Annotated in this window: 46 protein-coding genes and 8 tRNA genes (2 of these 54 running past the window's edge); 39 read left to right on the top strand and 15 right to left on the bottom strand. The window is 65.1% G+C overall.

What is annotated here, in order from left to right:
- Positions 1-519 carry the 3' portion of a sulfoacetaldehyde acetyltransferase gene (gene xsc, locus EJO71_RS00595; protein WP_125947291.1) on the top strand. Its footprint begins 1,305 nt before the window's first position, so only the last 519 of its 1,824 coding nucleotides appear in the window; its start codon lies beyond the left edge, outside the window; its stop codon occupies positions 517-519.
- A 14-nt stretch (positions 520-533) separates the two neighbouring features.
- The gene (locus EJO71_RS00590; RefSeq protein WP_125947292.1) at positions 534-1,736 is read left to right on the top strand and encodes an acetate/propionate family kinase; all 1,203 of its coding nucleotides are present in this window, start codon (positions 534-536) and stop codon (positions 1,734-1,736) included.
- A gap of 6 nt (positions 1,737-1,742) precedes the next feature.
- Here EJO71_RS00590 and EJO71_RS00585 read toward each other — a convergent pair whose 3' ends face one another.
- Positions 1,743-2,663, bottom strand: a complete 921-nt coding sequence (locus tag EJO71_RS00585) for a LysR family transcriptional regulator (RefSeq protein ID WP_125947293.1) — start codon at positions 2,661-2,663, stop codon at positions 1,743-1,745.
- Between the two features lie 83 nt (positions 2,664-2,746).
- On the opposite strand from EJO71_RS00585, the gene EJO71_RS00580 reads away from it, so the two are divergent.
- From EJO71_RS00580 to EJO71_RS00570, 3 genes are read left to right on the top strand one after another with little or no spacing between them, the layout of a single operon-like run.
- Positions 2,747-5,686 carry a molybdopterin oxidoreductase family protein gene (locus EJO71_RS00580; RefSeq protein ID WP_125947294.1) on the top strand — a complete coding sequence of 980 codons (2,940 nt, stop codon included), beginning with the start codon at positions 2,747-2,749 and terminating at the stop codon, positions 5,684-5,686.
- Positions 5,683-6,420 (top strand): 4Fe-4S dicluster domain-containing protein, encoded by a 738-nt coding sequence (locus EJO71_RS00575; RefSeq protein ID WP_125947295.1) that lies wholly within the window; start codon positions 5,683-5,685, stop codon positions 6,418-6,420. Before EJO71_RS00580 ends, EJO71_RS00575 begins: the two co-directional genes overlap by 4 nt.
- A gap of 5 nt (positions 6,421-6,425) precedes the next feature.
- Entirely contained in the window at positions 6,426-7,358 is a 933-nt protein-coding gene (locus EJO71_RS00570) for a DmsC/YnfH family molybdoenzyme membrane anchor subunit (protein WP_125947296.1), read from the top strand.
- On the opposite strand, the gene EJO71_RS00565 is transcribed toward EJO71_RS00570, so the two are convergent.
- Both EJO71_RS00565 and EJO71_RS00560 read right to left on the bottom strand, forming a co-directional pair.
- Entirely contained in the window at positions 7,355-8,284 is a 930-nt protein-coding gene (locus EJO71_RS00565) for an SMP-30/gluconolactonase/LRE family protein (RefSeq protein WP_125947297.1), read from the bottom strand. The two genes, EJO71_RS00570 and EJO71_RS00565, sit on opposite strands and share 4 nt — an antisense overlap.
- A 59-nt stretch (positions 8,285-8,343) precedes the next feature.
- Entirely contained in the window at positions 8,344-9,474 is a 1,131-nt protein-coding gene (locus EJO71_RS00560; RefSeq protein WP_137860452.1) for a serine hydrolase domain-containing protein, read from the bottom strand.
- Positions 9,475-9,618: 144 nt separating this feature from the next.
- Here EJO71_RS00560 and EJO71_RS00555 point away from each other — a divergent pair, with 144 nt between their 5' ends.
- Together EJO71_RS00555 and EJO71_RS00550 are read left to right on the top strand one after the other, a co-directional pair.
- Positions 9,619-10,275: a response regulator transcription factor gene (locus EJO71_RS00555; protein WP_125947299.1), complete on the top strand. Its 657-nt coding sequence runs from the start codon at positions 9,619-9,621 to the stop codon at positions 10,273-10,275.
- Positions 10,272-11,687: an ATP-binding protein gene (locus tag EJO71_RS00550; protein WP_125947300.1), complete on the top strand. Its 1,416-nt coding sequence runs from the start codon at positions 10,272-10,274 to the stop codon at positions 11,685-11,687. Before EJO71_RS00555 ends, EJO71_RS00550 begins: the two co-directional genes overlap by 4 nt.
- Here the strand turns inward: EJO71_RS00550 and EJO71_RS00545 are convergent.
- The 3 genes from EJO71_RS00545 to EJO71_RS00535 form a co-directional block, all read right to left on the bottom strand.
- Positions 11,656-13,092: a DUF2314 domain-containing protein gene (locus tag EJO71_RS00545; RefSeq protein ID WP_125947301.1), complete on the bottom strand. Its 1,437-nt coding sequence runs from the start codon at positions 13,090-13,092 to the stop codon at positions 11,656-11,658. The genes EJO71_RS00550 and EJO71_RS00545 overlap by 32 nt on opposite strands.
- A 36-nt stretch (positions 13,093-13,128) precedes the next feature.
- Complete coding sequence (locus EJO71_RS00540; RefSeq protein ID WP_125947302.1) at positions 13,129-13,650, bottom strand: Lrp/AsnC family transcriptional regulator; 522 nt, start codon at positions 13,648-13,650, stop codon at positions 13,129-13,131.
- Between the two features lie 123 nt (positions 13,651-13,773).
- On the bottom strand, positions 13,774-14,547 hold the full coding sequence (locus EJO71_RS00535; protein WP_125947303.1) for a DeoR/GlpR family DNA-binding transcription regulator: 774 nt from the start codon (positions 14,545-14,547) through the stop codon (positions 13,774-13,776).
- A gap of 225 nt (positions 14,548-14,772) precedes the next feature.
- Here EJO71_RS00535 and deoC point away from each other — a divergent pair, with 225 nt between their 5' ends.
- The 9 genes from deoC (at position 14,773) to EJO71_RS00490 (ending at position 28,314) form a co-directional block, all read left to right on the top strand.
- A complete protein-coding gene (gene deoC, locus EJO71_RS00530; RefSeq protein ID WP_125947304.1) occupies positions 14,773-15,831 on the top strand; it encodes a deoxyribose-phosphate aldolase in 1,059 nt (352 codons plus the stop codon).
- Between the two features lie 5 nt (positions 15,832-15,836).
- Positions 15,837-18,263, top strand: a complete 2,427-nt coding sequence (locus tag EJO71_RS00525; RefSeq protein ID WP_125947305.1) for an aldehyde dehydrogenase family protein — start codon at positions 15,837-15,839, stop codon at positions 18,261-18,263.
- Between the two features lie 122 nt (positions 18,264-18,385).
- Positions 18,386-18,838 (top strand): RbsD/FucU family protein, encoded by a 453-nt coding sequence (locus EJO71_RS00520; protein ID WP_125947306.1) that lies wholly within the window; start codon positions 18,386-18,388, stop codon positions 18,836-18,838.
- Between the two features lie 5 nt (positions 18,839-18,843).
- Positions 18,844-19,806 (top strand): ribokinase, encoded by a 963-nt coding sequence (locus EJO71_RS00515; RefSeq protein ID WP_125947307.1) that lies wholly within the window; start codon positions 18,844-18,846, stop codon positions 19,804-19,806.
- 25 nt (positions 19,807-19,831) lie between these two features.
- Entirely contained in the window at positions 19,832-20,884 is a 1,053-nt protein-coding gene (locus tag EJO71_RS00510; RefSeq protein WP_125947308.1) for an ABC transporter permease, read from the top strand.
- Positions 20,885-20,897: 13 nt separating this feature from the next.
- Positions 20,898-21,902, top strand: coding sequence for a substrate-binding domain-containing protein (locus tag EJO71_RS00505; RefSeq protein WP_093305307.1), 1,005 nt, complete (start codon positions 20,898-20,900; stop codon positions 21,900-21,902).
- A gap of 13 nt (positions 21,903-21,915) precedes the next feature.
- Positions 21,916-23,505, top strand: coding sequence for a sugar ABC transporter ATP-binding protein (locus EJO71_RS00500; protein ID WP_240651267.1), 1,590 nt, complete (start codon positions 21,916-21,918; stop codon positions 23,503-23,505).
- A complete protein-coding gene (locus EJO71_RS00495; RefSeq protein WP_125947309.1) occupies positions 23,502-24,554 on the top strand; it encodes an ABC transporter permease in 1,053 nt (350 codons plus the stop codon). The genes EJO71_RS00500 and EJO71_RS00495 overlap by 4 nt, the downstream gene beginning before the upstream one ends.
- A gap of 151 nt (positions 24,555-24,705) precedes the next feature.
- On the top strand, positions 24,706-28,314 hold the full coding sequence (locus EJO71_RS00490; RefSeq protein WP_125947310.1) for an indolepyruvate ferredoxin oxidoreductase family protein: 3,609 nt from the start codon (positions 24,706-24,708) through the stop codon (positions 28,312-28,314).
- A gap of 3 nt (positions 28,315-28,317) precedes the next feature.
- On the opposite strand, the gene EJO71_RS00485 is transcribed toward EJO71_RS00490, so the two are convergent.
- A complete protein-coding gene (locus EJO71_RS00485) occupies positions 28,318-29,271 on the bottom strand; it encodes a phosphate acetyltransferase (RefSeq protein ID WP_125947311.1) in 954 nt (317 codons plus the stop codon).
- Between the two features lie 134 nt (positions 29,272-29,405).
- Here EJO71_RS00485 and EJO71_RS00480 point away from each other — a divergent pair, with 134 nt between their 5' ends.
- The 18 genes from EJO71_RS00480 to EJO71_RS00390 all read left to right on the top strand — a co-directional run bounded on the left by EJO71_RS00480 (position 29,406) and on the right by EJO71_RS00390 (position 41,422).
- Positions 29,406-29,615, top strand: a complete 210-nt coding sequence (locus EJO71_RS00480; protein ID WP_125947312.1) for a hypothetical protein — start codon at positions 29,406-29,408, stop codon at positions 29,613-29,615.
- A 204-nt stretch (positions 29,616-29,819) separates the two neighbouring features.
- Positions 29,820-29,896: transfer RNA gene (locus EJO71_RS00475), tRNA-Leu, on the top strand.
- A 21-nt stretch (positions 29,897-29,917) separates the two neighbouring features.
- Positions 29,918-29,995 (top strand) — tRNA-Pro (locus EJO71_RS00470).
- 24 nt (positions 29,996-30,019) lie between these two features.
- A tRNA-Trp gene (locus EJO71_RS00465) sits at positions 30,020-30,095 on the top strand.
- Between the two features lie 21 nt (positions 30,096-30,116).
- Positions 30,117-30,193 (top strand) — tRNA-Glu (locus EJO71_RS00460).
- Positions 30,194-30,292: 99 nt separating this feature from the next.
- A tRNA-Asp gene (locus tag EJO71_RS00450) sits at positions 30,293-30,368 on the top strand.
- Between the two features lie 131 nt (positions 30,369-30,499).
- Positions 30,500-30,573: transfer RNA gene (locus EJO71_RS00445), tRNA-Cys, on the top strand.
- A gap of 26 nt (positions 30,574-30,599) precedes the next feature.
- Positions 30,600-30,676: transfer RNA gene (locus EJO71_RS00440), tRNA-Asn, on the top strand.
- A gap of 35 nt (positions 30,677-30,711) precedes the next feature.
- Entirely contained in the window at positions 30,712-31,428 is a 717-nt protein-coding gene (locus tag EJO71_RS00435) for an NAD-dependent deacylase (RefSeq protein ID WP_125947313.1), read from the top strand.
- Between the two features lie 370 nt (positions 31,429-31,798).
- Positions 31,799-32,281, top strand: coding sequence for a type VI secretion system tube protein Hcp (locus EJO71_RS00430; protein WP_125947314.1), 483 nt, complete (start codon positions 31,799-31,801; stop codon positions 32,279-32,281).
- Positions 32,282-32,445: 164 nt separating this feature from the next.
- On the top strand, positions 32,446-34,653 hold the full coding sequence (tssI, locus tag EJO71_RS00425; protein ID WP_240651268.1) for a type VI secretion system tip protein TssI/VgrG: 2,208 nt from the start codon (positions 32,446-32,448) through the stop codon (positions 34,651-34,653).
- 10 nt (positions 34,654-34,663) lie between these two features.
- The gene (locus tag EJO71_RS00420) at positions 34,664-36,007 is read left to right on the top strand and encodes a DUF2169 domain-containing protein (RefSeq protein ID WP_125947315.1); all 1,344 of its coding nucleotides are present in this window, start codon (positions 34,664-34,666) and stop codon (positions 36,005-36,007) included.
- Entirely contained in the window at positions 36,004-36,360 is a 357-nt protein-coding gene (locus EJO71_RS00415; RefSeq protein WP_125947316.1) for a DUF4150 domain-containing protein, read from the top strand. Before EJO71_RS00420 ends, EJO71_RS00415 begins: the two co-directional genes overlap by 4 nt.
- A 3-nt stretch (positions 36,361-36,363) precedes the next feature.
- Positions 36,364-37,572 (top strand): hypothetical protein, encoded by a 1,209-nt coding sequence (locus tag EJO71_RS00410; protein ID WP_125947317.1) that lies wholly within the window; start codon positions 36,364-36,366, stop codon positions 37,570-37,572.
- Positions 37,573-37,596: 24 nt separating this feature from the next.
- Positions 37,597-38,079: a hypothetical protein gene (locus EJO71_RS00405; RefSeq protein WP_125947318.1), complete on the top strand. Its 483-nt coding sequence runs from the start codon at positions 37,597-37,599 to the stop codon at positions 38,077-38,079.
- A 25-nt stretch (positions 38,080-38,104) separates the two neighbouring features.
- The gene (locus EJO71_RS00400) at positions 38,105-39,112 is read left to right on the top strand and encodes a hypothetical protein (RefSeq protein ID WP_125947319.1); all 1,008 of its coding nucleotides are present in this window, start codon (positions 38,105-38,107) and stop codon (positions 39,110-39,112) included.
- A 316-nt stretch (positions 39,113-39,428) separates the two neighbouring features.
- Positions 39,429-39,749, top strand: a complete 321-nt coding sequence (locus EJO71_RS00395; RefSeq protein WP_240651269.1) for a hypothetical protein — start codon at positions 39,429-39,431, stop codon at positions 39,747-39,749.
- 59 nt (positions 39,750-39,808) lie between these two features.
- Positions 39,809-41,422: a DNA cytosine methyltransferase gene (locus tag EJO71_RS00390; RefSeq protein WP_125947320.1), complete on the top strand. Its 1,614-nt coding sequence runs from the start codon at positions 39,809-39,811 to the stop codon at positions 41,420-41,422.
- 13 nt (positions 41,423-41,435) lie between these two features.
- Here the strand turns inward: EJO71_RS00390 and EJO71_RS00385 are convergent, their stop codons facing one another.
- The gene (locus EJO71_RS00385; RefSeq protein WP_125947321.1) at positions 41,436-41,885 is read right to left on the bottom strand and encodes a very short patch repair endonuclease; all 450 of its coding nucleotides are present in this window, start codon (positions 41,883-41,885) and stop codon (positions 41,436-41,438) included.
- A gap of 368 nt (positions 41,886-42,253) precedes the next feature.
- Here EJO71_RS00385 and EJO71_RS00380 point away from each other — a divergent pair, with 368 nt between their 5' ends.
- Genes EJO71_RS00380 through EJO71_RS00365 form a run of 4 tightly spaced genes read left to right on the top strand, consistent with a single transcriptional unit; the run spans position 42,254 to position 49,809 of the window.
- A complete protein-coding gene (locus EJO71_RS00380) occupies positions 42,254-43,807 on the top strand; it encodes an ATP-binding protein (protein ID WP_125947322.1) in 1,554 nt (517 codons plus the stop codon).
- Positions 43,807-46,743 (top strand): Z1 domain-containing protein, encoded by a 2,937-nt coding sequence (locus EJO71_RS00375; protein ID WP_125947323.1) that lies wholly within the window; start codon positions 43,807-43,809, stop codon positions 46,741-46,743. Before EJO71_RS00380 ends, EJO71_RS00375 begins: the two co-directional genes overlap by 1 nt.
- Entirely contained in the window at positions 46,685-47,767 is a 1,083-nt protein-coding gene (locus tag EJO71_RS00370) for a PD-(D/E)XK motif protein (RefSeq protein ID WP_125947324.1), read from the top strand. The genes EJO71_RS00375 and EJO71_RS00370 overlap by 59 nt, the downstream gene beginning before the upstream one ends.
- Entirely contained in the window at positions 47,764-49,809 is a 2,046-nt protein-coding gene (locus EJO71_RS00365) for an AIPR family protein (RefSeq protein ID WP_125947325.1), read from the top strand. The genes EJO71_RS00370 and EJO71_RS00365 overlap by 4 nt, the downstream gene beginning before the upstream one ends.
- 92 nt (positions 49,810-49,901) lie before the next feature.
- Here EJO71_RS00365 and EJO71_RS00360 read toward each other — a convergent pair.
- The 7 genes from EJO71_RS00360 to EJO71_RS00330 all read right to left on the bottom strand — a co-directional run bounded on the left by EJO71_RS00360 (position 49,902) and on the right by EJO71_RS00330 (position 57,322).
- Positions 49,902-49,977, bottom strand: a tRNA-Thr gene (locus EJO71_RS00360).
- Positions 49,978-50,002: 25 nt separating this feature from the next.
- A complete protein-coding gene (locus tag EJO71_RS00355) occupies positions 50,003-51,013 on the bottom strand; it encodes a class 1 fructose-bisphosphatase (RefSeq protein WP_019658239.1) in 1,011 nt (336 codons plus the stop codon).
- Between the two features lie 26 nt (positions 51,014-51,039).
- Positions 51,040-53,733, bottom strand: coding sequence for an aminopeptidase N (pepN, locus tag EJO71_RS00350; RefSeq protein WP_125947326.1), 2,694 nt, complete (start codon positions 53,731-53,733; stop codon positions 51,040-51,042).
- Positions 53,720-54,415 (bottom strand): HAD family phosphatase, encoded by a 696-nt coding sequence (locus tag EJO71_RS00345; protein ID WP_125947327.1) that lies wholly within the window; start codon positions 54,413-54,415, stop codon positions 53,720-53,722. Before EJO71_RS00345 ends, pepN begins: the two co-directional genes overlap by 14 nt.
- A 5-nt stretch (positions 54,416-54,420) precedes the next feature.
- Positions 54,421-55,525 (bottom strand): peptide chain release factor 2 gene (gene prfB / locus EJO71_RS00340; protein ID WP_125947328.1). Its coding sequence is split into 2 segments (ribosomal slippage): positions 54,421-55,443 and positions 55,445-55,525, totalling 1,104 coding nucleotides; the frame shifts between segments, so codons are not numbered across the junction.
- Positions 55,526-55,606: 81 nt separating this feature from the next.
- Positions 55,607-56,380 (bottom strand): SIMPL domain-containing protein, encoded by a 774-nt coding sequence (locus tag EJO71_RS00335; RefSeq protein WP_125947329.1) that lies wholly within the window; start codon positions 56,378-56,380, stop codon positions 55,607-55,609.
- 126 nt (positions 56,381-56,506) lie between these two features.
- Positions 56,507-57,322, bottom strand: coding sequence for a MetQ/NlpA family ABC transporter substrate-binding protein (locus EJO71_RS00330; protein WP_125947330.1), 816 nt, complete (start codon positions 57,320-57,322; stop codon positions 56,507-56,509).
- A gap of 239 nt (positions 57,323-57,561) precedes the next feature.
- On the opposite strand from EJO71_RS00330, the gene EJO71_RS00325 reads away from it, so the two are divergent.
- A protein-coding gene (locus tag EJO71_RS00325) for an ATP-binding cassette domain-containing protein (RefSeq protein WP_125947331.1) crosses the window boundary here: on the top strand, positions 57,562-57,671 show its 5' portion. It continues 763 nt past the right edge of the window; the window shows 110 of its 873 coding nt (coding positions 1-110); it begins with the start codon at positions 57,562-57,564; its stop codon lies off the right edge, out of view.

Here is a 57,671-nt window from a genome sequence, read left to right as displayed (position 1 = left end):
AACAGCTATCTGCGCTTCGAGGAGCCGCGCAGCTTCTTCGCGCCGATGAGCTTCGGCAACTGCGGCTACTCCCTGCCCACCATGATCGGCGCGAAGTGCGCGGCACCCGATCGCCCGGCCGTGGCCTATGCCGGCGACGGCGCATGGGGCATGAGCATGGTCGAGATCATGACGGCGGTGCGCCACGACATCCCGGTGACGGCGGTGGTCTTCCACAACCGCCAGTGGGGCGCGGAGAAGAAGAACCAGGTCGACTTCTACAACCGCCGCTTTGTGGCGGGCGAACTCGAGAGCGAGAGCTTCGCGGGCATCGCCAAGGCCATGGGCGCCGAGGGCATCGTGGTCGACAGGCTCGAGGACGTGGGCCCGGCGCTGAAGAAGGCCATCGACATGCAGATGAATGAAGGCAAGACCTGCGTGATCGAGATCATGTGCACCCGCGAGCTGGGCGACCCCTTCCGCCGCGATGCGCTGTCGAAGCCGGTACGATTCCTCGACAAGTACAAGGACTACGTCTGAACTCAAGCCACTCCATGACCGGTTCGCTGCTGACGCTCAACGCAGGTTCATCCTCCATCAAGGTCGCGTTGTTCGACGCGGCAGGCGATGGCGATGCCGCGTTGCCGGCGGCGCGCTGGTCGGGGCAGGCCGACGGGCTCGGCGCGGGCCTGAAGGCGCGGCTGCGCGTGCGCGATGCCGATGGGCAGACGCTGCACGACACGCCGCTCGAAGGCGCGCAGGCCTCGCACCAGGGCGCGCTCGCGGCCCTGCTCGACTGGCACGCGAAGCAGTCCGGAGGAGGGCGCATCGCGGCAGTGGGCCATCGCATCGTGCATGGCGGCGCGGACTTCGTGGCCCCGGTGCGCATCGATGCGGCCGTGCTCGACGCGCTGGCGCGGCTGGAGCCGCTGGCACCGCTGCATCAGCCGCACAACCTTGCGGGCGTGCGCGCTGCTATGGCCGCCTTCGACGGCGTGCCGCAGGTGGCGTGCTTCGACACCGCCTTCCACGCGGTGCAACCGGAGGTCAACCGCCGCTTCGCGCTGCCGCGTGCGCTGCATGACGCGGGCGTGCGGCGCTACGGCTTCCACGGCCTTTCCTACGAATCGATCGTCGCGCAGTTCGCGGGCATCGCACCCGAACTGGCGCAGCGGCGCGTGATCGTCGCGCACCTGGGCAACGGCGCTTCGATGTGCGCCATCGCGCAGGGCCGATCGGTCGCGACGACCATGACTTTCTCTCCGCTCGACGGCTTGACGATGGGCACCCGCTGCGGCCACATCGATGCGGCCGTCGTGCTGTACCTGATGCGCTCGCAGAGCATGTCGGCCGACCGGGTCGAGGCGCTGCTGTTCCGCGAATCGGGGCTGCTCGGCATCTCGGGCGTGTCCAGCGACATGCGCGTGCTCGAGGCTTCGGCCGAGCCTGCCGCTGCGGAGGCCATCGGCCACTTTGCGGAACAGGTAGTGCAGCACATGGGCAGCCTCGCGGGGGCGCTGCGTGGTGTCGACGCCATCGTGTTCACCGGCGGCATCGGCGAGAACGGCGCCGCGCTGCGCGAACGCATCCTCGAAGACTGCGAATGGCTGGGCGTGAACGTCGATGCCGCAGCCAACCGAAGTGGCGCCGCGCGGCTCACCACTGCCGAGAGCCCGGTGAGTGCCTGGGTGCTGCGCACCGACGAAGAAGCGGTGATCGCGCGTCACACGGCGCGCGTGCTGCAAGCCGGCGGCTGAAGATTCCTAGCGGCGCGGAACGATGGCGCCGCAGTGGCGCAGGAAGTCGGCCGTCGCGCGGCCCAGCAGCTTGTCGCGGTGCATCACCGTCGCGAGCCGCCGCACGCCTGCCGGCAGCCGCGTGCGCAGCTCGACCAGATGCCCGTCTTCCAGCGCCTGCGCCACCGTGTAGCGCGAGAGGCACGCGAGCCCCGTGCCCGATGCCACCACCCGCTTGATGGCCTCGGTGCTGCCCAACTCGAAGCCCACGTGCACCTGCTCCAGGTTCTGGATCAGCCATGCGTCCGTTACCTGCCGTGTGCCCGAGCCGTGCTCGCGCAGCACCCACGTCGCTTGCGAGAGCTGCCTGTGCGTGGCGATGCGCCCCGCCAGCTCGTGGCCTGGCGCGGCGACGATCACGAGTTCGTCCTCGCGCCAGGCGCGCACCACGAGGTCGGGGTGCGTCTGCGGGCCTTCGATGAAGCCCACGTCCACGTCGAAGCCCGCGACCGCCTCGATCACGTCGTGCGTGTTCGCGATGTGCAGGTGCACCTGGCTCTGCGGGTGCTGCGCGGTCCAGGTTGAAACCCGCTCCGGCAGCAGGTATTCGCCGATGGTGAAACTGGCCGCCACACGCAGCGGCGCCGCATGCTCGCCGCTGAAGAGCGCCTCGACCTCGGCCGCCTGGTCGAGCAACGCCTGTGCCTTGGGCAGCAGCGCGCGGCCGTTCTCGTTGAGCACCAGCCGGCGGCCGAGCCGGTCGAAGAGCTGTACACCCACGGAAGACTCCAGGTCGGCCAGCGCGCTGCTCGCGGCCGATTGAGAGCGCGCGATGCGGTCGGCCGCGGCACGGGTGCTGCCTTCGCGCGCCGTGGCGACGAACACCTCGAGCTGCCGCAGGTTGAGGCGCAGGCGCTGGCTCTGTGCTTGATCTGTTTTTCCGGTCATGGTGAGCGATATTCTCTGCTTTTTCGTTTGATCGAGGCTGCATAACATCGCACGGACCCCGCCTGAAAACAAAGGACCGCCAAGTGTTCAGCTTCCTGTCTCGCGAGCCCGTGCACGACCCGCTGGTCGCGCCCACGCCCACGGCCGACACCACGGTCAAGACCACCACCTGCTACATGTGCGCCTGCCGCTGCGGCATCCGCGTGCACCTGCGCGAGGGCGAGAAGGGCCCCGAGGTCCGCTACATCGACGGCAACCCGAACCACCCGCTGAACCAGGGCGTGATCTGCGCCAAGGGCTCCTCGGGGATCATGAAGCAGGTGTCGCCCGCGCGCATCACGCAGCCGCTGCTGCGCAAGGCCGGCAGCGAACGCGGCGCGGGCGAGTTCGAGCCGATCAGCTGGGAGCGCGCCTACGACATCCTGACCGAGCGCCTCGCGAAGATCCGCGCGACCGATCCGAAGAAGTTCGCGCTCTTCACGGGGCGCGACCAGATGCAGGCGCTCACGGGCCTCTTCGCGCGGCAGTTCGGCACGCCCAACTACGCGGCACACGGCGGCTTCTGCTCGGTCAACATGGCCGCGGGAATGATCTACACCATCGGCGGCAGCTTCTGGGAGTTCGGCGGCCCCGACCTGGAGCGCGCCAAGCTCTTCGTGATGATCGGCACGGCCGAGGACCATCACAGCAATCCGATGAAGATCGCGATCAGCAAGTTCAAGCGGGCTGGCGGGCGCTTCATCTCCATCAACCCGGTGCGCACCGGCTATTCGGCGATTGCCGACGAGTGGATTCCGATCAAGCCCGGAACGGACGGCGCGCTCTTCATGGCGCTGCTGCACGAGTTGATCGGCAACGAGCTCGTGGACCACGCCTTCCTCAAGCGCTTCACCAACGCGCCGCAGCTCGTGGTGCTCGACGACTGCGAGCGCGAAGGGCTGTTCGCCTTCGACCCCGAGCGCGGCCCGCCGGGCGACGGCCGCAATCCGCACAACAAGCTGGTGTGGGACAAGGCCAGCGGCGGCGTGAAGCCCGCGTACCCCGAAGGCATCGTCGACGGCTGCGACCCGGCGCTCGAAGGCCACTACACGTTGCCCGACGGCACGCGCGTCGCGCCTTCGTTCCAGCTGCTGCGCGAACGCGTGGCGAGCTGCACGCCCGAGTGGGCACAGGCCATCACCGGCATCGACGCGGCGCGCATCCGCAAGCTGGCGCGCGAGATGGGCGAGACGGCGCTGAAGCAGGCCTTCGAGCTGCCGATCCCGTGGACCGACGCGTGGGGCAAGAAGCATGAAACCACGCAGGCGCGGCCCGTGGCCTTCCACGCGATGCGCGGGCTGGCGGCGCACTCCAACGGCTTCCAGACGGTGCGTGCGCTGGCCGTGCTGATGAGCGTGCTCGGCACCATCGACGCGCCCGGCGGCTTCAGGCACAAGGCGCCGTATCCGCGGCACATCGTGCCGAACTACCGCGCGTTCAACGACCCCGGCATGATCCAGCCGAACACGCCGCTGAATGCCGCGCCGCTGGGTTTTCCGGCCAGCCCCGACGAGCTGGCGATCAACCCCGACGGCTCGCCGATCCGCATCGACCACGCGTTCTCGTGGGAGCACCCGCTGTCGGCGCACGGGCTGATGCACAACGTGATCACCAACGCGGTGAAGGGCGACCCGTACCGCATCGACACGCTACTGATCTTCATGGCCAACATGGCCTGGAACTCCAGCATGAACACGATGGCGGTGCGCGAGATGCTCAACCGCAAGGACGAGAAGGGCGAGCACATGATCCCCTTCCTCGTGGTGTGCGACGCCTTCCAGAGCGAGACCGTGGCCTTCGCCGACCTCGTGCTGCCCGATACCACCTACCTCGAGCGGCACGACGTGATGGGCATGCTCGACCGGCCCATCTCGGAGTTCGACGGCCCGGTGGATTCGGTGCGCATTCCGGTGGTGCCGCCCACGGGCGAGTGCAGGCCGTTCCAGGAGGTGCTGATCGAGCTGGCCTCGCGGTTGAAGTTTCCGGCCTTCACCACGCCCGAGGGCGGGCGCAAGTACAGCGGGTATCCCGACTTCGTCGTCAACTTCGAGCCGCAGCCGGGCATCGGCTTTCTCATGGGCTGGCGCGGCAAGGACGGCACCGAGCACCTGCGCGGCGCGCCCAATCCGAAGCAGTGGGAGGCCTATGCGCAGAACAACTGCGTGTTCCAGTACCACATGCCCGAGACCATGCACTACATGCGCAACTGGAACCGGGAGTACCTCGACTTCGCGAAGGACAAGGGCTGGCGCCAGCGTAACGACCCGGTGCAGCTGGCGCTGTACTCCGACACGCTGCAGAGCTTCAGGCTCGCCGCGCAGGGCAAGAGCCCGGGGCGGCAGCCGCCCGATGCGCTGCGCGAGCGCATCGACACGTATTTCGATCCGCTGCCGTTCTGGTATCCGCCGCTCGAAGAGGCCGCGACCGACCTTGAGGCTTTTCCGCTCAATGCGCTCACGCAGCGCCCGATGGCCATGTACCACTCGTGGGACTCGCAGAACGCGTGGCTGCGGCAGATCCACAGCCACAACTACCTGCACGTGAACCCGGTGACCGCACAGGCCGCGGGCATCGCCGACGGCGGCTGGTGCTGGGTCGAGAGCCGCTGGGGCAAGGTGCGCTGCATGCTGCGCCACAGCGAGGCGGTGGAGCCCGGCACGGTGTGGACCTGGAACGCCATCGGCAAGGCCGACGGCGCGTGGCAGCTCGCGCCGGGCGCGGACGAGGCGCGCAAGGGCTTCCTGCTGAACCACCTGATCAGCGAGGAGCTGCCTTGCGCAGGCACCGCGAGCGGAACCATCAGCAATTCCGACCCGGTGACCGGGCAGGCAGGCTGGTACGACGTGCGCGTGCGCATACGGCCGGCCGAACCGGGCGAGCCCGAAGAGAGCTATCCGCAGATCGCGAGCATGCCGGCGGTGCCCGGTGTATTGGGCAAGGCGGCGAGCGTGCTGACCTACTTCGCCGGAAGGAGCAGGAAATGATGCAGTGGCTCAAGGACCTGATGGCGCCGGCCCCGGCCTTCGTGCCGTCGCCCGCGGGCGGTAGCCGCCGCGCCGAGCAGGGCGAGACGCTCGCCAAGCAGCTCGCGCTGGTCATCGACCTCAACGTCTGCGTGGGTTGCCATGCCTGCGTGACCTCGTGCAAGCAGTGGAACACCTCCGGAAGCGCGGGCCCGCTGGCCGACGAGCGGCCCTACGCCGCCAACCCCACCGGCACCTTCTTCAATCGGGTGCAGACCTACGAGGCCGGCGAGTTCCCTGGCACCGAGACCATCCACTTCCCCAAGAGCTGCCTGCATTGCGAAGACCCGCCCTGCGTGCCCGTGTGCCCCACGGGCGCGAGCTACAAGCGCAAGGAAGACGGCATCGTGCTGGTCGACTACGACAAGTGCATAGGCTGCAAGTACTGCGCATGGGCCTGCCCCTACGGCGCGCGCGAGCTCGACGAGGAGCGCCAGGTCATGACCAAGTGCACGCTCTGCGTGGACCGCATCCATGACGAGCAGCTGCCCAAGGAAGACCGCAAGCCCGCGTGCGTCAAGGCCTGCCCGACCGGCGCGCGGCTCTTCGGCGACGTGAAGGACCCGGAGTCGGAAGTGTCGAAGGCGATCCGCGAGCGCGGCGGCTATCAGCTCATGCCCGAGTGGGAGACCAACCCGGCCAACCGCTACCTGCCGCGGCGCATCACGCCTGCAGGGCAGGACGCACAGGAATAAGCCGCATGCATCCCGCGTTCTCCATTCTTTTCTTCACCACGCTGGCTGGCGCCGCGCAGGGGCTGGTGTTCGCGCTCGCGCTGGCGGTGCTCTTCGGGCTCGAACTTGCGCCGGGTTTCCTTGGGCTGGCACTGGGCGTGGCCGAGGTGCTGCTGGTGGCCGGGCTGGCCGCCTCGTTCATGCACCTGGGCCGCAAGACGCGTGCATGGCGCGCGGTGCTGATGTGGCGCACCTCGTGGATGTCGCGCGAGGTGATCGTGCTGCCGGCCTTCATCGCGCTGGTGGCGGTGTGGGGGCTGTCGCTGCGGGCCGGCATGGGGGCGCCGTGGTCGTGGCTGCTGCCCTTGTTCGCGCTGTGGGGCGCGGTACTGCTCTGGTATTGCACGGCGATGATCTACGCCTGCCTTCGCTTCATCGAGGAATGGGCGCATCCGCTGACCATCGTCAACTTCACGCTGATCGGGCTGTCGTCGGGGCTGGTGCTGGCCTGTGCGATGGCGGCGCTGGCCGGCGAGGCGCGCTTCGTGCAGGTGTTCGGGCCCTGTGCGCTCGTCGCCACCCTCGCGGCGTGGGCTGCGCGCGGCACGGCGCTCCGGCGCAATGCGGGCATTCGCCACAAGTCGACGCTGCAGTCCGCCACGGGCATCCGCACGCAGAAGCTGGTGCAGAAATCGATGGGCATGTCGGCCGGCTCGTTCAACACGCGCGAGTTCTTCCATGGCGCGTCGCTGGCGGCGCTGGGAAACATGAAGCTGGGCTTCCAGCTGCTGGCCTTCGTGCTGCCCGCGCTGCTGCTGGCCTGGGGCATTGCGGGAGCCGGGGCGATGCCATGGCTGCTCGCGGCGCTGGTGCAGGCGCCGGGGCTTCTGGCCGAGCGCTGGTTCTTCTTCGCGCAGGCCCGGCACCCGCAGAACCTGTACTACCAGGTCGTTTCCTAAGCCTCGAAGTTCAGTGCGAGGCCGGGCGTCGGCCAGTCGTCGATGGCGATCAGCCGCCCGCTGCCCGAGAGCGTCACGTAGGCCGTGCGCCGCTCGCGTCCGCCGAAGCAGATATTGGTGGTGTAGCGATCGGGCAGCGGCACGTGTTCGACCGTGCTGCCGTCGGGCGCCACGATGCTGATGCCGCCGTGCAGCAGCGTCGCCACGCAGAGATTGCCCAGCGCGTCGACCGCCATCGAGTCGAAGCGCTGGTAGTGCCCGCCCGGCGAGGCGCAGAGCATGCGTCCGCCGTGCGGCGAGGGCCAGCCGTCCTTGCGCACGCGGCCCGGCGCGACGATGTCGAAGGCCCAGACGCGCGCGCCCTCTGTCTCGGCGTAGTAGAGCGTGCCGCTATCGGGCGAAAGCGCGATGCCGTTGGGCGTCATCACCGGCCGCGCGATCACGCTGGCGGCGCTGCCGTCTACATGGCCGTAGAACAGGCCGCCGCGGTCCATGTCGCGCTCGCGCACCTTGCCCAGGTCGGTGAAGTAGAAACCGCCGTGCGCGTCGAACACGATGTCGTTGGGGCCGCACAGCGCGCCGCCTTCCACCGTGTCGTACAGGCGCTCGGCGCGGCCGGTGGCGAGGTTCACGCGCTCGATGCGTCCGCCCGAATAGTCCTCGGCCTGCCCCACGGGCCGCAGGCAGCCGTCGGCCTCGGTGTGCCATCTGAAGCCGCCGTTGTTGCAGACGTAGACGGCGCCATCGGGTCCGATGGCCGCGCCGTTCGGGCCGCCGCCCAGGTCGGCCACCACCTGCACGAGCCCGTCGGCGCGCACGCGGGTGAGCGTGCCGCGCGCGATCTCGACCAGCAGCACGGAGCCGTCGTCCATGGCGATCGGTCCCTCGGGAAACTGCAGGCCGGTGGCGAGTTCGCGGATGCGCATCGGAAGCTCCTCGGTGGTCGGGTGGCGCTCCAGTTTGCGCCAGATAGCGCCGGCGCGGCTCAGTGCAGCAGCGCCCGCATCAGCCGGTCGATGTGCAGCCGCATCACGAAGCTGCAGCGGCTGAGCCTGCAGCGCAGCTGCGCGAAGAGCGGCCTGGCGGTGGGCGTGTCGCTGGCCAGGCCGGCCATGAGCCGGTCGAGCAAGGCCGAGGCGCGCGGGCCGTCGCTGCCCTGGCCGGCAAACGACAGCACGAAGTTCGCGCTGCCGCCGTCGGTGTCGATGATGGCGTCGGACTGCGCTTCGGCCAACGAGGCTTCGGCGCCGCGCGCGTGCCGCAGCACGGGGCGACCCTGGACGAGCGCGCCGGTCCATCCGAGCGCGTAGCTGCCGGGCGAGAGACCGCGCAGGCGCTCCACGTAGCCGAAGGGCAGGGGCGTTTCATCGCCCTGCAATGCGCGCAGGTGCCAGCGCAGCCAGCTCGCGTAGGTCGACGCGGTGGTGGCGTAGCGGTTGGCCGGCATGATCGCGTCGAGCCAGGCCTGCGGGCTGGCGCGGTCGCGCGCGTCGGCTTCGCGCCATGTGCCGGCGATGCCGAGCGGACGGGTCAGTTCCTGCTCGAACATCGCGCGGTAGCTCAGGCCGGTGGCACGCTCCATCATCGTGGCCGCGAGCGCGTAGCCGGCATTCGAATACAGGAAGCCAGTGCCCGCTGCGGGCGGCTGCCGCACCAGCCAGCGCGCGAAGAAGAGGCGGCGCCCGGCGTCGGTCGTGGGCAGCGCACCGGCCGGGACGGCCTCGGGCAGGACGGCCAGGAAGCGGCGGAACTCGTCTTCGGTGGTGAAGGCCGGCAGGCCGGCGCGGTGCGCGAGCAGGTCTTCGAGCGTCACGTTGCGGTAGGCCGGCAGCATCATGCGCCGCAGCTCGGGCAAGGCCTCGGCGATGCGCGTGTTCCAGCGCAGGGCGCCGCGCTCGACCAGGCGCGCGGCGATCATGGCCGTCATCGCCTTCGCGTCGGCACCGACCGGAAAGAGCATCCTGGCGCCGGCCAGGCCTGCTCCGCCGAAGTCGCTGCCGGCCGGCGTGACGTGGCCCGTCACCGCATCGGCGGATTGCTGCAGGCCGGAGCTGGCAGGCCGCGTGCCGGTATCGTCGTTGCCGCAGCCCGACAGGAAGGCGGCGGCGAGGAGCATGGTTGCGAGGGTGGTGTTCACTCTGTGCGACTCCGGAATGCTCGAGGGCTCTGGAAGATCGTGAGGCTCTGGGATGAGGAGCGAAGCATTGTTCTTCGCCGAACCTTTGGCAATGCTTAAGGTTCCCCCCGGACAATCCGGATGATGCACCTCCTGCTCATAGAAGACGACCTTGACCTGGGCCGCGCCCTCTCGCAGGCCCTCAAGGCCGAGGGTTTCAGCATCGAGTGGCTGCGCCGCATCGCCGACGCCCCGCGCTCCCTCGAAGGCGACGCCTGCGGCTGCGTGCTGCTCGACGTGAGCCTGCCCGACGGCTCGGGCCTGCAATTGCTCTCGCGCTGGCGCCGTTCGGGCGTGACGGTGCCCATCGTGGTCATCACCGCGCGTTCCGCGCTGGAAGACCGGCTGGCCGGCCTCGACGGCGGCGCCGACGACTACGTGGTCAAACCCTTCGCCACGCCCGAGCTGGTGGCGCGTATCCATGCCGTGCGCCGGCGCTATGCGCACCAGGCCAGCGACGTGTGGTCCTTCGGCGAACTGGAGATCGAGCCGCGCAGCCATGTGGCGCGGCTCGGCGGCGCCGCGCTCGACCTGTCTCCGCGCGAATTCCAGCTCGTGCTGGAGCTCGCGCGCGAGCCCGGCGCTGTGATTCCCAAGGGCACGCTGTCGCAGCGGCTCGACCCGCTGGGCGAGCCGGTGGACTTCGGCGCTATCGAGGTGCACGTGTCGAACCTGCGCCGCAAGATCGGCGCCGAGCGGATCAAGACCGTGCGCGGCGTCGGCTACATGCTCGCGCCATGATGTGGCTGTTTCGCCGGAGCCTTGTGCGGCGCGTGGCGCTGTCGCTGATGCTCGCCTTTGCGCTGGCCTGGGGCGTGCTGGTCGTCTACATGTACCTGAGCTTCAGCTGGACCATGAACACCGACTCGAATGTGGTGCGCGCCGGCCGGGAGATCAACGCAGGGCTGGCCGGCATCGAGAACGAAGACGTCGCCGCCGGCGTGATGGACACGATGGGGCGGATCATCAACGAGCTGCGCCGCAGCGAAGGCGGCCTGCCGGGCAACGTGGTTTTCCAGTTGAAGAACCGCGAGGGCCGGCTGCTGTACGTTTCCCCCGAGATCAAGGGCCTTGCGCTGCGCGGCGAGCCCGACAAGATGGTGGACGTGACGCTGGGCGGCCAGCGCTACTGGCTGTACGAAGGCAGCAGCGCGCGCTGGCAGGTGTGGCTGGGCGAACCGCACTCGGGCATTCCGTGGCTGATCGGCCTCTTCGGAAGTTCGCTCTTCATGCCTTTCCTCATCGCGTTTCCGTTCGTGCTCGCGCCGGTGTGGATCGCCGCGGCACAGGGCATCAAGCCCCTGCGCCTGCTCGGCGAGCGCATCCAGACGCGTGGCGCGGAAGACCTGTCGCCGCTGGGCGTCGACCCGAAGTACGCCGAGCTGAAGCCGCTGGTGAGGGCGCTGGAAGACCTGCTGGCGCAGCTGCGGGGCAAGGTCGAGCGGGAGCGCTCGTTCGTGAACGACGCCGCGCACGAGCTGCGGACGCCGTTGGCGGTGATCGGCGCGCAGGCCCACGTGCTTTCGCGCTCGACCGATCCGCAGGAGCGGCAGGAGGCCGCGCAGCATCTCGCGCATGCCATCGCGCGTGGCTCGCATCTCATCCAGCAGTTGCTGGAGCTGGCCACAATGGACGGCGCGGAACGCCCCGAAACCCAGTACATCGACGTCGCCGAACTGACGCGGCGGCATCTCGCGCAGGCATCGAGAGACGCCGACCACCGGCGGCTGGAGCTGATCCTCGAGTCCGAGGACAGCCTGGTCTTCGAGCTGCCCGTGCCGCTGTTCGAATCGGTGCTGCGCAACCTGCTCGACAACGCTGTGAAGTATGTCGAGAGCGGTGGCCAGGTCGTGGTGACGTTGCGGCGCGAGGCGCGGGAGCTTGTGCTCTCGGTGGTCGACAGCGGACCGGGCATTCCGGTCGAGGAGCATGCGCTGGTGTTCGAGCGCTTTCATCGCGGCTCCGGCACCGTGGCGCAGGGCACGGGGCTGGGTCTTTCGATCGCGCGGCAGGCTTGCCAGCGAATGGCCGGCACCATCGGGCTCGCGCAGGCGCCGGGCGGCCGGGGGTGCGCGTTCACCGTCGTCATTCCCGGCGGGCCGTCTGCGGCCGCCGCTGGCGCTACTTCTTCGCGCCCTGCATGCGCGCGATGATCTTCGAAGTCTCGTTGCCCTCGTTGCGGCCATCGGGGTAGCGGCGCATGTAGTCGAAGACCTTGGCCTGCGAGACCTTCACCATCTGGCCGGCGTGCAGGCCCGGCACGTCGACAGGTTCGTTCTTCAGCAGGCCTTCGATGGCGTCGCCGTTCCAGCGCGCGACCTCGACCCACATCCATTCGTTGCCGCCGTCGCGCGTGGTGAACGGCGCTTTCACGAGGATGTATTCGCCCGGCTGCAAGCCCTTGGCGAAAGCCTCGCGCAGCTTGGGCAGTTGCGCGGTGGCGGCCTTGCTGGCGGCGAGCAGTTCGTCGTTGTGCTTCACGCGGGTCACCGAGTCTTCTCCGGTGCCGAAGACCGAGCTCACCATGGCGTCCTGTTGCGCATAGCGGTCGGGGCCCTTGTAGCGGTCGAAGCGAATTTCGTAGAGCCTGTTCTGCGGATCGCCGCTTTCCCAGGTGCCGTTGACCAGCGAGAGCTTGGCCACGGCTGCGGCGTTGGGCTTCAGGCCCGTGAGCATCGGGTCGCGCGCGGCGGCATGCCTGAGCGCGCGCAGGTCCATGTCGAACTGCCCAGGCCGCGCCAGCGTGATGCCCTCGGCCATCGCCTGCGAGAAAGCGTTGACGAGGCTGCCCATCGGCCGGTTGCTCGACCACGAGAAATCGCTCACCACAACGTCGGGCAGGCCGAACTTGCCCATGCCGAGCGTGATGGCCCGCACCATCTCGCCGCTGCGGTAGGCGTGGATGATCGTGTGCTGCGAGACGTCGGGCAGGCCGTTGGCCCAGGTGTCGACGCGCCGCTTCTGCCATTCGTCGGGCGAGAAGACTTCGCGCGTTTCCTCGTCCCACAGGAGGCCACCGGTGTCCCGCGCGACCTGCAGCGTGACCAGCAGCGCCTTCTGCATCACGGCCAGAGATTGCTGCGAGGGGTGCGCGAAATCGAGGATCAGCGCCTTGTCCGCCTTCTGCAGTGCTTCCGCCTGCTCGCGCGTAATGCCGCGGCCGAAGCGCTGCAGCGACTCCATGTCGGGCGCGCGGTATTCCTTGAGCACCGTGGTGGTGTTCCAGTTAGCGAAGACCACGGGCGCGGTGACGGAGGAGGGGGCTGGAAGCGACGCCAGGAGCTTCGGGCTGCCGGCGGTCTTGCCGAGCACGCCGCGCAGCGCGGCCATCGGATCGGCAGTGGGCGCCTTGGGGTAGTAGATGGCGAACTGGAAGCGGATGGGGCCGGTCCGCAGCGGCGAGCTTGCGGGCACCGGTGCTCCGGGTATGGCCTTGGCAGCGCTCTGTTCCGCGGGCTGCGGCGCGGCCGGCGTTGCGGCAAAGGCCGTGCTGCTCATCGAAAGAACGAGTGCGGCGAGCGCGAGGCGGGAAAGAAGGAGCGTCTTGGGCAAGGTCATGTGCGTGTCGTTTTTCTTGCTGGTGCCAGTACGAGGCTAGCCGCGCCGCGAACCCGAGGCGCGCGGCGTGCCCGGCAGCAGATGGTCAAGCGGCAGCGCGGCTTCCGACTTGATCTCGCGCAGCACGATGCTGGAGCGCACGTGCGTCACGCCGGGCAGGCTGAACAGCACCTCGTGCAGGAAGCGCTCGTAGTGCTTCATGTCGGGCACGGTCACGTTGAGGATGTAGTCGGCCGGGCCGGTGGCCGACACGCAGCGGATGATCTGCGGGCTGGCGGCCACGGCCTCCTCGAAGCGCTGCACCATCGCCTCGCTGTGGCGGTCGAGGTTCACCTCGGCCACGGCCGAGACGTGCAGGCCGACCTGCTCGGGATCGACCAGCGTCGTGTAGCCGCGGATGACGCCGGCGGCCTCCATGTCCTTGATGCGCTTCCAGCAGGGCGTGGGCGACAGGCCCACCGCCTCCGAAATCTGCTGCACGGTCTGGCGGCCGTCATGCTGCAGCGCGGAGAGGATCTTGAGGCAATGCTCGTCGAGGGAAACGGGGCCGGCATTCATCGCGGGATCGAAGGTAGTGGGTGGGGTGTGTGGACCGGATGCCGGTCCACGCCATCGTCGCGATTCTCCTTGATCGATGCGGCCGGGCAAGGCCGTGCGCAGGCCGCTGCGAAGCGTTTCTTTCTACGCGTATTCCAGCGGCAGGTCCTTGAACTGCTTCTTCAAGGCGGCCTCCGGCGAGCCGCCGACCACGATGCGCGCGAAGGCATCGAGCGGACTGAAGAAGGCGGGCCTCAGCGTGCCGAGCTTGCTTTCGTCCAGCACCAGAAAGCTCTGCGATGCGCTGCGGATGGCTGCCTGCTTCACGGGCACTTCGTGGAAGTTGGAGCAGCTCGCGCCGCGTTCCAGGTCGACTCCGCCCGCGGAGATGAAGGCCTTGTTCACGCCCAGCCTGCTGAGGTATTGCAGGCCCTCGTCGGAGAAGAAGGTGGCCGACGAAGGGTGGTACAGCCCGCCCAGCAGCATCAGCTGCGTGTTCGGACGGCGGCTCAGCACCGAGGAAATGTTCGTGGAGTAACACACTACGCTCAGCGGCATCTCGGGCGGCAGCGCCTCGGCGAAATGGGCCATGGTGGTGCCGCAGTCGATGAACAGGCTGTCGTGCGGCTGCACCAGCCCGGCGGCGCGCTCGCAAGCCAGGCGCTTGTTGGCCGCGTGCTGGTCGCCGGCTTCGTCGAGCGAGTAGCGCTCGGCGCCCGGCAGCGTGGTCGCGAGCACGTAGCCTCCGAGGGCGCTGAGGGGTGATCCAGGCGACGACAGGTCGCGGCGGATGGTCATTTCCGTCACTTCGAGCTGCTGGGCCGCCTGCTTGATCGGCAGCGGGCCGCCGGCCTCGACGAGTTCCTGCATCCTGGCCAGGCGCACGGCCCGGGCCTCGGCTCCGGCGGTTCTTCGCATGTTCGGTCTCCTCAGGTCCACGTGCCGGAGTATCGGTCATCGCAAGCCGGGTTGATGTTGTTGAAAAAACATATTGCACAAATAAATGTTCTTGTAATAACATTTGTGCCAACACAAACAACATCATGGCAGCGCCGCCACGCGACGCAGCCCGGAGACAAAAGACATGCCCCTTGCCTGCCCGCCGCAGCCGCGGCCTTCGCGCGCCACGGCGCCAGTTCATCCATGACCTCCACTTCCCTCGTTCGCCCCAGCGGCGCGGTGCGCTCGCGTCCGGCTGCGCCGGCCTCGGCCACAGCAGCAGCGCCGACGACGCCCGCGCAGACCCACGTCGCCGTTCCTCGCAACACCGCCCAACCCTTCGATACCGGCTGGATCGACGGCATCCGCTTCAACCTCTCGGCCGCCGAGCGCCGCGTGGCCACGCTGCCAGGGCGCCGTTCGGTCAAGAAGGACGCGCAGGCGGCCTGGCTGCTGAAGGCGATCACCTGCATCGACCTGACCACGCTCAGCGGAGACGACACCGCCGAGCGCGTGAAGCGGCTCTGCGCCAAGGCCGCGATGCCGGTGCGTCCCGACCTGCTGGCCGCGCTCGGCTTTGCCGACCGCAAGCTGCACACCGGGGCGGTGTGCGTCTACCACCGCTTCGTGTCGACCGCCGTGGAGGCGCTGGCCGGCACCGGCATTCCGGTGGCGGCGGTGTCCACGGGCTTTCCGGCGGGGCTGATCCCGCACGAACTCAAGCTCAAGGAAATCGAAGCCTCGGTGCGCGACGGTGCGGCGGAGATCGACATCGTCATCACCCGCGAGCACGTGCTCGCGGGCCAATGGAAGAAGCTCTACGACGAGATGCTCGACTTCCGCCGCGCCGCCGGCGAGGCGCATGTGAAGGCGATCCTCGCGACGGGCGAGCTGAAAACGCTGCGCAATGTCGCGAAGGCCTCGATGGTCTGCATGATGGCCGGCGCCGACTTCATCAAGACCTCCACCGGCAAGGAGGGCGTGAACGCCACGCCGCTGGTCACGCTCGCGATGCTGCGGATGATCCGGCAGTACGAGGCCCGCACCGGTTTCCGCGTGGGCTACAAGCCCGCCGGCGGTGTTTCCACTGCGAAGACGGCGCTCGACTACCAGGTGCTCATGAAGGAAGAGCTGGGCCGCGACTGGCTCGAGCCTGATCTTTTCCGCATCGGCGCATCCACGCTGCTGGCCGACATCGAGCGCCAGCTGGAGCACCACGTCACAGGCCGCTACTCGGCCTACAACCGCCACCCGATCGGATGAGCCCGATGAGCAACAACAACAGCAGCAACAGCAGCGTCGCGCGCTACTTCGACACCATGGACTACGGCCCCGCGCCAGAGAGCGACACCGACGCGCGCGAATGGCTCGCGCGCCATGCCGAAGGTTTCGGCCACTTCATCGACGGGCGCTTCACGCCTGCATCGGAGGGCGCGCATTTCGACACGGCCGAGCCGGCCACCGGCCAGCGCCTGGCCCGCATCGCCCAAGGTTCCGCGAAGGACGTGGACGCCGCGGTGGCGGCGGCGCGCGCCGCGCAGCCCGGCTGGTTCGCGCTCGGTGGCCATGGCCGTGCGCGGCATCTCTACGCCCTGGCGCGCATGGTGCAGCGCCACGCACGCCTGCTCGCCGTGGTCGAGGCGCTGGACAACGGCAAGCCGATCCGCGAGACGCGCGACCTCGACGTGCCGCTGGCCGCGCGCCACTTCTATCACCATGCCGGCTGGGCGCAGCTGCAGGAGCGCGAGTTCGCCGACCAGGTGCCGCTGGGCGTCGTCGGCCAGATCATTCCGTGGAATTTCCCGCTGCTGATGCTCGCGTGGAAGATCGCGCCCGCGCTCGCGCTGGGCAACACCGTGGTGCTCAAGCCGGCCGAGTTCACGCCGCTGAGCGCCTTGCTCTTCGCCGAACTGGCGGCGCAGGCCGGCCTGCCGCGCGGCGTGCTCAACGTGGTGACCGGCGACGGCGCCACGGGCGCGGCGCTGGTCGCGCACGAGGGCGTGGACAAGATCGCATTCACCGGATCGACGGAAGTAGGGCGGCTCATCCGCACCGCCACGGCGGGCACGGGCAAGTCGCTCACGCTGGAGCTGGGCGGCAAGTCGCCCTTCATCGTGTTCGACGACGCGGACATCGACGCTGCCGTGGAAGGCGTGGTCGATGCCATCTGGTTCAACCAGGGCCAGGTGTGCTGCGCCGGCTCGCGGCTGCTGCTGCAGGAAGGCATCGCCGACGACTTCATCGCGCGGCTCAAGCGCCGCATGCAGACCTTGCGCGTGGGCCCGCCGCTGGACAAGGCGATCGACATGGGCAGCCTGGTCGACGCCACGCAGCTAGAGCGAGTGCGCTCGCTGGTGGCGACCGGCGTGCGCGAGGGTGCGAGCTGCTACCAGGCGCCGTGCGCGTTGCCACCGGGTGGCAGCTTCTTTCCGCCGACGTTGCTGACAGGCGTGCAGCCCGCCTCCACCGTCGCGACCGAGGAAATCTTCGGGCCCGTGCTGGTGACGATGACCTTCCGCACCCCCGACGAAGCCGTCGCGCTGGCCAACAACACGCGCTACGGCCTCGCCGCCAGCGTGTGGAGCGAGACCATCGGCCTCGCGCTGGGCATTGCGCCGCAACTGCAGGCGGGCGTGGTGTGGGTCAACGCGACCAATCTTTTCGACGCGGGCGTGGGCTTCGGCGGGTACCGCGAGTCCGGCTACGGCCGCGAGGGCGGGAGAGAGGGCTGCTACGAATACCTGAAGCCGCGTGCCTGGGCGCAGCGCAAGCCGCGCACTGCCGTTGCGGCTGTTGCTTCGGCAGCGGCGGCGAACGAGAGTGCGGATGTGAAAGAGCCGGCGTTGCCCGCCATCGACCGTACCGCCAAGCTCTTCATCGGAGGCAAGCAGGCGCGGCCCGACGGCGAACTCTCGCGCCCGGTCTTCACTGCCAACGGACAGCCTGCCGGCGAGGTGGGCGTGGGCAACCGCAAGGACATCCGCAACGCCGCCGCCGCAGCGCGTTCGGCGGCGGGCTGGTCGAGCGCGACGCCGCATCGCCGCGCGCAGGCGCTGTACTACCTCGCGGAAAACCTCTCGGCCCGCGCAGGCGAATTCGCCGCGCGCATCGCGAGCCTGAGCGGCGTTCCTGCGAAAGCCGCGCAGGCCGAGGTCGACGCATCGGTGAGCCGTCTGTTCGCCTATGGCGCCTGGGCCGACAAGTACGAGGGCACGGTGCATGTGCCGCCGCTGCGCGGCGTGGCGCTGGCCACGGTCGAGGCGATCGGCGTGGTGGGCGTGGTGTGTCCCGACGAGGCCCCGCTGCTGTCCTTCGTGAGCCTGCTCGCGCCGCTCCTGGCCATGGGCAACCGCACGGTGGTCGTGCCGGGCGAGAAGCATGCGCTGGTCGCCACCGACTTCTACCAGGTGCTCGAAACCTCCGACCTGCCGGCGGGCGTCGTCAACCTCGTGACCGGCCCGGCCGCGAGCCTCGCGCGCACGCTGGCGGAGCACGACGACGTCGATGCGCTCTGGGTCTTCGGCGCGAAGGAACTGTCGCGCGAAGCCGAGCGGCTGTCTGTGGGCAACCTCAAGCGCACCCTGGTCGACCACGGCCTGGCCACCGACTGGCACGACGCCGCATCGGCCGAGGGCCCCGCATTCCTGCGGCATGCCACGCAGGTCAAGAACATCTGGATTCCCTATGGCGAATGAGTGCGCGGCTTTTGTCCGCATCACCGGAACCAAGGGAAATCCCCGAAAGGAAAACGTTTGCGCAAACGTTTTCTTTGTCTAGGATCGCAACCGCGAAAGCCGTTCCATTTCGAGGAGACCGCATGCTGAAGTCCATTCATCCGCTGCTCAACGCCGATGTGCTCTACGCCCTGCGCGCCATGGGCCATGGCGACGAGCTGGTGCTGTGCGACGCCAACTTCCCGGCCGATTCGGTCGCACGCCAGACTGCGCTGGGCCGGCTGCTGCGCATCGACGGCGTGGGCACCGCCGAGGCGGCGCGCGCCATTCTTTCGGTGCTGCCGCTGGACAACGCGGTGGACGATCCGGCGCGGCGCATGGAGATCATGGGCGCGCCCAACGAGATTCCGCCCGTGCAGCAGGAGATGCAGCGCGAGATCGATGCGGCGGAAGGACGCGCGCGGCCGATGGGCTCCATCGAACGCTTCGCCTTCTACGAGGCCGCGCGCCGCGCCTACTGCGTGATCGCCACCGGCGAGCGCCGCTTCTACGGCTGCTTCGTGTTCAAGAAGGGCGTGCTCGCCCCCGAGGCCTGATCGCGATGACTGCCTTTTCCTCGCAACAGCATCAACAGCAACAACACGGCGTGGCCGTGCTCGGCATCTTCGTGGCGGACCTCGCCTTTCGCGCGGCCGACCTTCCGGGCGTGGGCCAGACCATTGCCGGCTCCGGCTTCGCCATGGGCCCCGGCGGCAAGGGCTCGAACCAGTCGGTGGCCGCCGCGCGTGCCGGCGCCCGGGTGACCTTCATCTCCAAGCTCGGGCAGGACGCCTTCGGCGCCAATGCGCTGGCACTTTGGGCGCAGGAAGGCATCACGCCGCGCGTGCCGCAGGTGACGACGCAGCCGACCGGTGCGGCCTTCATCTACGTGCACGAGGTCACGGGCGACAACGCCATCATCGTGGTGCCCGGCGCGGCGGCGCTCATCGACTCCGCCGATGTGGAGGCTGCCGCCGATGCCATCCGCGGTGCGCGCGTGTTCGTCACGCAACTGGAGCAGCCCGCTGGCGCCGCGCAGCGCGGGCTCGAGCTTGCGCGCGCTGCCGGCACCGTGACGGTGTTCAACCCGGCGCCGGCGCTGCCCTTCGACGACGCGCTCTACTCGCTGTGCGACTACATCACGCCCAACGAGCACGAGGCCGCGGCACTGAGCGGCATCGCGGTCGAGACCATCGAGGACGCGCGCCGCGCGGGTGACTTCTTCCTCGCGAAGGGCGTGGGCTGCGCACTCATCACGCTCGGCGACAAGGGGGCGCTGCTGCACAGCGCGAGCGAATCGGTGCACCTGCCCGTGTTTCATGCCGGCGCGGTGAAGGAAACGGCCGGCGCGGGCGATGCCTTCAACGGCGGCTTCGCGGCCGCGCTGGCCGAGGGCGCGTCGCCGCTGGAGGCCGCGCGCTTCGGATCGGCCGTGGCGGCCATCTCGGTCACGCGCGCGGGCACGGCACCGTCGATGCCCACGCGCGCCGAAGTCGATGCGCTGCTGGGTCGGGCAGTGGCCTGAACCGCGAGCAGCAAAGGAGCCTTCCGTGAAATTCAGGTTTTCAGACCGCGAGCTCAACTTCCTGGTCGGCATCAACGTCGCGATTCTCGTGGTCGCTACCGTGCTCTCGAGGGGCGACTTCCTCGACGTCTACAACTTCCAGTCGATGGGCGGCCAGTTGCCCGAGCTCGGCCTGCTGGCCATGGGCGTGGCGCTGTCGATGATCTCCGGCAACGGCGGCATCGACCTCTCGGGCGTGGCGCTGGCCAATCTCTCGGGCGTCGTGGCGGCCACGCTGGCGCCGATGCTGGTGGAGGTCGATGCTTCGCCGTGGCTCTACACCGGCGCTTTCGCGGCGATCGCGATCGCGGTGGGGCTGGTGGGCGGGCTGCTCAACGGTGTGCTGATCGCGCGCGCCGGGCTCACGCCCATTCTCTGTACGCTGGGCACGCAGCTGCTCTACACCGGCCTGGCCGTAGTGCTCACCGGCGGCTCCAGCCTGCGCGTGGGCAACGCGGAGCCGCTCTCGGCCATCGGCAACGAAATGGTGCTGGGCGTGCCGATTCCGTTCGCGATCTTCATCGCGATGCTGCTGGCCGTGGGCTGGCTGCTCAAGCAGAGCCCGTTCGGCATCCGGCTCTTCCTGCTGGGCACCAATGCCAAGGCGGCGCGCTACGCGGGCATTCCGCAGGGTCGCATGCTGATTGCCACCTACGCGCTGTGCGGCGTGCTGTCGGCGGTGGCGGGCGTGATCATCGCGAGCCGTACCGCCAGCGTGAAGTCGGACTACGGCAACTCCTACCTGCTCATCGCCATCCTCATCACCGTGATGGCGGGCGTGCGGCCGCAGGGCGGCTACGGGCGCATGGTGTGCCTGTTCTTCTCGGCCGTGGCGCTGCAGCTGCTGTCGAGCACCTTCAACCTGCTGGGCATTTCCAACTTCTTCCGCGACTGCGCCTGGGGCCTGCTGCTGCTGTTCTTCCTGGCATCGGCGCGCTTCAGCGTGAGCGACCTGCGCAGCTTCATCTCCGTTTCGCGCACCAGCGCACCGCCGCATCAGCCCCCTCCTGGCGCGACGCAGAGAACCACCGAGGGCTAGGAGACAAACGAACATGCTGAAGAAAACCAAGATCGCCTGCACCGTGCTGGCACTCGGCACCGTGGCCTTCGCCTCGGCGCTGCATGCGCAGGGCAAGCCGCAGGACATCGTCACCGTCGTGAAGATCACCGGCATCAGCTGGTTCAACCGCATGGAAGTGGGCGTGAAGGAGTTCGGCAGCAGCACGCCGGGCGTGGCCACGCGCCAGATCGGCCCGGCCCAGTCGGACGCCGCGCAGCAGCAGCGCCTGGTGGAAGACCTGGTGGCCAAGAAGGTCGACGCGATCGCGGTGGTGTCGATGGACCCGCCCACGCTGGAGCCGGTGCTCAAGCGCGCGATGGAGCGCGGCATCAAGGTCGTCACGCACGAGGCCGACAACCAGAAGAACACCATGGTCGACATCGAGGCCTTCGACAACACGGCTTACGGCGCGCGCATCAACGAGCGCCTGGCCGCCTGCATGGGCCAGCAGGGCAAGTGGACCTCGCTGGTCGGCTCGCTGGGCAGCCAGTCGCAGGTGCAATGGGCCGACGGCGGCGCGGCCAACGCGAAGAAGTACCCCAAGATGCAGCTGGTCGACGCCAAGAACGAGTCGCTCAACGACGCCGAGAAGGCCTACGGCAAGGCCAAGGAAATGCTGCGCAAGCACCCCGACCTGAAGGGCTTCCAGGGCTCGTCCTCGCTCGACGTGCTGGGCATCGGCCGCGCGGTGGAAGAGGCCGGCCTGCAGGGCAAGATCTGCGTCTTCGGCACCGGCCTGCCGAGCGAGGCGGCCAAGTTCCTCGAGTCGGGCGCGGTCGGCGGCATCGCCTTCTGGGACCCGAAGGACGCCGGCATCGTCATGAACAAGGCCGCCAAGATGCTGCTCGACGGCAAGACCATCACCGACGGCACCGACATGGGCGTGCCGGGCTACAACAAGGTCTCGGTCAAGAAGGGCCCGGGCGTCGGCATCATCGTCACGGGCCAGGCCTGGGTCGAGGTCGACAAGCAGAACTACAAGAAGTACTCGTTCTGAGCTTCCGCCGGCCATGACTCTTACCGCGCCTTCCACGCAAGCAAGTCCGGCAAGCTCAAAGAGCACGGCCGGACGCCGGGTCTTCCTCGAGGTGCAGGATGTGCACAAGCGCTTCGCGGGCGTGCACGCGCTGCGCGGCATCGACCTCGTCATCGAGGCCGGCGAGATCTACCACCTGCTCGGCGAGAACGGCTGCGGCAAGAGCACGCTGATCAAGATCATCTCGGGCGCGCAGCCGCCGAGCCAGGGGCGCATCGTGATCGACGGGCAGCCGTACGAATCGTTGTCGCCGCTGCAGGCGCTCACGCTGGGCATCGAGACGGTTTATCAAGACCTGTCGCTGCTGCCGAACATGAGCGTGGCCGAGAACGTCGCGCTGAGCGAGCAGCTCGTCGCCACCGGCGGCAGGCTGGCGCGGCGCTTCGACCGCAAGGCTGTCGCGGCCACCGCCACCCGGGCACTGCAGGCGGTGAAGCTGCCGACCGACGCGGCCTTTCTCGCGCGGCGCGTGGACGAGATGCCGATTGCCACCCGGCAGCTCGTGGCCATCGCGCGCGCGGTGGCCACTCGCGCGCGCATGGTCATCATGGACGAGCCCACCACCTCGCTCACGCAGAAAGAGGTGGACAACCTCGTGCATGTGGTGGAGGTGCTGCGCGAGCAGGGCGTGGCCGTGCTGTTCGTGAGCCACAAGCTCGACGAGTGCATGGCCATGGGCGGCCAGGCCATCGTGTTCCGCGACGGCACGAAGGTGGCGCAGGGGCCGATCCGCGACTTCACCAAGGCGCAGATCGCGCACTGGATGACCGGCAAGCACCTCGACGGCGAGCGCTACCGCCACGGCACGCACGGCGGCGACGAACTGCTGAAGGTGGAATCGCTGGGCCGCGGCGCGCAGTTCAGCGACGTGAGCTTCGCGCTGCGCAAGGGCGAGATCCTCGGCGTGACCGGGCTGCTCGACTCCGGCCGCAACGAGCTCGCGCTGGCGCTGGCCGGCGTGCAGGGCGCCGACCGCGGGCGCGTGCTGCTCGACGGCAGGCAGATCGTGCTGAAGACGCCCACCGACGGCATCCGCCAGGGCATCGGCTATGTGCCGGAGGACCGACTGAGCGAGGGCCTGTTCCTCGACAAGCCGATCCGCGACAACATCGTCACGGCCGTGCTGAACCGCCTGCGCGGCCGCTTCGGCGCACTCGACATGCGGCAGTGCCAGGCGCTGGCCGAACGAACCGTGGGCGAGTTGCAGATCGCCACGCCAGACGTCGACCGGCCGGTGCAGTCGCTCTCGGGCGGCAACCAGCAGCGCGTGCTCATCGGGCGCTGGCTGGCCATCGGGCCGCGCGTGCTGATATTGCACGGCCCCACCGTGGGCGTGGACGTGGGCTCGAAGGACACCATCTACCGCATCGTGCAGCGGCTGGCCGAGCAGGGGCTGGGCGTGATCCTGGTGAGCGACGACCTGCAGGAGCTGCTGCAGAACTGCGACCGCATCCTGCTGATGCGCAAGGGCCGCATCGCCAACGACTTCGACGCGCAGGGGCTCGCCGAGAGCGATCTCTACCACGCGCTGGTTTCCGACACACCTTCCCCCGCATTCTCATGACGGCTTCCACCATGCAAGCGCATCCAGCGCCGGCCACGCCGGAATCGGCTCCGCTCCCGCCCGAGGCGCGGTTCTCGCTGCGCGGCTGGCTCGCGCAGCGTCCCTCGGTCTTCACGCTCGCGCTGATCGTGCTGGCGAGCCTGGCGGTGGGCGCCATCAACCCGAGCTTCTTCCAGCTGCCGGTGCTGTTCGACATCGTGCGTGCCTGCACGGTGCTGGGCCTGTTCGCGCTGGGCGTGCTGATCGTGCTGGCCGCCGGCGGCATCGACGTGTCGTTCGCGGCCATTGCGGCGCTCACCATGTACAGCATCACCAAGCTGGTGCTGAACTACTTTCCGGAAGCGCCCATCGCGCTGCTGCTGATCGCCGGCGCGGCGAGCGGCGCGCTGCTGGGCGTGCTCAACGGGCTGCTGGTGCATTGGCTGAAGGCGCCGTCGCTGATCGTGACCATCGGCACGCAGTACCTGTACCGGGGCATCCTGCTGACCTTCGTGGGCACCGTGTTCTTCATGAACGTGCCCGCGCCGATGGACGCCTTCGGCAAGCTGGCGCTGTGGCGCTTCGACACACCGCAGGGCCTGCACGTGGTGCTGCCCGCCACCGTGCTGGTGCTGGTCTTCGCGGCGGCGCTGACCTGGTGGCTGCTGAACCGCACGCTGATCGGCCGCGCGGTGTACGCCATCGGCGGCAGCCTCGCGATCGCGGAGCGGCTGGGCTACAACCTGCGCACGGTGCACGTCTTCGTGTTCGCGTACGCGGGCTTCCTCTCGGGGCTTGCGGGCATCGTGCACGTGTCGAGCACGCGGCTGGCGAACCCCTTCGACCTGGTGGGCAACGAGCTGGACGTGATCGCGGCCGTGATCCTCGGCGGCGCGCGCATCACCGGCGGCAGCGGCACCGTGGGCGGCACGCTGCTGGGGGTGGTGCTGGTCACGCTGATCAACAACGTGCTGATCCTGGCCGGCGTGCCCAGCACCTGGCAGAAGGTGATCATCGGGGCGTTCATCCTGGTGGCGGGAGGCTTCTTCGCGATGCGCAGGCAGGACTGATTCTGGCGGAGTGTGTTTTCTCTTCTTTTGCGGAAATGGAAAAGAAAACTGACTTTCAAGCCTCTATTGGAGTGAATTCTTCTCGAAACAAGGGTCTGCGCTAGTGCATTGAAGAAGCACTTCCCCGGAGGGCGGCAGAACAATTCCGGGCATGGATGCCCCACACAACGCCACCGCGATAAGACGGCCCGGCTACCAACTTTCCGACAACCTCTGGGCCGAATCCGGCTCGGTTTTTCTTACCGGCACGCAGGCGCTGATCCGCGTGCTCGTGATGCAGGGCCGGCGCGATGCGCAACGCGGCCTGCACACGCGGGGTTTCGTCAGTGGCTACCGCGGCTCGCCGCTGGGCATGGTCGACCAGGCGATCTGGAAGGCCGGTGAACGCTTCAAGCAGACCGGCATCCGTTTCGTGCCGGCCGTCAACGAGGAACTCGCGGCCACGCAGGTGCTGGGCACCCAGCGCGTGGAATCGGACCCCGAGCGCACCGTCGATGGCGTGTTCGCCATGTGGTACGGCAAGGGCCCCGGCGTGGACCGCGCGGGCGACGCGCTCAAGCATGGCAACGCGTACGGCTCGTCGCCGCATGGCGGCGTGCTGGTGGTGGCGGGCGATGACCACGGCTGCGTGTCGTCGTCGATGCCGCACCAGAGCGACCACGCCTTCATGGCCTGGCGCATGCCCATCATGCAGCCCTCGAGCGTGGCCGAGTACCTGGAGTTCGGCCTGTACGGCTACGAGCTCTCGCGCTACTCGGGCGCGTGGGTCGGGATGGCGGCGCTGTCCGAGGTGGTGGAAAGCGCGGGCACCGTCGACCTGGATGCGATCAACAGCCGCATCGAAGCGTGGGAAGACGCCGAGGCCGTAAGTTCAGCCACCGGCCATCGCGCGCCGCCGGATGGCCTGCACTACCGCTGGCCCGATCTGCCTTCGCTGCGCATCGAGTCGCGCCTCGAGGACAAGCTGGCGGCAGTAGCTGCATTCACCAAGCGCAACAGCATCGACCGCCATGTGATCGTGAGCGAGCACGCGAAGGTGGGCATCGTCACCTGCGGCAAGGCACATCACGACCTGATGGAAGTGCTGCGCCGGCTCGAGCTCTCGCCGGAGCAACTGGCGCGCGCCGGCGTGCGGCTCTACAAGATCGGCCTGAGCTTTCCGGTGGAGCAGACGCGCATCAAGGCCTTCGCACAGGGGTTGGAGGAGATCCTCATCGTCGAGGAGAAGGGCGCAGTGGTCGAGACGCAGCTGCGCGACATCTTCTACAACGCGCCCGCCGATGCGCGCCCCGTGCTCGTCGGCAAGCATGACCGCGAGGGACAGCCGCTGGTGTCGGCGCTGGGCGAACTGCGCCCGTCGCGGCTCATCGAACTGGTCGCGCACTGGCTGGCCGTGCACTTCCCCGACAACCACGACCTGGGCGACCACCTGCAGCACGTGCGCGACTTCACGCCGCCCGAGTTGCTCGGCAACGCGAGCGATGCGGTCAAGCGCCTGCCGTACTTCTGCGCCGGCTGCCCGCACAACACCAGCACCAAGGTGCCTGAAGGCTCGACGGCGCGCGCCGGCATTGGCTGCCACTTCATGGCGAACTGGATGGACCGCAGCACCGCAGGGCTGATCCAGATGGGCGGGGAGGGCGTCGACTGGATCTCGCACGCCATGTTCACGAAGACGCCGCACGTGTTCCAGAACCTGGGCGACGGCACCTACTACCACTCGGGCTACCTCGCGATCCGCCAGGCCGTGGCGGCCAAGGCGACGCTCACCTACAAGATCCTGTTCAACGACGCGGTGGCGATGACGGGCGGGCAGCCGGTCGACGGCGTCATCAGCGTCGACGCCATCGCTCGGCAGGTGGAGTCGGAGGGCGTGAGCAAGGTGGTGGTGGTGAGCGATGCCATTGGAAAGTACGACGACATCAAGGGCCGCTTTCCGCAAGGCACCGAGTTCCACGACCGCGCCGCGCTCGACGACGTGCAGCGCCGCCTGCGCGAGATGGCGGGCGTGACAGTGCTCATCTACGAGCAGACCTGCGCGGCCGAAAAGCGCCGCCGCCGCAAGAAGGGCGAGCTGGCCGATCCGCCCAAGCGCCTCTTCATCAACGAGGCCGTGTGCGAAGGCTGCGGCGACTGCACCGTGCAGAGCAACTGCGTGGCGGTGCTGCCGCACGAAACGCCGATGGGCCGCAAGCGCAAGATCGACCAGACCAGCTGCAACAAGGACTACTCCTGCGCCAAGGGCTTCTGCCCCAGCTTCGTGGGCGTGACGGGCGGCAAGCTGCGCCGCAAGAGCGGCGCGCTGGCGGCGGGGCGCGATGCCTTCCTGCATCGCGTGGCCGCGCTGCCGTACCCGGCGGAGCACGAATGGACCGCCCCCTACGACCTGCTCGTGACCGGCGTGGGCGGTACCGGTGTGGTGACGGTGGGCGCGGTGATCGCCATGGCCGCGCACCTCGAAGGCAAGGCTGCCAGCGTGCTCGACTTCATGGGCTTCGCGCAGAAGGGCGGCTCGGTGCTGAGCTTCGTGCGGCTGGCCGATTCGCGCGAGCGGCTGCACCAGGTGCGCATCGACACGCAGCAGGCCGACGCGATCCTCGCCTGCGACGTGGTGGTGGGCGCTTCGGCCGACGCGCTGCAGACCGTGCGGCACGGGCGCACGCGCGTGCTCGCGAACATCCACGAGATTCCGGTCGCTGAAGCACTGCGCAACCCGGACGCGGACCTGCACGTCGACCTGCTGCTGGAGAAGATGCGTTTCGTGGCCGGCGACGAGCAGGTCGAGACCTTCGATGCGCAGAGCCTGGCGGAAGAATTCCTGGGCGACACGCTCGCCGCGAACATCGTCGCGGCCGGCTACGCATGGCAGCGCGGATTGGTGCCGCTGAGCCTGGAAGCGCTGATGCATGCGATCGAGCTCAACGGCGTGGCGGTTGCTGCGAACCAGTCGGCCTTCTCGTTGGGGCGACTTGCGGCGGGCAACCCCGAGGCGCTCGATGCGCTGCGTGCCGCGCCTGTCGATGCGCAGGCTTCTTCTGTCGACGGGCGCCCGCTCGACGTGCTGATCGCCGATGCGCGCCGCCACCTGACGGGCTACCAGAACGCTGCGTGGGCAGACCGCTTCGAGACGCGCATCCGAGGCCTGCGTGCGCGCGAGGCCGGGTTGCAGGGCGGCGATGCGAGCCTGCCGTTCACGCGCAATGCGGCGCGCAGCCTGCTCAAACTCATGAGCTACAAGGACGAGTACGAAGTGGCGCGGCTCTATACCGACGGTGCGTTCGTGCAGAAGCTGCAGGAGCAGTTCGAGGGCGACCTGAAGCTCGAATTCCACATGGCGCCGCCGGTGCTTTCGCGCGGTGCGCATGGGAAGGCGCCCGCCAAGATCCGCATCGGAAGCTGGATGCTGCCTGCGATGCGCTGGTTGGCGCATGGCAAGCGGCTGCGCGGCACGGCGCTCGACCCGTTCGGGCGTACCGGCGAGCGGCGGATGGAACGCGAACTGATCGCGCATTTCGACGGCCTGCTGGAAGCCATGGCGGACGAGCTTTCGGCCGGCAACCAGGCGACGGCCGCGCGCATTGCGGCGCTGCCGCTGTCGATTCGTGGCTTCGGCCACGTCAAGCTCGCGAATTTCGAAGCTGCCAAGGTGCAGGAGGCGGAGCTGCTGCACCGCTTTGCGCCGGCGCGCTATCCGAAGCCGGAGCGCGCAGCGGCCGCCGGACAGATCAGGGGAATCGCGATCGTGGCGGGCGCTCGATAGCGCTCAGCCCACCGCCTTGATGAGCTTGTCGCGCCCCGCCTTCACGAGCATGGAGGCAACGGCGCACGAAGCGAGCCGTGCCGATTCCGAGTCGGCGCGGCTCGTGAGGATCACCGGCACCTTCGTGCCCAGCACGATGCCCGCCGCATAGGCACCGCCGAGGAAGGTGAGGCTCTTCGCCAGCATGTTGCCGGCGTCCAGGTCGGGCACGATGAGCACGTTGGCGCGGCCCGCCACCGGCGAGTTGATGCCCTTGATGCGCGCGGCCTCGGCGTCGATGGCGTTGTCCATCGCGAGAGGGCCGTCGAGCACCGCGCCGGTGATCTGGCCGCGGTCGGCCATCTTGCACAGCACCGCGGCATCGAGCGTCGACGGTACCTTGGCGTTCACTGTTTCCGTTGCCGAGAGAACCGCCACGCGCACCGCCGGCATCAGCAGCGCATGCGCGAGATCGATCGCGTTCTGCACGATGTCGACTTTCTCCTCGAGCGTGGGCGCGATGTTGATCGCCGCGTCCGAAATGATCAGCGGCTGTGCGTGGCCGGGGATGTCCATCACGAAGCAATGGCTGATGCGGCGCGAGGTGCGCAGGCCGCCTTCGCGGCGCACGACGGCGCCCATCAGCTCGTCGGTGTGCAGGCTGCCCTTCATCAATGCATCGACTTCTCCGCGCAGCGCCATCGCGACGGCCGCATCGGCGGCGGCATGGCTGTGCGGTGCGTCGACGATCGCGATGCTGGAGAGATCGATGCCGATCTCGCGCGCGGCAGCTTCGATCCTCGCGCGCGGGCCTACCAGCGTCGGTGCGATGAGCCCCAGTGCCGCGGAAGCGAGCGCCGCTTCGAGCGACACCGCGTTGGCGGGATGAACCACCGCGACTCGCAACGGAGGAAGGTTGCGCGCGGTTGCGATCAGACGGTCGTAGTGCGGATGTGTCGCGAGGGTCGAAGACGCCATGCAGGCTCCTGGAGGTGAAAGGGAGGGAGTGCGTTGCCGCAACGGTACTTGAAAAAAAGCCGATCAAAGTTGTTGACGATTGTGTAAAGACTATTTACAGTCCAAACCCACTCGACGCCAACAGGACACACATCGTGAAAGCCGCAAAGATCCGCATCTACAGCACTTGCCCCGCATCGGGCAACGTGTTCGTGCGCATCGCTTCGCATGATGGCCTCGGCTTTGGCCTGCTGCCGGCATTGCAGCAGCTCGAGCAGTCCCTGTATCCGATGCAGAACCCGCAGGCCAATCTGTGGCCGTGCGATTGCGAGGATCAGGTGCAACCGGGTGGAGGAAGCGCATAGGCGCAGACCTCCCAAGCTCTCTTCAGCAGAGGCCCGGACACCGCAAGGTTCCGGGCCTCTTTGCTTTCTTCTTGTTCTTCCTTCCAAGCGGCGATCACGCCGCGACACACCGAGCCCCGGCTTGGTGACGCTCCTTAAAAATTCACAGACACCGAAGCGAGACCGGCCACTGAAACGTGTCGTCGCTTCGCTAAATATTTTTCAGCCCTGGTGACGCAATTGGTAGACGTGTCCGCCTTAGAAGCGGAATTCTGGGAGTTCGAGTCTCCCCTGGGGCACCAATTTTTCTCTCTCGGATTTCTCTGGGTGTAGTGTCAATCTGGTAGACGGCCTGCCTTGGAAGCAGGAGGCTGCAGGTTCAAATCCTGCCACTCAGACCATCTTTTCTTTCTTCGCCTTTCCACGCGTGTGTAGCTCAACTGGCAGAGCACTGGACTCCAAACCCAACGGTTGAAGGTTCGACTCCTTCCGCGCGCGCCATTTCTTCATTCTTGCTTCAACGTCTCGTTCGTCTAGCGGTCAAGGACCTCGGAGTTTCATCCCGAAGATCGTGGGTTCGAATCCCACACGAGGCACCATTTTTACTGGCCCTTCGCCTAGTGGTCCAAGGCACCGGGTTTTGATCCCGGCATCCAAGGTTCGAATCCTTGAGGGCCTGCCAGCTTTCTTTCTTCTTCGCTCCGCTAACTCAGTGGCCAGAGTGCCTCCCTGTCCAGGAGGAAGCCAGGGGTTCGACTCCCCTGCGGGGCGCCATTCATTTCATCCTTGCCTGGATCGTGAGCAGCACTGGCGACTGCAGCGGGCTGTAACCCCGTCTCTTCGGAATACTTCGTTCGACTCGAAGACGATCCACCACTTTTTCTTCAACTTCATCACCAGGTTTTGGCGCGATAGCAAAGCGGCAGTGCAGCGGATTGCAAATCCGACCAGCCCGGTTCGACTCCGGGTCGCGCCTCCATTCACCTCTTCATCAGTATCGATTTTTCCCCGGTAGCTCAGCTGGTAGATGCGGCGCACTGTTAATGCGCAGGTCACACGTTCGATCCGTGTTCGGGGAGCCAATAATTCATCCACAAAGCCAGAGGAGTGCCGAAGCATGAAACCCCAGGTCCAGCCGAACAAGATCGTCGTGCTGTCGGGCTCCGGCGTGAGCGCCGAGAGCGGCCTGCCCACGTTCCGCGATGCCAAGGGCTTGTGGAACAGCTACTCGTGGCAGGAGCTTGCAAGCCCTGAAGGATGGCGTCGGCATCCGGAGGCAGTGCTGGCTTTCTACAACGAGCGCAGGCAGAAGGCGTGGCAGGCGCAGCCGAATGCCGCGCACCTTGCCATCGCGTCGCTCGAGTCGGTATACGAAGTCGTGATCGTCACGCAGAACGTCGATGCGCTGCATGAGCGCGCGGGTTCGCGCAACGTGGTGCATCTGCACGGGCAGCTCGCATATGCACGGGGCACATCGGAGCCCGAGCCGAAGCGCTATCGCATCGATGGCGATCCCATCGCCATGGGGCAGCTGTGTGAAGACGGCACCCAGCTGCGCCCCGACATCGTGTGGTTCGGCGAAGCCGTGCAGCACTTCGAGAAAGCCGAGGAGCACGTGGCCACGGCGGCGCGTGTGCTGGTCGTGGGCACATCGCTCACGGTCTATCCGGCGGCATCCCTTGTGCAATATGCGGATCGCGCTGCACAGAAGGTGCTGGTCGCGCTCGACATGGAAGAGGTGCCGCGCGGCTTCGCCTTCCTGCAGGGCAAGGCGGCGGAGATCGTGCCTGCGCTGGCAGCGAAGTGGTTGGGCGAAGCGCGCATGGCCGAGTAGCTGCCCTTGGCTCTGCAAATCAGAAAAGGCCCGCCATCGTTTCGATGGCGGGTTTTTTCGTTCGATGAGAAATCAGGCCAATGAACTGTTTGGTTTTCGGATTTGAAGCATTGGTTAATTTTGATTAACTCTTTTTGCTGTCGTCTTTGAGGCGCTCGAAAAATGATTTGTGAGAAATGACGCGATCAGGAAAGGAATTCGTCCGAATTCAATCCGTTTGTCACAGTCCGATCCGAACATCGCACTCACTTGGCTCCGGTGGCGGCACGACATGAGTGCTGCCATGACCGGATTTCAATCGTGCCGCCGCAGTGGCGGTAAATGTTCACGGCGCCCGGAGGGGGCGCCACAACCCAGGGAGCAATCAGTCATGGCAGTAGACATGTTCATGCGCGTTGAAGGCGCGAACGGCGAATCGAAGGACTCGAACCACAAGGAGTGGACGGACATCAAGTCGTTTGCATGGGGCGCAACGCAGCCCGGCAACATGGTCAGCGGTGGTGGCGGTGGCGTCGGCAAGGCCAGCTTCAACGACCTGCAGGTTCTGGCGCGCATCGACAAGGCGGCACCGTCCGTCATGAAGAACTGCGCGAGCGGCAAGCACCTGAGCAAGGTGGAAGTGTCGGTGTGCAAGGCCGGTGGTTCGCAGATCGAATACACGCGCGTGACGTTGGAAGAAGTGCTGGTGACGTCGGTGCAGTACACGGCCGAGCAGGGTTCGGATGCGGCGTTCGTGCAGTACGCGTTCCAGGCCGCGAAGGTCAAGCAGCAGTACTGGGAACAGACCGACAAGGGCGGCAAGGGCGCCGAGACGGTTCTGGCCTGGAACATCAAGGAAAACAAGGAAGCCTGATCCTTCCTTGTGCGTGAAACGGAAGCGGGCCGCTTCCGTTTCACCGGGCCGCGAGGATCGGCCCGATGTCCTGACTTTCGTGCGTTGATCCGAATTCCAGGGAGAGTGTCATGCCAACAGGCGCAGCGCGGGCAATCCGCGTTCTGACCGCTTCTTGTGCCGCCATGCCCACGCTTGGTGGGCAACCCGCACTGGAGCCCATCGCCATCGAAGGCGACGAGGGCCTGAGCAAGCTGTTCGGCTACACCATCACGTTCAGCACGCCCGAGCAGGCGGGCTACAACGAGCGGCAGGCCGCCAACGTGAACATCAAGCAGCTCGTGGGCGAGACGCTCACGGTGCACATCGTGCTCGATGGGCGCCCGGGCGCGGGCGAAGACAAGCGCCACATCTCGGGCCTTGTGACACGCGTGCGCTTCCTGCGCCTGGAAAACCGACGCGCACTGTACGAGGGAGTGATCGAGCCCTGGCTCACGCTGGCCACGCGCACGAGCGACTACCGCATCTTCCAGAACAAGACCGTGCTCGACATCCTCGGCGAGGTTTTGTCCGACTACGAGTTCGCCCACGAAGTGAAGGCCACCCGCAGCTATCCGGCGCGCGAATTCCAGGTTCAGTACGGCGAGAGCGACTTCGACTTCGTCGCGCGCCTCATGCACGAATGGGGGCTCTACTACTTCTTCGAGCATGCCGAGGGCACCCACAAGCTGGTGATCGTGGACGACATGTCGGCGCACCAGCCATACGCCAGCGGGGGCTACCAGAAGATTCCGTTCCATGGCGCCGACGACACCGTGCGCGAAGAACACTGCGACCGCTTCAACGCTTGCGAGACGCTGCAAAGCGGCCGCTGGGTCACTGACGACTTCGATTTCAAGCGGCCCAAGGCACGGCTGCAGCAGGTGAGCGCCATGCCGCGCAAGACCGCGCAAGGCAGCCAGGAGCGCTATGGCTGGCCCGGCGACTACGTGGTCGAGTCCGAGGGCGAGCAGCTGGTGCGCACCCGCATGGAAGAAACCGGCAGCCAGGGCGAACGCGCCAGCGGCTCGGGCAACCTGCGCGCCGTGGTGCCGGGCTGCCTGATGACGCTTGAGCGGCATCCGCAGAACGACTCCAACCGCGAGTACCTCGTGACCGATGCGCACCTGCGGCTGCAGGACATCGGCGATGCCAGCGCGCAGCAGGAGTTCGAGTGCCGCGTGGATTTCGAGGTCCTGCCCAGCAGCAAGGTTTTTCGTGCGCAGGCGCCAGAAGCACCTCGCCCGCGCACCACGGGCCCGCAGACCGCCATCGTCACGGGCCCGGCAGGCCGCGAGATCTGGACCGACGAATACGGCCGCGTGAAGCTCAGTTTTCACTGGAACCGCTACTGCACCAAGGACGAGAACAGCTCCTGCTGGGTGCGCGTGTCTTCGCCTTGGGCCGGCACCAACTTCGGCGGCATACAAATCCCGCGCATCGGGCAGGAGGTGATCGTCGACTTCGAGAACGGCGACCCCGACCGGCCCATCGTGACCGGTCGCGTCTACAACGCCGACAACATGCCACCGTGGACGCTGCCCGACAACGCCACGCAGAGCGGCCTGCTCACGCGCAGTTCCGAAGGCGCGACCGACGCCAACGCCAACGCGCTGCGCTTCGAGGACAAGAAGGGCGCGGAACAGGTATGGCTGCACGCCGAGCGCAACCAGGACATCGAAGTCGAGAAGGACGAAACCCACTGGGTCGGCCACGACCGCACGAAGACCATCGACAACGACGAGACCGTGCACGTGAAGCACGACCGCACGGAGACCGTGGACCATGACGAAACCATCACGGTGCACAACGACCGCACCGAGACGGTCGATGGCAACGAGACCATCACCATCCACAAGAACCGCACGGAAACCGTGGACCTCGACGAGACCATCACGGTGCACAAGAACCGCACCGAAACCGTCGACCTCAACGAGACCATCGGCATCGGCATGAACCGCACCGAGAAGGTCGGGCTGAACGAGACCATCAACATCGGCGAGCACCGGACCGTGACCATCGGCGGCGCGAAGATGGAGACCATCGCGCTGGCCAAGGCCGAGACCATCGGGCTCGCGAAGGCGCTGACCATCGGCCTCGGCTACCAGATCACGGTGGGCGCGGCCATGAACACCACCGTCGCGCTGATGCAGACCGAGCAGGTGGGGCAGTCCAAGCGCGTGGACGTGGGCAAGTCGCTGACCCTGCATGCCGGCGATCGCATCGAGCTGGTGTGCGGCAAGAGCTCGCTGGTCATGACCTCGGATGGCGCGGTCACCATCAGCGGGTCGACCTTCGACTTCTCCGCGAGCGGGCCGGTGCAGATCAGCGGCAAGGACATCGACCTCAACTGAGTGCCTCGCAGTGGAGTTTCGCAACCTCACGCCCTTCGACGCGCTGTGCTTTCGCGCGGCCACGCCGGGCGACCGCGAGTACAGGGTCGTCGCCATGAAGGTCGGCTACAGGCTCGTGCGCGGCAGGCAAGGCCGCTGGCAGGCCGAGGTCAACGACGAAGACCCGGTGCCGCTGGCACTGGCCGATGCCTACTGGGGCGAGGAGGGCGCATCGAGCCCGCGCGAGGAGAGCGACCTGGCTCCCTACAAGCCGCGCTGCGACGTGATCGTGAATGCCACCGCCCATGCGCCGGAGGGGATTCCCGCACCCGAATGGGAAGTGCGCGTGAAAGTGACGGCCGGCCAGCAGTGGGCGCAACCACCGGAGCCGCCCAAGCCGCTTCACCCGGGGGCCCGGCTGACGCCGCAGCAGCAAGCCGCATGGGAAGACGAGAAGCGCCGGGCCGAGGCACTGGCCGCGCCGCGCACGGTGCTCGACAAGCGGCTGCTCGTCAGCGGTCCTTCTCTGCTCTATCTGCGCAATGGCCGTGAATGGGCGCGCATTGTTTCGCAGCCCGTCGAGAGCGTGCCCGTGCGCTGGGAGCATGCCTTCGGCGGGCGCAGCCTCTTGCGCCGGCCCGACGCTCCCGACGATGAGCCGCCGTTGCTGAACGAGGTCTGCTTCTCCAACCCGCTGGGCCAGGGCTGGGTCGACCGGCGTGCCGGCGATCTGGCGCGCCAGGCCGGGCTGCCCGCCGTCGAGCGGATGCCCGCACCCCAGATCGAAGCAGCGCACGAGCGCATGCAACAGCCGGTGCTGGCGAAGCACGCCGGGGTGAATCTGGATGCGCGGGCCATGGCCGAAGTCGCGCAGGGCTATGGCCGCGAACCGGCCGGGCTTGGCGTCGTGGGCCGAGCCTGGGCACCCAGGCTGGCGCTCGCGGGCACCTACGACGACACATGGCTCGCGCAGCGCCACCCCTGGCCACCGCACGACTTCGACTTCGGCTACTGGAACGCGGCGCCCGCCGACCAGCAGATTCCGTATCTGCCGCCCGACGCGCGCATCGAGCTGTGGAACCTGACCGACCCCGCGTCGACACCGGACGGCCACCTGTCCTTTACCCTGCCTGGCCACCGCGCGCTGGTGCTGCTGCGGCTCGACAACGGTGCATTGCTGCCGCTGCCCATGGTCACCGACACCGTGCTCGTGGATGCCGAAGCCCTGACGCTGTCGCTTGTGCATCGCGTGTGGATTCCGTCGGATGCGCCCGTGCGGGTGATCGAGGCGCGCTTCGAGACCGACCCGCATGCACCGCTGGTTCGTTCTGCGCCACAACCCGGCCAGACGGCGGCGCTGGAGCCCACGCCATGAGCGCCAACGTCGCCGCGCGCAAGCAGGGAGGCTGGAAGGTCGTGAGCCTTGCCCCCGACGTCTGCAAGACGCCCATGGGCAGCTCGATTCCACCCGTGCCTTACCCCGTGACGGCGCAGCTGAACAGCACGACGTCGGTGGCACTCAGCGTGCGCGCCAACGGGCATCCGGTGGTGGTGTACGACATGAGCATCGTACCCACCACCATCGGCGACGCGGCGGGTGCTGCCAAGGGTGTGAAGAGCGGGACCGTGCAGGGCAAGTGCTATCCCAAGGATCACAGCGCAACCGTGCGCGCAGAGGGCAAGCTCGTGGTGCGGCATGACGATCTGTTCTGGATGAACGGGAAGTAGGGCATGACGGAACTCACGACCTCCGCGACCTTTGTCCCGACGGGGGACGGCGGATCGATCGGCATTGCCTTCATTCCGGCCGATGTTCCGAAGCCGGTGGTGATCATGCGGTACCCCACGTACCCACCGCAGGGCGAGCCGACCTCGTTCATTCAGCTCAGCCAGGAAGAGTACGAAAAGCTCCAGCGAGACACACCCAACACCAAGCTTCCTGATTTCAAGCCCAGGAAGCCTGGCACCAACGCCAATGGAAACACGCTCGGCCCCGCCGTCGGCGACACCCCGTCCACGCAGGTGCCCGCCAAGCAGGCAAACCCCGAGGTCAAGCCCGAGACGCCGAAGGAAGGGAGCTGGTGGAGCAGCTGGGGCAGTTCGATCACCCACACCGTGCTGGACGTCGGCGGCGTCATTCCCGTGGTGGGCATCTTCGCCGACGGTGCCAACGCGGCGATCTATGCGGCCGAAGGCGACTACGTCAATGCCGCCATCTCCGGCGCATCGGCCGCCGCCAACCTGGTGCCGGGTGGCGGCATTGCAGCCAAGGCGGGCAAGATCGCGATCAAGGGCGCACTGAAGGGCGGCGAGCGGGTCGGCATCAAGCAGGCCGAGAAGCTCCTTGCCGAGCGGATCGCGAAAGAGAAGCTCGAGAAAGAAGCAGCGGAGGCCGCGGCAAAAAAGGCCGAGAAGGAAGCCGCAGCTGCAAAGGCCGAATCGGGTGGCGGATCGAAGAACAAAGACACCCAGGTCAAGAAGAAGGTCAAGCCGAAGCCGAAGTGCGGGCAGAAGGGCCCCTACAAGGATCGGTTGAAACACGACAATGAAGGGATGAACTGGGACCACATCCCGTCACAGAAGGCGCTGCTCGAGCGTGCCGCCGAGATCAAGGGAGCGCCGCTCACCAAGGCCGAGAAGACCGCCATCGTCGACAGCGCCCCCACCATTGCCACACCCACCGAACTGCACCGGGACCACAGCGAATCGTTCGGCGGCCGGCAGCATCAGAAGATCGACGGTGTCAGGCGCCCGACGAGGGATGCGCAAGACCTGCAGAGAGCCGCCAAGGAGAACACCGAGAAGATCCTCCAGGAGATCGACAAGTACGACCCCGGCTGCAAGGGAAAGTACCGCGAGGCGGCCGAGGAGATCACCAAGATGACCCACGATCAATGGACGAAGTGGCTGAAGCAGGCCATGAAATCGGCTAGAAAATGATTTGAAAGTACAGGAGCGCAACGCATGACACTGAACGAACTACTGCCCTTCCTCGGACATTCCGAGCTGAACGCCAACCTCGATCAACTCCTGAAGTCCGTGGGAGCAGGCGTCCAGGCTCTGTCGGCCAAGACACTCCGCGCCGAAGGCTCGGACGCCATCGAGCTCAAGTCGCTGGGGCTCGAGCTGGCATTCTGGGAGCGTGAAGGCTACGAACGAAAAATGGGCGCCCCGAAAGACGCGGGCAAGGCGATCCTGGCGGCCGTGTTTGCGTATGGCCCGGGCGGCAAGAGCTTCAAGCCCTACAAGGGGACAGTTCCGTTCAGCGGCGGTCCGATTGCCAAGCGGCAAGATGCGTTGACCGAGTTCGGCACGCCGGACCTGACTGAGGAAGACGACGACGTGGTCGAGTGGGACCAGTGGATCAAGGACGGGCTGCAAGTGCGCGCCACCTACAACGACGATGGTTCGTTGTGGAATCTCTCCTTCTCCGTTCCCTTCAAGTGACGCCTTGCGCGCCCTGGTTCCGCAGATGAGCAGCCAGACCCACGCCTTCGAGACGAGCAACTATCTGCTGGGCCACGCCTGGCAGAGCGCGCGGGTGCGCGCGCTGGTCGAAGGCTGGGAGCAACTGGAGTGGATCGACGACGAGGCGCTGAAGAAAGCCCGCACGGACCATCGCCTCTCGCTCGTGAACCCGGCGGAAGGCATCTACCTGTTCTTCACCGATGCGGACAGCTACGAGGCTCGATATGGCGAGCCTCGCAGCAAGGGCAACCTGATACTGAGCCGGGTTTCGCTACTGCTGCACTTCGACCCGCAATGGACTCCGTACGCGGGTGCATTGCCTCTCGCGCTCCGCGCCGACGACATGGTCGGCGATGTGCTGCGGCGACTGGGTTCGCCGGCGGAACTGTGGCGGGTAGGCCTGAATGTTTTCAAGGCGCGATGGTCCACGCCGGATGCCGACGTGGACGTGAGCTTCGAGCGCGACACGGGGCGGCTCAAGCTGGTGACGATGACGCCGCCCCGTGTGGCTCCGGTATCTGCAAGCGCGATGCCCACACCCGAACAGTTCGCGCGGCAATTCGGTCGACCGTTGGCCGAGTTGCAGGAGGACGCCCAGTTCGCTCCGTTCTCCCTGGGCGTGAAGGCCCGCGAGATTGCCGATTACGGCGAAGCCGACTACTCCCGGGAGTTCGGCGTCGAGCTCTACTTCAAGCCAGGCGCCGAGATGGCGGATGCCGTGCCGGGAGCACCACGAAGCAGCGAACCCTGCCTGAGCGGCGTGCGCTACCGGACGGATCTGGATTTTCAGAGCAGCGGCTACGCAGGCCCCTTGCCATGGGGCTTGCAGATGAGCGACACCGTCGACGTGACGATGTCCAAAGCCGCGGCGCGCCCATTCAAGGAAGCGCTGGATCGCGACGATGGCTATCAGCTGTGGCGCACGGACCTCTGCGATGTTCATGTGCTCTACAGCTTTCTTGAAGATCGCATTTACCGGGTCACGTTGCTGGCGCGTGGGTGCTACGAGTAGGGCCCAGCAGGCCTGCTGCGAACCGACGTTCACTCGTTCGTGCGAAGGGTGAGCAGATCAAGGTTTGAGCGCTAACACCGCAACGATCGCGGTCACGCACGCAAAGTCGATGCGATCCCCAATTTGTTCACTGCATGGAGTCGCCGGCCAGCGCGGTTCTCCCATACATTTGAACGACCGCCGCGCCTCACGGCGGGACGTCGATGCACACCGCAGCGATGTCGATGTGAGGCACAAAAGGCGACGGCCAAGGTGCGCTAACACCATGGCCGTCTGACCACTCAACGTGCATACCCTTCGAAAGAGAGCACATCAAATGGCTGATCAAATTATCGCCGGGCAAAACACGCCCGTATCCGACGACGCAACCCATCAGCAGGATCCGTCGGACATTCTTGAGAACAAGTTGACCCAATTGCAATCTCTGTTGAGTTGCTGCTATGGGGACTGGTGCGAATGGTTCGATGCGATCGGGACGAAGCATCGGGACAACATCATGTGGATTGCGGCTGACCTGGCGACCGAGGCTGTTGAACTTTCACAGGTACTTCTGAAAAAAGTAGAGGCAGCGGATGAGTCCGGGGCCCAAGGTCGGACAGGGGAAGAGGGCCGCGGCGCCTGCGGTCCAGCTCTCTAGAATGCAGCCTCCGGTCCGCAGCAAGCAGACCAGTGCCGGTCCTTTTCCAGAAAATTCGAATGTCGATTCCCATCATTGATCTTTTCGCGGGCCCAGGGGGACTGGGGGAGGGGTTTTCCGCTCTCAAGGATCACAAGCAGCAACCCGTTTTTGAAATCGGTCTTTCCATCGAGAAAGACCCTATTGCGCACCAGACGCTTACGTTGCGCGCAGTGTTTCGGCGGCTTCGAGGCACGAAGGATGTGAAGCACTACTACAGCTACATCCAGGGCGAGATGGACGAAGAGACATTTCGACAGCAGCCTGCTGTTGCCGCAGCTTTCGTCCACGCGAATCGCGAAGCTCGTTGCCTGGAATTGGGGAAGTCTGACGAGACCGGCATCGACGATGAAATACGAGCTGCCCTCAATGGTCGTGAGACGTGGATCTTGATCGGTGGACCGCCGTGCCAAGCGTATTCGTTGGCGGGGCGGTCTCGGCGGGCACATGACAAGAGCTTCCAGAAGGACGAAAAGCATTTTCTGTACAAGGAATATCTCCGAATCATTCAGGTTCATCGGCCAACCATCTTTGTGATGGAGAACGTCAAGGGGCTGCTTTCTTCGCAGCATTCCGGCAGTTCGATGTTCGACAGGATCATCGAAGACCTGTCGAAGCCTGCTGAAGGGGTGGAGTACGAGATTCGCTCCTTCATCAAGAAGGGCGACAGCAATTCGCTGGAGCCAACAGACTTCATCATCCAAGCCGAGCACTACGGCATTCCGCAGAGCAGGCACCGAGTGATCCTGCTGGGTGTAAGAAAGGATGTGGGTGCCTCGCGGCATGAACTACTTTCAAAGGTCGCCAAACCTGTGACCGTTAAGCACGCAATCGATGATTTGCCTCGATTGCGAAGCCGTTTGTCGAAGGCTGATTCAGTGGAGGCTTGGAGAAGCGCAGTACAGAAGGCGCCCTCATTTATGGAGGGATGGGATGCGGAGTGCGAGTCGGATTTGACTGCGTTGATGCATGTATCCGCGGCAGCTGCACGGAGCCTGAGCATTGGCGAAGCCTTTGTTCAAAGGAGCTACAAGACCCCCAAGAAATCGACTGAGCTTCAGCTCTGGCTGCACGATAAAAAATTGGAAGGGGTTTGCCAGCACGAAGCGCGATCACACATGGCGTCTGATTTGGCTAGGTACCTCTTTGCTGCAAGCTTCGCTCAGTCACAAGGCTATTCCCCTCGATTGGATTGCTTTCCGCCCAAGCTTCTGCCCAACCACAAGAATGCGGCGAGCAACAGCACAACTGGGGTCATTCCTTTCAAGGATCGATTCCGCGTGCAGTGCGCGGGGGAGCCGTCAACGACTGTGGTCGCGCACATCGCAAAGGATGGGCACTACTACATCCACTATGACCCCACTCAGTGCCGGAGTCTCACGGTGAGAGAGGCGGCTCGGCTTCAGACCTTTCCCGATAACTATTTCTTTGCGGGCAATCGAACAGAGCAGTACACGCAGGTCGGTAATGCCGTGCCTCCATTGCTGGCCAACAAGCTGGCAAAAGTGGTGCGCGGCCTGTTGGCCGAACTGAATCGCGAGCAGCGAAGGAAGCGCGCAGCCTTGGAGAAGGACGCCGCAACGCAACCCGGCGAGGATGCGCCGCGCAGGAAGTCTGTACCCGCGATCGCTTGAGTGGACTGAACCGTCACTCAACAGTGAGTTCTGCATCGCTTCCTTGTAGCCACGTACCGACGTTCTTGGCCACGTCCTCGACCGAACGCTTGAGGGTGCATTCCCAGACTATGGCTACGCGCCAACCTCGGTCTCGCAGCAGGCCGACATGTTTCTCGTCGCGGGTGACGTTATCGGTGAATTTCTTCATCCAGAAATCAGCGTTCGCTTTCGGGATGGTGGTGTAGCGACAACCTTCATGTCGGTGCCAGAAGCAGCCGTGTACGAATAGCGCTGCTTTGTGTTTCGGAAAAACCAAATCCGGAGTACCAGGAAGGCCTCTTACGTGAAGCCGATAGCGAAACCCCGAGGCGAAGAGCGCTGAACGAAGGGCCCGTTCGGGCCAAGTGTTCTTGCCGCGAATGCCCGCCATCATTCTGCTTCGCTGGGGGGGAGTGGGGAGTTTTGCGGCGGGTGACGGCATGCCTTAGTTTCGCCGCTAACCGCGACCGCAGTCCGGACGCGGTAACGTTGGCCAAAGCTCATCACCACGGGTAACAAATGTGTTACTTTACAGATGTCTAAGAGTGGGGAGACGTTCTGAAAAGAGGCGATGCTGCTTTGTCGCCCAGTGATTCCAGTTCGGCCAAAGAAATTAGGGTTTCTACTGGTTTGGGTGTTCGGAATTGCTTAGCACTCGCGGCCAAAGGAATAGGCGTCGCGTTCTTTGCACTGTGCTGCTTCCGATGCCGAGACGTTGACATAGAAGACTAGGCTGTCTCAATTCTTCCGAGGGTTGTTTGGCGGGTGATCAGGGGCAGCATTGATCAGTTTCTAAAGGAGGATCCTAGCTTGTTGACGCACGAGAAAACATATGTAGCGCCGGTGGAGAGGCTAGCAAAGAGTGTTGAGAACCCCGATCGAGCTGCGCCTCATCCCGCGGCGCTAATTGAGGCGATGCGCTCGCTGGGTTACACGCTCGAGACGGCTGTTGCGGACCTTGTGGATAACAGCATCTCGCACGGTGCGACACACGTGCGCATCCAGTTTGACTGGGCAGGCCAAGACTCGACCCTGTCGATCAGCGACAACGGTCATGGCATGGACGAGCCGCAGTTGATCGAGGCGATGCGGCCCGGTACTCACAACCCGCGTGCTGACCGCGCCCCTCAAGACCTCGGGCGCTTCGGCTTGGGATTGAAGACCGCGTCGTTTTCCCAAGCCAGTCGCTTGAGCGTTATCACGCGCGCTGCTGGCCATGCCGAAGCCGCGCGCGTTTGGGATCTGCCGTTCATGGCCGCTGCTAACGATTGGATTCTTCAGCGCGAAGCAAGCGAAGAAGCGCGTCGGCATGCAAGTTGGATGCTTGGCCAGCCCTCGGGAACGACCGTCGTTTGGGAGCGACTCGATCGCCTGGTTGGTGATGCTTTAAGCGACAACACGAACGCGCACCAGGCGTTCTTGGAGGCTGCTGACCGCGTCGCAAAGCATCTCTCAATGGTGTTCGGCGAGTTCCTCGCAGGGGCGAATCCGGTGAGGTTCGAAGTGGGTAACGTGAAGCTCGGGCGCTGGGATCCATTCATGCGCGATCACGTCGCAACCCAGATCCTACCGATCGAGGAACTGCGCTGGGGGCATCACAGCGTGGCCGTTCAGCCTTACGTCCTACCGCACCACTCGAAGCTTACGAAGGATGAGTTCGAGCGGGCGGCCGGAGCAAAGGGATGGACTGCGCATCAGGGCTTCTATATCTATCGCAATAACCGATTGATCTCAGCCGGTGGCTGGCTATCGCTCGGATTGACGCGCGACGAACATCTCAAGCTTGCACGCATCCGCATCGACCTTGGCAATGATCTCGACTTCGACTGGAAGCTTGATGTGCGTAAGTCTGTGGCAAGTCCTCCAGTGGCATTACGACAAGAGCTTCGGCGTATCGCTCGGCTGACGCGCGAACGGGCTCAAGAGGTCTATCGTCATCGCGGTCGCCAAATCCTTGCCGTGGCGTCCCATGATCACTCGAGCGTCTGGGAGGGGCGGCTTATGCGTGGACGCACCATTTTCCGCGTCAATCGCGAGCATCCTGTCGTCCAGGCACTGACCGCGAACGACGATGGTGGGCGTGCGGTCGAGGCCCTGCTTAAGCTAGTCGAGCAGACACTTCCGCTTGCGTCGATCTACATCCGTCACGCCGAGGCACCTGAGGAGCAGCCCGCGCCATTTGACGACACGAAGGATAAACAGTTCGGCGAGATGCTCTCTGATCTCTATCTAGGCGTTCTGGCTTCTGGGCGTAGCCATCAACAGGCCATCGCCAGTCTCTCCGCGCTGTCGGCGTCGAAGAAGCGCCCTCATCTGATTGCCGCGCTCGACGCCTCTCCCCCTGTTCCCAAGGAACTCGACTGATGAATTCGATTAAATCTAGCCCTGACCCCGACGCGCAAGAGCAGGCCCGCGAACAGGCCCGTACCGCGTTGGTCCGTTACAGAAATCCAAGCATTGACGAGATCCGGCAATGTTGCAGCAAAGCCAAGCGCTTTACCGAAGAGGATACCGGCGAGGGCACCGTTGACATAGAGGAACTCGTCAAGTATTTCGTTGAGAACAGTAACGTCTTTGTTGCACCGATGCAATCGTTGTCGGACGCCCGCGGCCACTCCGATTGGTTACCCGCCAGGCGCGGTGAGATCAGTTGGAAATTCTGGGAGCGCTACCAGACCTTTCTGCAGATGATTGAGCAATTGCCTGATCCCGTAATTAACTCGGTAGATGTTCGCACCGAGGGCATCCTTGAGATGCTCGAAGATCCTTCGCGCGCGGGACAGTGGGATCGTCGCGGGCTGGTCGTGGGCAGTGTGCAGTCGGGTAAGACGGGCAATTTCCTCGGGCTGGCATGCAAGGCTTTGGACTCTGGCTACAAGCTTGTGATCATTCTTGCGGGTATTCACAACAGCCTTCGTGCACAGACTCAGATTCGGATGGAGGAAGGGCTGCTGGGCTACAACACCGACTCCAGTCTATTCTTCGAGGAAGCAAGCACGAAAGTTGGAGTAGGCACGCTCTCCTTCCCTGAACTTCCCGTCAACTCAATGACGTCGCGAGCAGAAAATGGTGACTTTCGAGCGGGAAATCTTGGAACAGTAATGCATCTTGGGGAGACGCCATTTATCGTCGTCGTAAAGAAGCATGCGTCTATTCTCAACAATCTTCGGACTTGGCTCACGATTAAGAAGGGTGTTGAGAAGCCCGATGGAGGGAAGATTGTCCGAGACATTCCGATGCTTGTGATCGATGACGAGGCGGATCACTCGTCAATCAACACGAAGAAAATCAGTCGCGTCTCGGCCGATGGGGTTACTCCGGAGGACATCAATCCCACAAAAATCAACCAGCGAATACGAGAGTTGCTGGACGCGTTCGAAAAGAGCGCCTATGTTGGCTATACGGCAACCCCCTTCGCCAACATATTTGTTGATCCCAAGGCTTCGCACGGGAAATTCGGTGATGACCTTTTTCCGCGCAGCTTCATCGTCTCATTGCCGCCGCCGGACAACTACTTCAGCGTTGACAAAGTCTTCGGTCGCGACGGTGATCCAGACTCTGGATTGGAGGAGCGAAAAGGGCTGCCTTTGACACGATTGGTCGATGACTTCGATAGCTTCTTTCCTCCGAAAGCACCATCGAGCTTCGTGCCTGGCGAGCTTCCGGGAACGCTGAAGAAGGCCATTCGTTCATATCTGCTCGTTTGTACCGCACGGCACGCCCGTGGACAGAAAACAAAGCACAACTCGATGCTGGTGCACGTTGCGCGCTTCGTGGAAGCTCAAGGCAAGCTTGCAGAACTTGTGACGACCGAGCTTTTGTTTCTGCAGCGGCGTATAGCTAATGAAGGAGAGGATGCAACGCTGTCGTTGCGCAAAGAGCTTCGCGAGTTATGGGAGTTGGACTTTGTCGAGACAACCCGCGCAGTTTCCGATCCGGCGTGCCCTTTGATGGCGTGGGAGGAGATCGAGCGATCGTTGCATCCGGCGGTCTCCAAGATACGCGTGCTTGAGATAAACGGTACCTCAGCTGATGTCTTGGACTATGAGAAGCATAGAGCGACGGGCATCAGTGTTATCGCCGTTGGTGGAGACAAGCTCTCGCGTGGACTGACTCTGGAAGGCTTGTCGGTTTCCTACTACATGCGCGTCTCCAAGATGTACGACTCTCTGTTGCAGATGGGGCGTTGGTTTGGGTATCGACCAGGTTACCTCGATCTTTGTCGCATCTACACCTCATCAGATCTGATCGCGTGGTACCGCCATATCGCGCTGGCTGAGGCGGAGTTGCGCCGAGAGTTTGAGCGTATGGCTGCTCTCAAGGCTACGCCCGAGGAGTACGGACTGCGCGTCCGCACTCACCCGGATGGCATGCTTGTGACGGCTCTCAATAAGGCGCGTGCAAGCAAGAAGCTGCAGGTTTCCTACGAAGGGACGCTTGCGCAGTGCGTAGTGCTCGCAACTCGCGATGAAGTGCGCAAGCGCAATGACTATGCCGTGACCGGGCTTGTTGGCCGACTGGAGCCGCCCCGCGCGCGTAAGAAAGGCTCGTCAACCTACGTCTGGTCGGGTGTCGGCGCTGAGGATGTATGCGTCTTCCTTGACGCCTTTGATTCACCAATGGGCACAAATGGCTTCGATTCAAAGCGGATTGCCCAGTTCGTACGCCGACAGCAGAACCAAGGCGAATTGGTCGAGTGGACGGTTGCGCTGCTCAGTGCAAACGGTGGTGCGCCAGACACCATCGCAGGGCTCGGTTTGAATCTGGTCAAGCGTAAGAACGTTGCCGAAGGCAGCGACAAGGTCAGAGGGCTTTACGTGCTTTCCAACAGCAACGTACTTAACCCTCCTGATCAAGCGATCGACTTGGAGGGAATGAAGCTCGATGCTGTCTGGGTGCAGCATTTGTTGACCAAACGCGCTTTCGGTGTGGACATGCTGCTTGAGCGTGAAGTCATAGAGCAGGCCGTGGGCCGCGATGCACTTGATGTCGCTCAGCAGATTAGTTTGTTGCGCTACGCGGCTGACAAAAAGGCTGGTCGTATTCGCGCGACGCAGCAACCGCCGGAACGGCCGTTCGGAGCAGTGGTGCGCGATATGCGTCGGACCAGCCATGGGTTGCTGTTGCTCTATCCACTCGACGCTGCGGCCGTCGAGTTTGCCGCGGAACCAAGGTCCATCATGACTTGCGTGTTGAGCTTTCCCACTAGTGCAACGGCTGTGCCCATCGAGTATCAAGTAAATGAGGTCTATCGGCAGTTGCACCTCGACCAACTCGAGGAGCCCGAAATTGACGAGTAGGCCACTCGAGCAACTCTGGTGTGAAATCGAGGCGTCGCACAAGATCGAGCAGACTGGATGGGTTAGGCGCCTTATCAATCCAGGCGCAACCGTCCCAGCATATGCAGCGGTGGCATGCCATGGTGGAGCGCGCTCGATAATGATCGACATTCCCATTCTCTCGATGGCTGGTCTTCGCGATCTGCCGATTACTGGCGGACTGTCGGTTGCTCTCGTGCCTCCGCTTGAGGGGGTTCCAACTGGACAGCGTTCACTAGCGGTCGAACTCGAAGACGCGCAATTCGCCGACGTGTTCAACGTCTTCGGCGCTGACTTGGTCGATGGGATCTCTCGGTGTGCGAAAGTCGCTGAAGCGATCGTTCTATTGCTAAGGCGTCTTGAGCGATGGCAGGAGTTTCTCAATAAGGCAACCGATGGGTTGAGTTCCAGCGAGGTAGTGGGGCTGTTCGGTGAGCTTTGGGTGTTGCGTGACATCCTCATGCCGATCGGCGGCGTCGGATCGATTGAGTCTTGGACGGGCGCGCAGCGCGCGCCTCAAGACTTTGTTGTGCCAAGCGTATGCGCCATTGAGGTGAAGACGTCAGTAGCAAGAATGCTCTCGCAGATACGGATTCATGGTGAGCGTCAACTCGATGACGTAGGTCTTGCGTGCCTTTTTCTTGTATGTCTGCGGCTCGAGTTAGACGACGAAAAAGGTGAGGATCTCAACCACATCGTAGGTGAGCTTCGCAGGCTGACAGTTGGCGCTCCCGAGTTTTCCATCTTGCTTGATCGACGTTTGATACAAGCCGGATGGACAGAGCGACACTCGCACCGCTACGCGCAAAGGCGTTTCCGCGTCGCCCAGCGGCGTTTTTTTCGCGTCGATAGTCGTTTCCCTAGGCTTCTCAGTGGGGAACTCGCATTGGGCATCAGTGAAGTTGAATACCAAGTCGAGCTGAAGGCTTGCAGCGCATGCGAGTGCGATCAAAGTGAACTTATCAGCACGTTGACTGGTCTGCAGCTCGGAAGAATTTCCTCATGACCTTAAACGACTACTTTCAAGCTCTACGCAATGAGGTGAAGCGTGATTCAGGCATCGAGGGTGGAGAGACCTTCGTTGCCGAGGCTTTTACGCGCCGCTTCCTCGATCTTCTGGCTGAAGCCGGGGAGATCGCAGATGCTGAGGTCTGCTATTACGCACGCACGGGAATGCGTGCAGATGGCTATGCCGCTGACGAAAACGAGGACACGCTCGATCTCTTCGTAGCAGTACGAGCGGACAGCTTGGTACCCATCCGGCTCGAAAAGTCGAAGGTCGAGGCTGCGTTCCGTCAACTAGCGGGTTTCTATGCTAAGGCGACGGCTGGATGGCACAACAGGATGGAGGAAGTTGAGCCTGCATTCGTTCTCGCCCAACTCATTCATCGTCAGCATCAGCAAGCTGAAGGTTTCAGCCGCGTTCGACTATTCCTTGTCACTGATGGCATCGTCAACGTTGACCGATTGCCCGAGGTGCCGGAGATGGGCGTAGCCGACGTGACGTTGCACGTCTGGGACATCGAGCGGCTCTTCCGTTGGTATAGCTCCGGGCGCGACCGAGAGCAGATCGCTGTCGATCTAACGGAGCGCGACCTTCCACCGGTGTACTGCCTGGAGTTCGATCAACCAGGGGCTGACTATGTAAGCTACCTCGCAATATTTCCGGCCGAGGTGCTCGTGTCGATATACAGCCGCTACGGCCCGCGCCTGTTGGAGCGCAATGTACGTTCGTTCCTGCAGGTACGAGGTGACATCAACAAAGGAATTCGCTCCACAATACTGTCTGAACCAGATCGTTTTCTTGCGTACAACAACGGTTTGACTGCCACGGCGGCGGAGATCGAGGTGGAGCGCACTAACGACGGTTCGTTGAGATTGAGGCGGCTAGTAGATCTGCAGATCGTTAATGGTGGACAGACTACTGCATCGCTCTTTCGCGCAGTACGAAAGGACAAAGCTGACGTCAGTCGCATCGCTGTCCAAGTCAAGCTCAATCGAGTTCGCGATCCCGAAGCACTTGACGCGTTGGTCGGACACATCTCGAAATACGCGAACTCGCAGAACAAAGTCAGCGTCTCGGATCTTTCTGCCAACGATCCTTTCAACCAGAAGCTAGAAGAGTACTCAAGAACAATCTGGGCTCCTGCTATAGGTAGTTCGCAGCTTGAGACGAAATGGTTCTACGAGCGCGCGCGCGCACAATATGCCGACGAACTGGCGCGCGCAGACACTCCGGCCAAGAAGTCCCGTTTCGAGCGGGAATATCCGAAGCAACAGCTCTTTGGAAAGACCGACGTCGCGAAGAGTGAGATGGCTTGGGCCCAGTATCCGCATATCGTCAGCCGCGGAGCGCAGAAATGCTTTGTGGTGTTTCATGAAGAGGTCACGAAGCGTGGTGGCAATTACCGCCCAGACGAGATATTTTTTCGCCACCTGATCGCGCGCCACATTCTTTTCGATGCAGTCGACCGGATCACGCTGCAGCGGAAGTACAGCTACAAAGCACAAGTAGTGGCTTATGCAGTTGCTTGGGTATCCCATCGCCTCGCCAAACGGTTTGACTTCGAGACTGTGTGGCGTGAACAGTCTATCTCCGAGGAGTTAGTGACTTTCTTTGGTCACTTGGTAGATGTGATACATCCAGTCATAGCTACGCCAGAGGGGGGGAAGAACGTTACTGACTGGTACAAGAATGAGGCCTGTTGGAAGAAGGTCCAAGCACTCGACATGCCGCTACCGAAAGTACTGCAAAACGCCGCTGGCGGGCTTGATCAACTTGGGGCGACCGGTATCGATGCGCCGACCGCCGAAGAGGACGCCGAGATCACTTGGGCAATGGGGGTGCCAGCCGAGGTATGGTTCGGCATCTCCGCGTGGGCAAAGAAGACCGACTCGCTTGCCTCGTGGCAACGTAGCATTGCATTTAGCCTTGGCAAGCTCGCTGGCCAAAGCAAGCCTCCGTCAAGAAAACAGGCTGCGCAGGGACGCAAGCTGCATGACGATGCAGTGCGTCTGGGCTTCTTGCACGAAGCAACAGAGAGCTAGCCAATCCCTTGAGCTTGGGCGCGGGAGTTGTTGTTCTATCGCCCTACAGCAAAAAAGCCCGCTATCGTTTAGATAGCGGGCTTTTTAGTTTTTGGTGCCGGAGAGATGAATCGAACACCCGACCTTCTCATTACGAATGAGCTGCTCTACCGACTGAGCTACACCGGCGAAGCCTCAGATTATAGCCAAGAAATCACGCCTTCTCGGCGTGGTACTGCGTCAAACGCTCAACTTCGTTTCTAGAACCCAACATCACGCTCACCCGCTCGTGCAGTTTGGTGGGCTGCAGGTCCAGGATGCGCTGCTTGCCGTTGGTGGCCGCGCCGCCGGCCTGTTCGACCAGCCAGCTCATCGGGTTGGCTTCGTACATCAGGCGCAGCTTGCCGGCCTTTTCGGGCTCGCGCTTGTCCCACGGGTACATGAAGACGCCGCCGCGCATCAGGATGCGGTGCACGTCGGCCACCATGCTGGCGATCCAGCGCATGTTGAAGTCCTTGCCGCGCGGGCCTTCCTTGCCGGCCAGGCATTCGTCGATGTAGCGCTTCACGGGTTCGTCCCAGTGGCGCATGTTGCTCATGTTGATCGCGAATTCCTTGGTGTCGGGCGGAATCTGGATGTCTTCCTGCGTCAGCACGAAGCTGCCCTGTTCGCGGTCGAGGGTGAACATGGCCACGCCGTTGCCCACGGTCAGCACCAGCGTGGTCTGCGGGCCGTAGATGCAGTAGCCGGCGGCCACCTGCTGGGTGCCCGCCTGCAGGAAGTCGGCTTCCTGCACGCCGGGGTGGTCGTCGGGCTTCTTCAGCACGCTGAAGATGGTGCCGATGCTGACGTTCACGTCGATATTGCTGCTGCCGTCGAGCGGGTCGAACATGAGCAGGTATTCGCCTTGCGGGTAGCGGTTGGGCACCACGTAGATGCTGTCCATTTCCTCGCTGGCCATGGCCGCGAGGTGGCCGCCCCATTCGTTGGCCTCGATGAGCACTTCGTTGGCGATGATGTCCAGCTTCTTCTGGATCTCGCCCTGCACGTTCTCGCTCTCGGCCGTGCCGAGCACGCCGCCCAGCGCGCCCTTGTTGACGGCCTGGCTGATGCTCTTGCAGGCGCGCGCGACCACTTCGAGCAGCAGGCGCAGCTGTCCGGGAATGAGGCCGTCGGCGCGCTGCTGTTCGACGAGATAGCGGGTGAGGGAAATCTTTTGAGCCATGTGTCTTCCGGGTTCGGGTTTCTGCTTCAGTTGCCAGCCAGGGCGCGGGTCACGACTTCATGCGTGTCCTTGCTCAGGTCGGGCTTGGCCGCCACGCGGGCGATCGCCTCGCGAGCGGCGCTGCGGTACGGCTCGGCCAGCTTGCTCCAGCGGTCGAGCGCGCGCGCGAGGCGGGCGGCAACCTGCGGGTTGATGGCGTCGAGCTCGATCACGCGCTCGCTCCAGAACACGTAGCCGGCCGCGTCGGGGCGGTGGAACGCGCCGGGGTTGGCGCTGCAGTAGCTGAAGATCACGCTGCGCGCGCGGTTCGGGTTCTTCAGCGAGAAGTCGGGGTGCTTCATCAGCTGCTTCACCAGCGGCAGGATGTCGCCGCCGCGGTCGGGCGCGCCGGCCTGCAGCGAGAACCACTTGTCGATGACCAGCGCCTCGTCCTTGAAGATGGCGTGGAAGCGCGCCAGCGCCTGCGCCGCCAGGCTGTGGCCCGACGCCACCAGCGCGTTGAGGGCGTTGAAGCGGTCGGTCATGTTGCCCGCGTCCTTGAAGCGCTGCAGCGTCTTGCCCGGCCACACGACGTCGCCCGAGGAGCGCGCCGCCAGGCACAGGAAGTTGAGCGCCATGCCGGCCAGCGCGCGGCGGCCCGAGGAGGTCGGGTCGGGGCTGTAGGCGCCGGTGTCGTGGTTCTCTTCATAAGCCCACTGCCAGTCGGCGAAGAGGGCGGTGGCCAGCTGGGCGCGCATGGCTTCGCGCACGAGGTGCACGCGCTGCGGGTCGACCACGTCGAGCTGCTCGGCGATGTAGGTTTCCGACGGCAGCGTGAGCACCAGTTCCTTGAAGGCGGCGTCGAGCTGCGAGTTGCGCAGCACGCTGCGCATGGCGTCGATATACGCGTCGTTCAGCACCGGCGTGGTGTCGGTGGCCAGGGCGGCAATGCCTTGCAGCGCGGCGCGCAGGCCCAGGCGCTGGCCGGCTTCCCAGCGGTTGAACGGGTCGGGGTCGTTGGCCAGCAGGGTGAGCAGCTGGGCGTCGGTGTACTCGAAGTCGAGGATCACCGGCGCGCTGAAGCCGCGCAAGATGGAAGGCACGGGCTCGGCGTCGAGGCCCACGAAGGTGATCTGCTCTCCGGCGCGCGACAGCACCAGCGTGCGGGTACCGCGGGTCACGTCGTTTTCGCCTTCGAGCTGCATCGGCAGCTCGCGGCCGCTGGCGTCGAGCAGGCCGATGTTCAGCGGAATGACGAAGGGTTCCTTGGTCGGCTGGCCCGGCGTGGGCGGGCAGCTCTGCACCACGCTCAGGGTGTAGCTGCGGTTCTGCGCGTCGTACACACCGTGGGCGGCAAGGCGCGGCGTGCCGGCCTGGCTGTACCAGCGCTTGAACTGGGGCAGCAGGCGGGCGAGTTCCGATTCGGGGTTCGCGTCGGCAATGGCCTGCGCGAAGTCGTCGCAGGTCACGGCCTGGCCGTCGTGGCGCTCGAAGTAGAGCGTGATGCCCTTCTCGAAGCCCTTGCGGCCGACCAGTGTCTGCATCATGCGCACCACCTCGGCACCCTTCTCGTAGATGGTGACGGTGTAGAAGTTGCTGATCTCGATGTAGCTGTCGGGCCGCACCGGGTGGGCCATGGGGCCGGCGTCCTCGGGGAACTGGGCGGTGCGCAGCACGCGCACGTCCTCGATGCGCTTCACGGCGCGGGCCGAGGCGTCGGCGCACAGGTCCTGGCTGAATTCCTGGTCGCGGAAGACGGTGAGGCCTTCCTTCAGCGAGAGCTGGAACCAGTCGCGGCAGGTCACGCGGTCGCCGCTCCAGTTGTGGAAGTACTCGTGGCCGACCACGCTCTCGATGTTGCTGTAGTCGGCGTCGGTGGCGGTGGCCTGGTTGGCCAGAACGTACTTCGTGTTGAAGATGTTCAGGCCCTTGTTCTCCATGGCGCCCATGTTGAAGTCGCTGGTGGCGACGATCATGAAACGGTCGAGGTCGAGCGGCAGGCCGAAGCGGGCCTCGTCCCACAGCACCGAGTTGATGAGCGAGTTCATCGCGTGCTCGGTCTTGTCGAGGTCGCCGGCGCGCACGTACACCTGCAGCAGGTGTTCCTTGCCGTTGCGCGCCTTGATGCGCTGCTCGCGCGCCACCAGCTTGCCCGCCACCAGGGCGAACAGGTAGCTGGGCTTCTTGAACGGGTCGACCCACTTGGCGAAGTGGCGGCCCTCGGGCAGCTCGCCTTGCTCGACCAGGTTGCCGTTCGACAGCAGCACCGGGTAGGCGGCCTTGGCCGCGCGCAGGGTGACGGTGTAGCTCGCCATCACGTCCGGACGGTCGAGGAAGTAGGTGATGCGGCGGAAGCCCTCGGCTTCGCACTGCGTGAAGAAGGTGTCTTCGCTCACGAACAGGCCCATCAGCTTGGTGTTCTTGATGGGGCAGCAGGTGGTGAAGATCTCGAGTTCGAAGGCGTCGGGCAGGCCGTCGATGACGAGCTGGTCGCCCTCCATGCGGAACGACGCGCCCTGGCCGTTGACCAGCACGCGCGCCAGGTTCAGCTCGTCGCCATCCAGGCGCAGCGGCTGCACCGGCGCCTCGGGGTTGCGGCGCATCTGCATGCGGTTGAGCACGCGGGTCTTGGCGGGGTCGAGGTCGAAGGTGAGGTCGACGGTGTCGATCCAGTACGCCGGGGCGGCGTAGTCTTCGCGGCGGATGGCGATGGGTTGGCCTTGTGCGTCACGTAGCAGCATCGAGGGTCTCCAGAAAATTCGAATGGGCGAGTTCGTCGTAGTCGCGAACCGCGGCGATCACATGGGGGCCCGCCAGCTCGGCGGCGGTATGGGTGCTGCACACGGCCACGGCGCGCATGCCGCCGCGGCGGGCGGCCTCGATGCCGAAGGGGGCGTCTTCGAAGACGATGCAGCGCTCGGGCGCAACGCCGATGCGGCGCGCGGCTTCGAGAAAGATGGCGGGCGTGGGCTTGCCGGTGAAGCCTTCGTCGCCGCCCACGATGGCCAGCGGCAGCGGGTCCATCTTCAGGCGCGACATGGCGAATTCGATGTTGTGCCTGTCGCCTGCGGTGCCGACGGCGACCTTCAGGCCGCGTGCAACGGCGGCCTTGGCAAAGGCCGTAAAGCCCGCCACCTCGGTGAAGTTGTCGCTGAACATGGCGCGGTAGATCTCTTCCTTCTCGTGCACCATGGCCTGGCACTCCGCGTCGGAGAGTTCGCGCTGGAACAGCTCGCGCATGCACTCGGTGCCGGTGCGGCCCGTGGTGCGCGCGAGGATGTCGCTCACGTCGAGCTTCAGGCCGTGGCGCGCCACGAATTCCACCCACGAGCGCGCATGCCAGGGCATGGAGTCGATCATGGTGCCGTCCATGTCGAAGATGAAGGCTTCGACCTTGCCACCCTTCAGGCTTTGCAGGCTCATCGGTGTTACACGCCTTGCTTGAGAGAGGCCTCGATGAACACGTCGAGGTCGCCGTCGAGCACCTTCTGCGTGGCCGAGACTTCGACGTTGGTGCGCAGGTCCTTGATGCGGCTGTTGTCCAGCACGTAGCTGCGGATCTGGTGGCCCCAGCCCACGTCGGTCTTGCTGTCTTCCAGCTTCTGCTGCTCTTCCTGGCGCTTGCGCATCTCGTGGTCGTACAGGCGCGAGCGCAGGCGCTTCCAGGCCACGTCGCGGTTGCTGTGCTGGCTGCGGCCGTCCTGGCACTGCACCACGATGCCGGTCGGGATGTGCGTCAGGCGCACGGCCGAGTCGGTCTTGTTGATGTGCTGGCCGCCGGCGCCGCTGGCGCGGAAGGTGTCGGTGCGCACGTCGGCCGGGTTGATCTCGATCTCGATGGAGTCGTCGATCTCCGGGTATACGAAGATGCTGGCGAAGCTGGTGTGGCGGCCACCCGACGAGTCGAACGGCGACTTGCGCACCAGGCGGTGCACGCCGGTCTCGGTGCGCAGCAGGCCGAAGGCGTAGTCGCCTTCCACCTTGATGGTGGCGCTCTTGATGCCGGCGGTGTCACCGGGCGTTTCGTCTTCGAGCTGCGCCTTGAAGCCCTTGCGCTCGGCGTACTTGGTGTACTGGCGCAGCAGCATGCTGGCCCAGTCGCAGGCCTCGGTGCCGCCGGCGCCGGCCTGGATGTCGATGAAGGCGTTCAGCGGGTCGGCCGGGTTGTTGAACATCCGGCGGAATTCGAGCTGCTTGATGTCGGCTTCGAGCGTTTCGGCGTCATCGGAGATGGCCTGCAGGCCGGCGATGTCGCCGTCTTCCTTCGACATCTCGTAGAGCTCGGTGTTGTCCGACAGGCCGCTGGTGAGCCGGTCGAGCGTGACGACCACGTCGTCGAGCGCCTTCTTTTCCTTGCCCAGCTCCTGGGCCTTCTTCGGGTCGTTCCAGACGTTGGGATCTTCGAGCGATGCGTTGACCGTCCTCAGACGTTCGGCTTTGGCATCGTAGTCAAAGATACCTCCGTAAATCGACCGTGCGGGCGCTCAGGTCCGCGAGCATTGCGCCGATTTGGTTGATCTGTTCTGCGTCCATGGGGTGTCCTGACTGTGTGTGGGAGGTGTTCCGGGGAACCCGCCATTTTCTCACGGGTGGCAGATGACCCCGGAAGCAGCGTTATTCAAGCTGGAAGTCGACGCTGATCGTGGCCGTGATGCTGATCTGGCCGACCGAAAGGTCGCCTTCGCCGCCTTCGCCCTGGCCGCCGGAGCGCGGGGCGGACTGCATCACGTTCTGCTGCATCAGCTGCCCCTCGTTGCGGTAGCGGCCGCTCCAGCCGCCCCAGTTCCAGCCCGAGCTTTCGCTGATCCGCATCGCGCGACCCCGCTTGGCGCCCAGCTGGGAGGTCAGCGCATCGGCTTTCTCGCGCGCCGCGATCACCGCCAGCTCGCGGGCCTTGTCGCGGTGCTTGCGCATGTCGGTGTTGCGGAATTCGATGTTCTCGACCTGGTTCACGCCCACCGCGTACAGGTCGGTCAGCAGCGGCTCGAAGGTGTCTAGCTTCGTCACCTTGATGCCGATGCTCTTGTGGGCAACGTAGGCCTGCGGGACGGTATAGCTGGTCTGGTAGTTGTAAGTGGGCTGGACGTCGATGTAGTTGACCTGCACGCTCTTCTCGGGGATGCCGTAGCGCTTGATGACCGCCAGCGCCTTGGCGATGCGCTCCCTGTTGTCGGTCGTGGCGACCTGCAGGTTCTTGTCGCGGCTCTCGACGCCGACCGTGAGGTAGACCTCGTCCGGCGCCACGCGCACGGCGGCCGAGCCGCTCACGCTGATCTGGCCGGGTGCCTGGTTGCCGGCTTCCTTGAGTGCGAGCTGCGCCGGGGCGGTGCTCGCGGCGGCCAGCGCGAAGGCGCCAAGGCCGGCGGAAAAGGTGCGTCGAGAGAACATGGAAAGGACCCTCCGGGTTGATGAAGCCCGAAAGATACCTTCAGACACATGTCAGGCGTAAAAAAGAAAAAGCCCCCTGGGCGCGGCGCGAGCGCACAAGGGGCGAGGGGGACAACCGGGTGCGTGTCAGAACGCCGGTACGAGCGAGCCCTTGAACTGGGTCTCGATGAAGCTCTTCACCTCGGGCGACTGGTAGGCCGCCACGAGGCGCTTGGCCCAGGGCTTGTCCTTGTCGGCGCGGCGCACGGCGATCAGGTTGGCGTAGGGGCTCTTGGCGGCTTCCTTGATGACCGCGTCCTTGTTGAGCGACAGCCCCGCCTTCTCGGCGTAGTCGTTGTTGATGGCGGCGATGCTCAGGTCGTCGAGCGAGCGCGGCAGCTGGGCCGCGTCGAGCGCCACCAGCTTGAGCTTCTTCGGGTTCGTCACCACGTCGAGCGGCGTGGCGGTGTTGTTCTTCACCGCCTCGGGCTTCAGCGTGATGAGGCCGGCCTGTTGCAGCAGCAGCAGGGCGCGGTTGCCGTTCGACGGATCGTTCTGGATGCCGACCGAGGCGCCGTCGGGCAGCTGGTCGATGGCCTTGATCTTGCGCGAGTAGAAGCCCAGCGGCGCGGTGATGGTCAGGCCCACGGGCACGATGTCGAAGCCGCGCGCCTTGTTCTGGTTGTCCAGGAAGGGCTGGTGCTGGAAGGCGTTGGCGTCGAGGTCGCCCGAGGCCAGCGCCGCATTCGGCAGCTGGTAGTCGTTGAACACCACGACCTGAACATTCAGGCCGTCCTTCGCCGCGACCTTCTTGACCACTTCGAACACCTGCTCGGCGCTGCCGACGGAGATGCCGACCTTGACGGTGTTCTTGTTGTCCTGGGCGAGTGCGGCGCCGCCGGTGAAGAGAGAGGCGGCCAGTGCGGCGACGAACAGGCTGCGGCGACGGAAAGTGATGTGCATGGTTGCGCGAAAACAAAAAAATGAAGGCGCGAATGTGGCATTGCCCGGCCGGGAAGGGAACGAACCAATGCGCATATCGATATGGCGTGTCGAACTCGCTACACCATCTTCTTATGTGCAGATGCATATAAACAGCATCCTTTTTGTTCGTTCCCTTTCGCTGCGTTTCTTTTCATACTCGGCACCTTTTTTCGAACCTACGCGACTTGCGCCACCCGCGCGGGCCGCGCTTCTTCTCCATGACCCACCCTACGCCTGACCAGGGCCGCGGCGATCACGCGGCGCCAGTCATCCGTCTCCAATCGGTGCAGAAATCGTTCGCCTTGCCCAACGGCGAGGTGTTCGACGC

The sequence above is a fragment of the Variovorax sp. 679 genome (genome assembly GCF_003952185.1).
Classification (GTDB): Bacteria; Pseudomonadota; Gammaproteobacteria; order Burkholderiales; family Burkholderiaceae_C; genus Variovorax.
The sequence above is the reverse complement of the archived record's forward strand: the minus strand, read 5'-3'. Positions and strand labels throughout refer to the sequence as shown.

Bases quoted from the DNA above. Each gene is read 5' to 3' on its own strand.
- EJO71_RS00590 (WP_125947292.1), top strand. From the start codon at position 534: ATGACCGGTTCGCTGCTGACGCTCAACGCAGGTTCATCCTCCATCAAG.
- EJO71_RS00585 (WP_125947293.1), bottom strand. From the start codon at position 2,663: ATGACCGGAAAAACAGATCAAGCACAGAGCCAGCGCCTGCGCCTCAAC.
- EJO71_RS00575 (WP_125947295.1), top strand. From the start codon at position 5,683: ATGATGCAGTGGCTCAAGGACCTGATGGCGCCGGCCCCGGCCTTCGTG.
- EJO71_RS00570 (WP_125947296.1), top strand. From the start codon at position 6,426: ATGCATCCCGCGTTCTCCATTCTTTTCTTCACCACGCTGGCTGGCGCC.
- EJO71_RS00565 (WP_125947297.1), bottom strand. From the start codon at position 8,284: ATGCGCATCCGCGAACTCGCCACCGGCCTGCAGTTTCCCGAGGGACCG.
- EJO71_RS00560 (WP_137860452.1), bottom strand. From the start codon at position 9,474: ATGCTCCTCGCCGCCGCCTTCCTGTCGGGCTGCGGCAACGACGATACC.
- EJO71_RS00555 (WP_125947299.1), top strand. From the start codon at position 9,619: ATGCACCTCCTGCTCATAGAAGACGACCTTGACCTGGGCCGCGCCCTC.
- EJO71_RS00550 (WP_125947300.1), top strand. From the start codon at position 10,272: ATGATGTGGCTGTTTCGCCGGAGCCTTGTGCGGCGCGTGGCGCTGTCG.
- EJO71_RS00545 (WP_125947301.1), bottom strand. From the start codon at position 13,092: ATGACCTTGCCCAAGACGCTCCTTCTTTCCCGCCTCGCGCTCGCCGCA.
- EJO71_RS00540 (WP_125947302.1), bottom strand. From the start codon at position 13,650: ATGAATGCCGGCCCCGTTTCCCTCGACGAGCATTGCCTCAAGATCCTC.
- EJO71_RS00535 (WP_125947303.1), bottom strand. From the start codon at position 14,547: ATGCGAAGAACCGCCGGAGCCGAGGCCCGGGCCGTGCGCCTGGCCAGG.
- deoC (WP_125947304.1), top strand. From the start codon at position 14,773: ATGACCTCCACTTCCCTCGTTCGCCCCAGCGGCGCGGTGCGCTCGCGT.
- EJO71_RS00525 (WP_125947305.1), top strand. From the start codon at position 15,837: ATGAGCAACAACAACAGCAGCAACAGCAGCGTCGCGCGCTACTTCGAC.
- EJO71_RS00520 (WP_125947306.1), top strand. From the start codon at position 18,386: ATGCTGAAGTCCATTCATCCGCTGCTCAACGCCGATGTGCTCTACGCC.
- EJO71_RS00515 (WP_125947307.1), top strand. From the start codon at position 18,844: ATGACTGCCTTTTCCTCGCAACAGCATCAACAGCAACAACACGGCGTG.
- EJO71_RS00505 (WP_093305307.1), top strand. From the start codon at position 20,898: ATGCTGAAGAAAACCAAGATCGCCTGCACCGTGCTGGCACTCGGCACC.
- EJO71_RS00500 (WP_240651267.1), top strand. From the start codon at position 21,916: ATGACTCTTACCGCGCCTTCCACGCAAGCAAGTCCGGCAAGCTCAAAG.
- EJO71_RS00495 (WP_125947309.1), top strand. From the start codon at position 23,502: ATGACGGCTTCCACCATGCAAGCGCATCCAGCGCCGGCCACGCCGGAA.
- EJO71_RS00490 (WP_125947310.1), top strand. From the start codon at position 24,706: ATGGATGCCCCACACAACGCCACCGCGATAAGACGGCCCGGCTACCAA.
- EJO71_RS00485 (WP_125947311.1), bottom strand. From the start codon at position 29,271: ATGGCGTCTTCGACCCTCGCGACACATCCGCACTACGACCGTCTGATC.
- EJO71_RS00435 (WP_125947313.1), top strand. From the start codon at position 30,712: ATGAAACCCCAGGTCCAGCCGAACAAGATCGTCGTGCTGTCGGGCTCC.
- EJO71_RS00430 (WP_125947314.1), top strand. From the start codon at position 31,799: ATGGCAGTAGACATGTTCATGCGCGTTGAAGGCGCGAACGGCGAATCG.
- tssI (WP_240651268.1), top strand. From the start codon at position 32,446: ATGCCCACGCTTGGTGGGCAACCCGCACTGGAGCCCATCGCCATCGAA.
- EJO71_RS00415 (WP_125947316.1), top strand. From the start codon at position 36,004: ATGAGCGCCAACGTCGCCGCGCGCAAGCAGGGAGGCTGGAAGGTCGTG.
- EJO71_RS00410 (WP_125947317.1), top strand. From the start codon at position 36,364: ATGACGGAACTCACGACCTCCGCGACCTTTGTCCCGACGGGGGACGGC.
- EJO71_RS00405 (WP_125947318.1), top strand. From the start codon at position 37,597: ATGACACTGAACGAACTACTGCCCTTCCTCGGACATTCCGAGCTGAAC.
- EJO71_RS00400 (WP_125947319.1), top strand. From the start codon at position 38,105: ATGAGCAGCCAGACCCACGCCTTCGAGACGAGCAACTATCTGCTGGGC.
- EJO71_RS00395 (WP_240651269.1), top strand. From the start codon at position 39,429: ATGGCTGATCAAATTATCGCCGGGCAAAACACGCCCGTATCCGACGAC.
- EJO71_RS00390 (WP_125947320.1), top strand. From the start codon at position 39,809: ATGTCGATTCCCATCATTGATCTTTTCGCGGGCCCAGGGGGACTGGGG.
- EJO71_RS00385 (WP_125947321.1), bottom strand. From the start codon at position 41,885: ATGCCGTCACCCGCCGCAAAACTCCCCACTCCCCCCCAGCGAAGCAGA.
- EJO71_RS00375 (WP_125947323.1), top strand. From the start codon at position 43,807: ATGAATTCGATTAAATCTAGCCCTGACCCCGACGCGCAAGAGCAGGCC.
- EJO71_RS00370 (WP_125947324.1), top strand. From the start codon at position 46,685: ATGAGGTCTATCGGCAGTTGCACCTCGACCAACTCGAGGAGCCCGAAA.
- EJO71_RS00365 (WP_125947325.1), top strand. From the start codon at position 47,764: ATGACCTTAAACGACTACTTTCAAGCTCTACGCAATGAGGTGAAGCGT.
- EJO71_RS00355 (WP_019658239.1), bottom strand. From the start codon at position 51,013: ATGGCTCAAAAGATTTCCCTCACCCGCTATCTCGTCGAACAGCAGCGC.
- pepN (WP_125947326.1), bottom strand. From the start codon at position 53,733: ATGCTGCTACGTGACGCACAAGGCCAACCCATCGCCATCCGCCGCGAA.
- EJO71_RS00345 (WP_125947327.1), bottom strand. From the start codon at position 54,415: ATGAGCCTGCAAAGCCTGAAGGGTGGCAAGGTCGAAGCCTTCATCTTC.
- EJO71_RS00335 (WP_125947329.1), bottom strand. From the start codon at position 56,380: ATGTTCTCTCGACGCACCTTTTCCGCCGGCCTTGGCGCCTTCGCGCTG.
- EJO71_RS00330 (WP_125947330.1), bottom strand. From the start codon at position 57,322: ATGCACATCACTTTCCGTCGCCGCAGCCTGTTCGTCGCCGCACTGGCC.